Origin of the sequence: Bartonella sp. MF74HXZ, assembly GCF_042194445.1 — a bacterium.
In the GTDB taxonomy this organism is placed as follows: Bacteria; Pseudomonadota; Alphaproteobacteria; order Rhizobiales; family Rhizobiaceae; genus Bartonella; species Bartonella grahamii.
Window position 1 is genome coordinate 115,344 of sequence record NZ_JBHIMW010000003.1, and the last position, 57,671, is coordinate 173,014.

The window sequence follows — 57,671 nt, forward strand, 5'->3', positions numbered from 1 at the left end:
TTGTAGAATCAATTTGACGCAATAAATTTGGTTTTTCCCCCATATCACCTTTTCTCACCTTCACAAGCATAGCATGAATATCTAACAACTTAATTGCGGAATGAGATAAATAATCAACAACTGTAGGCGTATTAACATAGCGTTTCCGTGCAATCATCACAAACTCACCTAATGACTGTTTTTTACATTCATCCCGCTATTTATTTTCCATTTTACAAAGCCATTCTAAAGAAAGTGCTAAAAAATATTACCTCCAATGTATTATTCGATGTCCCCTTCTCTCTTTTCACTATCAACGTGGAATCCGTGGAGAAAGAAAACGTACAGGTGTATAAAGGATAAGATGTGTTGTTTTCTCCAACACACTACTACCATCAGCAAGAAGGGCTTGACTAGGTGACAATTCTGTACCTTGCATAATTGTGGAAGCCAAAGAACCTTCTCGAGAAAGAGCCATCAATGTTGGCGAAGATGCAAAGACATTGTGTGCTCCCCCATCCACATGAGAGAAATCAAGAACAGCTATTCCATTTTTACGCAACATTTCAATATCTGAGCCATCGCCAACACGATGATGTCCACCCGTAAGACGTCCTGAAACCGCGAGAGCTTTATCCGCTCTGGATACTAAAATAGCTGTTGGCTGCGGGAGTTTTTTTATATCATTAAGTTGGCGCTCAAATACATCAACATCAATGTCTGGTGCCGCCATTAATAAACTTGTAATACGACGAATAGGCTTATATTTTTTCTGTAAGGCTAAAGTTCTAAATGCTTCCATTATAACAAAATTGCCCATAGAATGCGCAATAACCGAAATCTGATCAGCATTGGTTTCACTAATAAGTGTTAAAAGCTCTATCAATCCGTCACGGGCAAAATTAGCACTGTCACGATCATAAATATAAAGAGGAACAGATCCGGCAGAAGGCCAAGAATAATGCACAGCGACAACATTTAAAGAATAATCGTGTGTAAACTGTGCTGTACGAAATGTACCATCTGCAAAATTATTATTATACCCATGGATAAAAAGAAAAATTTCTCTTTTTCCTTTTGGCTTTTTTTCTAAAGCAGCATTTAATTGCTGTTTAAACTGTTCTTTATTATCGTATTTTTGCAATGCTACTGCTGCAAAATACTTATCATGCGTAGGTTTATACGCATTTATTTCAACAACTCCCTTTATATGTTGCTGAGGAATTCCTACGTCAACGCGATTGTAATGTACTTTATTTGATCGCTCTGCACCATAAGGTTGAGCGTAATTATTTTGCATCATACGACTTGTTGCAACATAAACTGGAATGATGGCTTTTGGAGAAACTGGATTCCCTTCAACTTCCCTTTCTACTGCAGTCATAGAAGGAGTTGCATGCACTCCATGCCAAAGCACAGCGCGTGAATCACTACATGCTGACAATAAAGAAATACAAATAAGAAGTGTTAAATATCTCAAAATCATTATACTTCTCACTGCAACTTCACCCCCACCCTATAAAAATATAACATTTCAAATGCACAGATAAAGTAATAAAAAATGAAACATTATTAGCAACACATCAACAAATAACATACAAAAAAGATTTTTCTATAATGCCCCTAAATCCCCTCTCTCTACATAACTTCATCTCATTACAGAGAGACTCACTGCTAACTGGTGCGGTCGAGAAGACTCGAACTTCCACGGGTTGCCCCACAGCGACCTCAACGCTGCGCGTCTACCAATTCCGCCACGACCGCACGTGGGAAGAAAAACATTTTGGTTTTTAGCCTTTAACAAATCATAAAGAAAGGTACAAGCCAATTTTCTCTTTCTCATAATTTATTTTTATCCGGACAATTTATAACTTAATAGAGATTACTAAAAATATGGACTTTACTACGATCTTTGAATCATCATCATAAAGTGTGCTTGTGCAGCTTGATCTTTTTCATAATAACCATGAAAGTTTTTTGTAATTGTTGTAGAGCCCTGTTTTTGGATTCCTCTCATAGCCATACACATGTGCTCGGCCTCAATCAATACTGCTACACCATGAGGCTTCAGATACGTTTTTAACGCGTGGGCCACTTGCGCTGTCATAGCTTCTTGTGTTTGTAAACGACGAGAAAAAATATCTACAACACGTACAATTTTTGAAAGGCCAACAATTTTTTCATTAGGAAGATATGCTATATGTGCTTTCCCAATAATTGGGATCATATGATGCTCACAGTGTGAATAAAAAGGTATATTTTTTACGATTACGGCTTCATTGTATCCTGAAACCTCTTCAAAAACTGTACCTAAGGTTTCTTTAACCGATTGACTATAACCACTAAAAAGCTCGCGATATGCCTTGGCTATACGTCTTGGAGTATCTAAAAGCCCTTCTCTATTTGGATTTTCCCCTATCCATAAGAGTAATGTACGAATCGCTTCTTCCACCTCTTCAATACTCGGACGCTTTTCTTCAGATAAAAAAGAATCCTTCGCGTCTTCTTTAACAATATTACGCATTCAAAAACTCCAAGCTTGCTCTATACAAAGCATTTGCTCCATACCTATTTCATTTTGTATAATCTCTATATAAGCGAATTAAAAGTTTAAACAATCACGACTCTCAAAATTTCAGGTCATAGCGCATGATTGATAATATCTATAATGATAAAATACTTAAATATGCTGCACATATAGACAAAATTGGGCGTCTTAATAATCCTGATGCAACATCAAGAAAACATGCCCACCTTTGTGGTTCGACAATCACTGTAGATTTAAAAGTGGAAAATGGTATTGTTACGGATTTTGCCCATGAAATACACGCATGTGTGCTAGGGCAAGCATCGGCTTCACTTTTAGCATCTCATATCATCGGACAAACAACACAAGATCTTAAAATATTGCGTGAAGTTATTTATCAAATGCTAACGCAAAATGGTCCTTCTCCTCAAGCTCCATTTGAGGATTTTTCTTGCTTACAGCCCATTAAAGACTATAAAGTGCGCCATGCAGCAACACTACTACCCTTTGATGCAACGATAGACTGCATTCAAAAAATTGAAGAAAAATAAATGTTCAAATCACAATCTCGACAAAAAAAATTGACTCGAAATTACACAGGCACTTGGCAAAAAACACCTGGACGGTTATTGGGTATTTTCTTAATACGTTTCTATCAAATAACACTTTCAAGTCTTATAGGCAATCAATGTCGCCATGCCCCAACTTGTTCAGAATATACATATGAAGCGATTGCACGCCATGGGCTTTGGGCTGGTGCATGGATGGGACTCTTTCGTATCATACGTTGTGGTCCCTTTGGAACAGATGGCTTTGATCCAGTACCTATTTCTCTTGGAAATTCTTGCTGTTTTTATAAACCTTGGCGTTACTGGAAAATTTCTGACAAACACAACAAATAATCCTTTTCTTTTTTCGTATGTATTGATAAAAAATCAGTCTATAAGCTTTTTACTCAATTTTCACAAAACCATCCGCAATCGTTAGCGGAATTGGATTAAAAGGGTGTTTTTATGTCTTGCTCTGTTTCTCTTTCTTTTCCTGATGGTTCAAAACGTAATTACCCCCCTGAAATGACTGGTTTGGAATTAGCAGAATCCATTTCTAAATCACTCGCAAAAAAAGCAGTTGCCTATAGTCTTGATGGTATCACGCGAGACTTATCGGATCCATTGGAACAATCTGGTCAAGTAGAGATTATTACCCGAGAAGATTCACGTGCTCTTGAACTCATAAGGCATGATTGCGCCCATGTCCTTGCTGAAGCAGTGCAAGAACTCTTTCCTGAAACGCAAGTAACAATAGGTCCTGTCATTGAAAATGGATTCTATTATGATTTTGCACGCCAACAACCTTTTACATTAGATGATCTCACCATCATTGAAAAGAAAATGCGTGAAATTATCCAACGCAATAAGCCTTTTAGAAAAGAAATTTGGTCTCGTGAAAAAGCCAGAAAAATTTTTTCTGAGAAAAAGGAATTTTATAAAGTTGAACTTATTGATAGCATTCCTGAAAATCAAGATTTAAAAATTTATTATCAAGGAAAATGGTTTGATCTTTGCCGCGGACCGCACATGCAATCTACAGGGCAAATTGGGAATGCTTTCAAATTAATGAAAGTTGCAGGAGCTTATTGGCGTGGCGATGCCAATAATCCAATGCTCACAAGAATTTATGGAACAGCATTTGCAAATGAAAATGACTTAAAAGCCTACCTCCATATGCTAGAAGAAGCTGAAAAACGTGATCATCGCCGCTTGGGACGTGAAATGGACTTATTTCATTTTCAAGAAGAAGGGCCAGGGATGATTTTTTGGCACAAAAAAGGTTGGAAAATGTTCCAAAATTTGATCAACTATATGCGTAGACGCCTTGATGATCATCAATACGCTGAAGTTAATGCACCACAAGTTCTCGATAGGTCACTCTGGGAAATATCTGGCCATTGGGGCTGGTATAAGGAGAATATGTTCAAAGTAATTCCAGCAGCGGAAGATTCAGATCGTGGGAATGTTTATGCCCTTAAACCAATGAATTGCCCTGGTCATGTGCAAATTTTTAAACATGGTTTAAAATCTTATCGTGATTTGCCTATTAGACTTGCTGAATTTGGACTTGTTCATCGTTATGAGCCTTCGGGCTCTTTACATGGTCTTATGCGTGTGCGTGGTTTTACGCAAGATGATGCGCATATTTTTTGTACTGATGAACAACTAGCCGATGAATGTCTCAGTATTAATGATCTTATTTTATCAACTTATGCTGATTTTGGTTTTAAAGAAATCAGTCTTAAGCTTTCAACACGTCCAGAAAAACGAGTTGGGTCTGATGCATTATGGGATCATGCAGAAAGTATCATGGAATCTGTTCTTAAAACGATTGAAACAAAATTTGCAGGACAAATCAAAACAAGCATCCTTCCAGGTGAAGGAGCATTTTATGGTCCAAAATTTGAATATACATTAAAGGATGCTATCGGTCGTGAATGGCAATGTGGAACAACACAAATAGACTTTAATCTCCCTGAACGTTTTGGTGCATTCTATATTGATAAAGATTCAGAAAAACGTCAACCTGTTATGATCCACCGCGCTATTTTTGGATCAATGGAGCGTTTTCTTGGTATATTAATCGAAAATTTTGCTGGACATATGCCACTCTGGCTTGCTCCTGAACAAGTTGTTGTTGCAACAATTACATCCGAAGCAAATGAATATGCCCAAAAAATAACGGCAAAACTTAGAGCTATTGGGCTTTCCGCAACAATGGATCTCCGCAATGAAAAAATTAACTATAAAATACGAGAACATTCGTTACAAAAAGTTCCCGTAATTTTGGTATGTGGTAAACGTGAAGCTGAAACAAACAGCGTAAATATGCGCCGCTTAGGAAGTACAAATAAAACCCTTTTATCTGTAGAAGATGTGATCAAGCAACTCTCAAATGAAGCAACACCTCCGGATTTGCAGCGTGTAATAAATGCATAACATCACAGAAGATGGTAATACGTTAATTTTTTACTATAAATCTTCAATTTTTGTACAGAATGAAATGATTTGATATTCTAGTGCGTTTTTGTTTCATGCACAATTATCTATCACCAGAAAGAATCACGTGATCACTCTCTACAAGGTGGATTGGTGAAAAAGTTGAATGTAAGCTATGAGCTGTTTAAATGCAAAAATCATAGACAATTGAATATTAATAATAACATTAATCTTTATAATGAAAAGATGGCGCTATTATCATGGATAGATCATTACGATAATTATAGCAACATCAAGCAAGAAGACGGAAAACAAGATCATATTTATTAATAAAAAATATGTAAAATTAGCTGAACAATGATATGTCTTGTTCGTAAAATAAGCCCTTATAAAAAAGACAAGATATTGATTTATAATGATAATATATCGTTATTCATATTAAATAAGATTTTGAATATCATAGGGCTTTCTCATTTTAAATATGTTTATGTTGAATCTATCAAAATCATTCGCTTGCACGAAATAAGCGGAATGAGTGTGTGGATAAAAATTATTGAGAAAGGACTTTAAAATGCTCACAATAAACTGCCTCAAGTGCTAAGATTGTTGCAATCATTGAGAGCAAGCTAAACTATAATGATGATGCCGACTTGCTCTTTCATAGGTGTAAAAATAGCGCTACTCAACAGGTTTAGCATTATATGATTCACGAGGAATCATGGTAAAATAAGCTTAAGGAGCCTTAAGAAACATCTCTTAAAAACAAGCACATAAATTGGTAAACCAATAGCATTCTATATCCCGCAATCTACACTGATGAGATATTGCCTTAACTTTTATAAAGCCAAATCAGAGAAAAATGGTAAAACTCAGCGTTTATTCTTTCCCCTCTTTATATTTTACCAAATTAAAAACTCTTATAAAAAACTCGTTAAATATACACATACGATACATTACTATTCGTTGAACGTATAAAACTCTGAGCACCCCCATAAAACATCTAAATATCTACGAAACACATTGCTACGCTAGACGCAAGATATTGATTTGTAAAACAATTTCAAAACACATGTTTTGCTAAAAAAGCAACACATATAAAACAAAAAATATTATTGCTATCGTGCTCTATCAAGAACACGCTTACATTCAATGAGTTCAAATAGGATTTCTTGCAACAATGCTTTATCAGATTTATCTTTATAAAGATTCACAGAACCGACAGATGTTTCTTCCTCATTCCTCATGAAACTCAAAAGCCCAAAAGAAGATTTCTTAGGCTTATTGCTAGCATTTTCAGAAGTCTGTCCTGCATGTTTCTTCTCTATGACCACATTCATAGCATCAAGATCACCATTACCCAATGCAGTCACAAAAGCAACACCATTTTCTTTTAAAAGGCGCTGCACACCTTTTATCGTATAACCCTGATCATATAATAACTGCTTAATACCATTGAGCAAATCAACATCGACCGGACGATAATAGCGCCTTCCTCCCCCACGTTTCATTGGTTTAATCTGCCTAAAACGTGTTTCCCAGAATCTTAAGACATGCTGCGGCAGCTCCAATAACTCGGCTACTTCGCTAATTGTGCGAAAAGCATCAGAGCTTTTATCCATTTTGCAACACCTTATTTAAAACAAAATAAATTACTTTACAATGACTCATTCTGTCTCAATTTCTCAACAAGATTAGTCAAAAATAAGACCATCATTGACGACTTACACAACTGTCTTTTTCTAAAAAACAAAGACCTTTATTTTATCATTTTTTTAACAAATACTAAACATACCATGGCATTCATTTATAAGAATCATTTTTTCTGTCTTGCACGATGCGAATCTAAAATTCTCTGTTTAAGGACATTGGCAGCCTTAAACGTCACAACACGTCGCGGCGGAATAGGTGCTTCAACACCTGTTTTTGGATTGCGTCCAACACGTTCATTTTTACTGCGAACCTGAAAAGTTGCAAAAGAGGATAATTTAACCGCTTCACCTCTTACAAGTGAGTTGCAAATCTCATCCAAAACCAATTCGACTAAAGCTGCTGATTCAGTATGTGACAAGCCCACTCTTTTACAAACTACGCTCGCTAAATCTGCACGCGTTACTGTCTTACTTGTCATTATAACCACCTATTAAAATATTAAAAATTACAAAATGACTTATACGTTTTCTTGAAATATGGTCAAGTAGCCATAATTTACCAACGAATAAGAATTGCTCCCCATGTAAATCCACCTCCCATGGCCTCTAACATGATAAGATCTCCTTCTTTTATTTTTCCATCGCAAACAGCTGTTGTTAAAGCCAACGGAACTGATGCCGCAGACGTATTACCATGTTGATCAACGGTAATCACAACTTTATCTAGTGAAATTCCCAGTTTTTTAGCAGATGCTTCAATAATGCGCTTATTAGCCTGATGAGGTACGAACCAATCTAGTTGTGAAGAATCCATACCTGCAGCTGCAAAACAATCATCAACCACATCCGTTATCATACCAACAGCATATTTAAAAACTTCTCGTCCTTCCATACGCAAATAGCCTGTCGTTTGTGTTGTTGAAGGTCCACCATCAACATATAGCTTATCTATATAAGCACCATTAGAGCGCAATTTCGCAGACAATATACCACGCTCAAAAGCAATCCCCCCCTCAATTTCTTGTGCTTCCAAAATAGCAGCACCCGCACCATCACCAAACAAAACACATGTCGTACGATCTTCCCAATCTAAAATCCGAGAAAATGTATCGGATCCAATAACTAAAATTCTTTTAGCCGCTCCACACCGTAAATAAGAATCTCCTGTCGTTAAAGCAAAAATAAAACCAGAGCAAACAGCTTGAATATCAAAAGCAAATCCATGACTCATTCCCAAAGCACGCTGAATTTCAACAGCAGAAGCAGGAAAAGTACGATTCGGAGTGGACGTTGCTAAAATAATACAATCAATGTCTTTTATTGTTAAACCAGCATTTGTAAGTGCTGCTTGCGCAGCCTCAACTCCTAAAGAAACAGTTGTTTCATTTTCACTGGCAATATAACGTTGGCGTATTCCTGTACGCTGAACAATCCATGAATCTGACGTTTCAACAAACTTTGCAATCTCATCATTTGATAAACTTCTCTTCGGCAAAGCACTTCCTACACCACGTATAATTGACCGAATCATTCAGCTCTTACCTTTTCTTCAAATTTTTCATTTCTATTATAAGAGCTTATCATAAGGACTCTCCATTCACTGTCTCTTCACCTTCTTGATCAAAAAGTGTTTCTTTATTCTCATGAAACCGTCGCAAATCAGCTGTTATTTTTTTCAAAAGTCCATTATTAACCATCTCATAACCAACGCGGATAGCAGAAGCAAAACCGTTAGCATTAGCACTCCCATGGCTTTTGATCACAACACCATTCAACCCCAAAAGCACTCCTCCATTCACCCTCTCGGGATCCATTTTGTGTTTCAGCGTACGAAAAGCACTCCGCGATAAAAAATAACCAAGAGATGTTAAAAAAGAACTGCGCAGTGCAGAGTTTAAAATCTCTCCTATCTGTCGCGCGGTCCCTTCTGCGGTTTTTAAAGCAATATTACCAGAAAACCCCTCTGTTACAACAACATCGACTGTTCCTTTTCCAATGTCATTGCCCTCAACAAATCCTTTATATTCCAATCCTTCTAATTGCACTTCACGCAATATCATTCCTGCTTTTTTTATTTCATAAAGTCCTTTAACCTCTTCCACCCCCACATTTAAAAGCCCAACACTTGGTCTTTCAGTGTGATATAAAGCGCGAAACATACCCGCTCCCATAACCGCCAAATCAACCAACTGACTAGCAGAGGCACCAATTGTTGCCCCAATATCCAAAACGATACTCTCACTGCGAAGTGTTGGCCAGATACCCGCAATACCAGGACGTTCAGCCTCTGCTAGCATTTTCAAACAAAAATAAGACATGGCCATGAGTGCACCCGTATTACCAGCAGAAATGCAAGCATCAGCTTCACCATTTTTTACCGCTTCAATGGCGTACCACATTGATGATTTACCACGTCCATTACGAAGTGCTTGGCTTGGCTTTTCATCCATGCGTGTATAACTTTCTGTAGGGCAAAAGCGCGATACAGAATCCAAACAAGGGTATTTTTTTAAAACCGGACGAACGTCCTCCTCTATTCCATAAAACAGAAAATAAATATTTGATAAATATTTTTGTACAATTGCTGCTCCTGCAATAGCTGCTTCTGGACCGTAATCACCGCCCATGACATCCACAGAAATTCTAATCACGCTTGCATATCCCACATCTTTTCATTTACATCTTTAAACACATATTATGATTTTCGGCTCCTGAACACTCACAAAGCAAATCTTGCAAAAATCGCTCCGTAGAAAATACCGTTTAGCATACAATAGATATTTTTTTTTATGTTTTTACAATTACTTCCAATTTTTCAAAACAGAAAATGGCGAGAATTTTTGCTCTGCTTCTTCTAAATTTTCAACCATATCCATCTTTATCCCCTCTTTACGTGGATAATGATTAATAGACAACTCAAAAAACTCTTCCATGATTGCACCAATATCAATTTTATCATCATAAAACACTTCAGGAGTATCAAGCCCCTTCACATCTAAAAACAATTCTCCTGTATCCTCTGATGTTTTTGGCTTCATCAAATTTGAATCTTCAGGAACAAAAACAACCTCAATATTTTCACAAAGGATATTTTCTAATGGTTCTAATGTAACGACACATAACTGTAGTATGCGCGCTTGCAACAGACCTTTTATACGTACTCCGCGTTTTTTCCACGGGAAAATATGGAAATTTCCCTCACAAGATTTTACTTCAATTAAATCATGGTTCTGAGCTAAATTTTTACATTCTTTTTTGTTTGCACAAAAATGAACCCTTATACCTTTAGCAGGTAGAGAACGTACAGATATTGGATAAGCCAAAGCAAATGTCATTTGAGGAACATTTTGAACATTCATTGACAACTCCCAAACATAAAAACGCATAAAACACTGTGTTTTTATTTATCTCAAGTATTTATGCATTTTTTTCTTTTCTAAAGAAATTCTATATGGCATAATTTGCTTTATAACAGGGAAACTCAGTGTAAGCTACGGTAGATTAAGTTAAAATTAGAAAAAACTTGAGGTTGCCTTCTTGTCCTACATCTCAGTATAAAGGGAGATATCATTGTTTCAAATGCCTCACATAATAGCCTTAATCAAACGTAAATTATTGATTGGTTTATCAATAGCAAGTATAGGAATGCTTGCTGGGTGTAGTCTTCTCGATTCTTCAGGTTCGAGCCAAATTTATAGAGAGGGCTATATTCTTGATAAAAATGCTCTAAGTTCTATTGCTATTGGTTCAAGTCAAGAGCAAGTTCTTTTAACTTTAGGAACCCCTTCATTAAAAACAAAATATGATAATGAAGTTTTTTATTACATCTCACAGACACGCTATCGTGGGATGCAGTTTATGAAAACAAAGATTATTGATCGCAAAGTTTTAGCCATTTACTTCAATAAAAATGATCAGGTTGCAAAAGTTGCTAATTACGGATTACAAGACGGTCAAGTATTTGATTTTATTACACAAACAACACCAACTGTAACAAAAGAACATCCTTTCTTAATTCAAATTATAAAAGGCCCTGCGAATTTGCCACCCCATAACTAAATCATATAGTCTACATACCGTCTCAATATTATTAGGTCTGATATTACCAGACCTAATAATAGAGGGATTTTTAGCTCTTATAGGCGGACTTTTTTTGCCATACTGTCGAGAACTGCATTAACAAGTTTTGGCTCATCACCTTCAAAAAAAGCCTTCGCTATGTCAACATATTCATTCATGACAACCGCAACAGGAACATCTTTACGGTTGATCAACTCCCATAAACCTGCTCGTAAAATTGCTCGCAATATAGAATCAAGACGTGAAAGAGACCACTCAGCAGAAAGCTGTTGATGAAGCAGAGGATCAAGCTGCTTTTGATCTTTTACAACACCCGTTATAATAGCCAAAAACCATTGAAAATCAGCTTCAAGATACTGGTCTCCATCGATATCTTTTCCCAAACGATAAGCTTCATACTCAGCTGCTGTTTCCATCACCCCCGAACCCACGATATCCATTTGATAGAGGGCTTGAACTGCAGCGAGTCTTGCTGCTCCACGTTTATTGGCTGAACGCGGAAAATGTCTGCTTTTTATATCAGCCATATTTAACGATTATCTCCAAATCTCTTTTTTAGAGCGATCATACATAAAGCAGCTTCAGCCGCAAAACCACCTTTATTTTTGTCATCTAGTTTTGCACGCACCCATGCTTGTTCTTCGTTTTCAACAGTCAAAATACCATTTCCAATAGCCAAATGCTGATGAACAGTTAAATCCATCAATGCACGACAAGAATCATTAGCAACAATTTCAAAGTGATATGTTTCGCCCCGAATAACACAACCAAGAGCAACATAACCATCATAAGATATGTTATTTTGTTCAGCAAAAGCTATTGCACTTGGTATTTCTAATGCTCCAGGAACCGTTACAACATCATAACTTGCTTCAGCTTTTTGCAAAGTATTCACTGCACCTCTCAAAAGCGCATCAGAAATCCCCTCATAAAAACGTGCTTCAACAATCAATACGTGAGGCTTTTTACGTATCTCTTTCATCATAATGGAATTCCACAAAAAACGAATCAAAAAAATCAAAGTTATAAAGCATAAAATTCTGAAAACGATCAATAGAGTTTTGGCTTATTCATCTTCTCTTTTTAAAGCAAAAAGTTTCGCAGCATAACGAGCAAGTTGATCAATTTCCAAATTGACCCGATCTCCAATTCTAGCTTGTCCCCACGTTGTCATTTCGAGTGTATGGCGAATAATAAGAACATCAAAAACACAATCCTCAACACCATTAACAGTCAAAGATGTCCCATTAAGTGCAATAGATCCCTTATTGACAATGAAAGGCATAAATTGTCTTGCAACTTTTAAATAAAAACGAATTGCATCCCCTTCATTTTTTTGATCAATGATTTCAGCCAAACCATCAATATGACCAGAAACCAAATGTCCTCCCATTTCATCACCTAATCGAAGCGAACGTTCCAAATTAACAAAAGTTCCTTTTGTCCATTGTGCAAGATTAGTCAAACGCAATGCTTCTTCCCATGCTTCTACAGCAAACCAACCAGCAGTCGCTTGTTGTACCCCCCGCTCTACAATTGTCAGACAAATCCCTGAACACGCAATCGATGCACCAATTTCTAAACTCTGTATGTCATAGCGCGTAGAAATATCTAAACGCAGCCCTTGCTTTAAAGGTTGTACATCTTCAACACAACCGATGTCTGTTATAATCCCTGTGAACATAGTGCTTTACGCCTCCATTTATAAAAACGGTCATTTCCAAACATTCTTGATTCAACCTTATGAAATTGCGAAAGATAATTTCCAAAATGAGGGGCTTCAACACGACCTTCGCCTAAAATAACGGGTGCATAAAAACATATCAAATGATCCACACAACCAGCATTTAAAAACGTTTCCCCTGTTTTTACGCCCCCTTCCAATAAAACACTATTAATCCCATGTTTATAAAGCATCTGTAAAAGAGCAAAGGGTTCTACACAACCATTGTTCATCTCTACCGAATAAACAGACACACCATATTGCTCCAATGCATTTTTTTTGCTTTTCTTTGAAAGATCCACATCACAAATAACCCATGTAGGAATTTTCATGGCTGTTTGGACAACTTTTGCATCAAGTGGGATAGATAAATCTGCATCCAAAATAATACGAATTGGTGAGCGCACCTCCATCCCTGGCAAGCGGCAATTGAGTTGTGGATCATCTGCTAATATAGTGCCAATACCAACGAGGATAGCATTATTTTGGGCACGTAGAATATGCGTATGAGCATGAGAAAGTGTTCCACTAATTTTTACGCTGCCCTTTTCTCTTTTTCCAACACCATTATCAGCAGAAATTGCCATTTTAAAAGTGACCGCACAGCGTTGTATCTTCCTTATGCACCAATGTGTCCATAAAGATTCAAAAGCCTCTTCAGCTAAAATTCCCTCAACCACTTCAATACCCGCTGCTCGCAAAAGAGCAATACCATGACCATCAACACGCTTGTCACAATCAGTCAGCGCAACAACAACTCGAGAAATACCTGAATCAATAAGTGCATTTACACACGGCGAAGTTTTTCCATAATGCGCACAAGGTTCTAAAGTAACATAAGCAGTCGCTCCTTGAGCTAAAGAACCAGCCATATGTAAAGCTTGCACTTCCGCATGAGGACTCCCATGAATAGCTGTTACGCCATAGCCAACAATAAATGCCCCCGCACTATTATCGTTTCGCACAATTAACGTACCAACGGAAGGATTCTCACCTGTAAGACCGACATGACGTTCTGCTAAACGAATAGCTGCAGCCATAAACCGTTCATCTTGCACTTTTTTATTCATCAAAACGAGATTCTGTATCCGCGATACCCTTTGACAATTCATCTATAACATCGTGAAAATCGCTTGCATTACGAAAATCTCGATACACAGAAGCAAAACGAATATAAGCAATATCATCAATTCTTTTCAATGCTTCCATCACAAGATGTCCAATTTTTTCTGAAGCAATCTCTGGTTCTCCCAAACTTTCAAGCTGGCGCACAATGCCAGAAATTGCTCGTTCAATATGATCAGGATCAATATTGCGCTTACGTACAGCTACATCAACTGATCGCATTAACTTATCACGATCGAATGGTTCACATCGTCCACTTTTTTTAGCAACCAAGAGCTCACGCAACTGAACACGTTCAAAAGTTGTAAAACGACCACCACAAACGGAACACACACGACGGCGGCGAATCACTGCCCCCTCTTCTGCTGGACGTGAATCTTTAACCTGTGTATCCTCATATTGGCAGTAAGGACAGCGCATCTTTTGTGTCCTTAACGAGTACTAAGATAAGAGTAAAGAGGAAATTGACTCGTTATATCTTTTACCTTTTTCTCAACAGCCATTTCAACGGCATAATTATCTTCATCACTTTTTGCGCTCCGAAGACCATCAAGAACTTCTGAAACCAGATGACCAACTTGAATAAACTCTTTTTCTAAAAAACCACGTGTTGTGGCAGCAGGTGATCCCAAGCGAATTCCCGATGTTATAGATGGCGTTTCAGGATCAAAAGGAATACCATTTTTATTGCAGGTAATACGAGCGCGCCCCAAAGCCAATTCAGCACGTTTACCTGTTAGATTTTTGGAACGTAAATCAACCAACAACAAATGATTATCTGTACCACCAGAAACAATATTAAAACCATTACTCTGTAATATTTTTGCTAAAGTTTTCGCATTAGCGACCACATTGGCACTGTAACTCTTGAAAGAAGGACGCAAAGCCTCCTCAAACGCAACAGCCTTTGCCGCAATTACATGCATTAAAGGACCACCTTGAAGACCAGGAAAAATTGCAGAATTAATTTTTCTGGATAAAGACTCATCATTTGTCAATATTAAACCACCACGAGGACCTCGAAGCGACTTATGTGTTGTTGTTGTTACAATATGCGCATGTGGAACGGGTGAAGGATGCACGCCACCAGCAACAAGACCGGCAATATGAGACATATCAACGAGTAGATGAGCACCAATCTCATCTGCAATTTCACGGAATCGTTTCCAATCCCATAGCCGTGGATAAGATGAGCCACCCGCTATAATAAGTTTGGGCTTACGTTCTTTTGCAAGCTGCTCAACCTCATCCATATCAATAATCTGATCTTCTTGACGCACACCATAGGAAACAACATCAAACCATTTTCCTGACATATTAACAGATGAACCATGCGTAAGGTGACCACCAGCATTTAAGTCTAATCCCATAAATGTGTCACCAGGCTGAAGTAAAGCTAAAAAGACAGCTTGATTCATTTGACTACCAGAATTAGGCTGTACATTCGCAAAAGCAGCACCAAAAAGCTGTTTTGCCCTTTCAATGGCTAAATCTTCAACGACATCAACAAATTGACACCCGCCATAGTAGCGCTTTCTTGGATAACCTTCTGCATACTTATTAGTTAAAACAGACCCCTGCGCTTCAAGGACCGCCCTTGAAACAATATTCTCTGAAGCAATCAGCTCAATTTCATGTTGTTGACGCTCAAACTCCCCTCTAATTGCATCAAAGATTGCACCATCAACAGTTTGTAAATTATCATTAAAAAAGCGCTTTTCTGCGTCACTTGCTTGCTGAGTCATAAAACACGTTCCTAACATAAAAAAAATAAAGTCACTGAACGATAACACAGCAAACCATGCAAACCAAACATTTTAAACCACTTACACTCAAAAATAATGATGCAAATATTTATCTTACTCTTTGTTATAAAAACAGTGAAAAACTTCCCTCTCAAGAATGATGAAAAATGAGATTACATTTCTTTTTTTACACTCTTATTTGTTTACACCTTTTACAAAAGGTATCTATAATCTAAAGAAATTCAATAATTTAATGATTAAAAATAATTTATAATGTGAAAAGCTGAATATAATAGGCAAAGTTAATACAAGGCAAATAAGAATGCTAACCAAAGTTTTTATTGATGGTGAACATGGCACAACCGGACTACAAATACAAAAACGCTTAGAGAAGCGTACAGATTTAGAACTACTCTCTCTTGCTCATAAAGATCGCCATAATGTTCATCTGCGACAAGACTATCTTAATCAAGCCGATATTGCTATTTTGTGTCTTCCAGATGATGCTGCACGCGAAACAGTTCATTGGCTAAAAAAAAATAAAAACATTAGGATTATTGATAGCTCGACAGCCCACCGTGTTGCACCAGACTGGGTTTACGGTTTTCCTGAAATGACAGCAGGACAAAGAAAGCGCATCCAAGCAGCACATTATGTAACCAATCCCGGGTGCTATCCTACCGGTGCCATTAGTTTGATTCGCCCACTCCGTGAAGCAGGACTGCTAGACGCTTATTATCCCATATCGATTAACGCAATCTCCGGCTATACTGGTGGTGGAAAACAGTTGATTTTACAAATGGAAAATCAATCTCAACAAAACATTCAGGACAATTATTTTATCTATGGTCTTAATCTTGAACACAAACATGTGCCAGAAATTAAAATTTATGGACAAATCAACCAAACCCCAATTTTTATACCAAGTGTTGGTCGTTTTCCCCAAGGGATGATTGTGAATCTTCCTCTGCATCGCCATTTATTCACAAAATCAGCAAACTGTTCTGATTTGCGCGAAATTCTCGCAAACCATTACGATGGACAAAATACCATTTTAGTTGCATCACAAGAAGAAACTGCTTCACTTCAAAGACTTAATCCAGAGTGTTTAGCCAATAAAGATAATATGAAACTGTTCGTATTTGGAAATGATCGTGAAGGTATTTTTAATCTCAGCGCCATATTCGATAATTTAGGAAAAGGCGCATCAGCTGCGGCTATCCAGAACCTCGACTTAATGCTTTCAAGCGACTAAAACTCCCTAAATACAAACTTTTATTCAACAACGCGATATGCCCCTTTCGTTGCTCGCCAGTGCGCAACTGCAAAACACAACACTGCTAGTGCCATACTTTGGTGAATGAGCCCTAAACTTATCGGAACCTCATGTAACAGCGTTAAAATACCCAAGAGTGCTTGGATAATAATCATAACACAGATAAGAAATGCACGACGAGAATGGGTTGAATGTGGAATGTTTTTTTGTACATAGAAAGCATGAATAACTGAGACAATAAATAAAAAATAAGCAAAAAACCGATGAATAAATTGAACCATTAAGGAATTTTCGAATAAATTGAGCCAAACAGGACGAAGCTGCAACAATCCATCAGGAATAATCTGCCCATCCATAAGAGGCCATGTATTATAGACTTTTCCAGCATGAAGCCCCGCAACCAAAGCTCCAAAATAAATCTCTATCAAGACGAGAACAACAAGCCAAGCCGCAAAATATTGCACCTTTTGATTTGCTGGCTTTTCTGAATATTCTGCAAGTCCTCGAGATAAATAAGTAACAAAAACAATAACAAAACATGCCGTTATAAGATGAAATGCCAAACGATATTGGCTCACACTTGTTAAATTGCTTTGCCCAATCCCTGAAGCAACCATCCACCAACCAATAAAGCCTTGAAAGGCGATAAGAATAGGCACGACAATAAGCGGGAGTAAGATATTTTTTTCAACACGCTTAGTCGCCCAAAACCAAATGAGCCCCAATAAAGCAACAAGACCAACAAGACGCCCAAGAACACGATGCGCCCATTCCCACCAAAAAATGACCTTAAAAGCACTTAAGGTCATATCAGGATTAAGCAGCTTATATTGTGCTATCTGTTGATATTTTAAAAATTCCTCTTGCCATTGATCCACACCAATCGGTGGAATAACGCCGTGTATTGGCTTCCATTCCGTTATAGATAATCCTGATCCCGTCAAACGAGTAGCGCCACCTACTAAGACAATTGCTAAACAAAGCAATAAAATAGAGTAAAGCCACACCTGTATTTGTTTTCTATTTTTCTTTTGCACGGGCGTTAAAATGCTATTGTTTAATCTCTTTACTGCCATCTCTGATTGCCCCACGCTTCTCTCCAACTACAATGCATTTTAAAATTTAAACATCAAATCTTTGTGTATTTTAGTATGTACTATAACTTTAGCAAAAAACAAGCGTACTACTATAACATGTGATACATATTTCTTTTTTACGAAGTTTATGATGCAACAACGCGATAAACAGTCTTTGGAAAGCTGCTTACCATCCGCATCATCCATTCTTGTTCATTAAGAACAGTATTACAAATATAATAGTCTGTTAGCTCTGCAAATTGCTCAAATCCATATTTTGGTTCGCTTGCCATCTCAAGGATGATAAAGTCATATTCTTTTTTAAATTCTTGTAATATATGAGAAATGTCATTTGAAAAATCTTGTGCAGAAATAGCACTTGTTAACCCCTGAGGAAGAATATCAACCCCCGTATCATAATCACGGTAAATAACATCATGCAACTGGGCATTGCCCGTTAAAATATCACTCAGTCCGCGATGTGGACCAATGACCTTCTCTATTTGTTGACCAGAAATATCGACCAACAAAATTGTTTTGTTCTCTTTTGTGAGATGAAGTGAAAGCTTTGCCGCTGTCCGTGCAGCCTCTGGTCCAATGATTGAAATAATGGTCGAAGCACGCCATTTCAAAACATCAGATAATCCCTCTATCGTAATAAAAGCTTCAAGATTTTTCATTTCTTGAGAGACTAAAATACTCTCGTTCTTCTTAAGAGCATTTTCTTTTGATCTCAAATCCTCTTCTGAAGGTTGATCTTTTTTGCTTTTAAAGCACGGATAAAATAACAATATTCCTAGTAAAAGAGTAAGGAAGCTAGCCAATGCACTCACAAAAATATTTTTTCCATAAAGAGTCATAAAAGAAATTGGTGCTAACGTTGTTGGCATAACCACGTGGATATTTGTGTTTTGTAAAAGAAGAGGATCATCACTCAATCTCCGATATGAACCAATAATTTTTTCTCTTCGTTGAGCAGAGTTACTCATCGCTTTATTTTGTGCATCGACTGCTGCTTTTATTTTATTTTCAAACTCGTTAAATATTTCATTCAAAGATTGGGATTGATCTTTTACAAAAAAGTTCATTCTTTTTTTGAGCTGTTTTTCTAATTCCGTTGCAATAACCTCATCTGAATGAACTTGATAAACGATTTGTAAAATTTTATTTTTTAATTGATGAGAAACTGTTTCTAATTCCGCAGTCATTGCTTTAATTTGAGGATGTGTCCACCCCAATTGCACCGCCATATGTGCTCTTTGCGTTTCCAAAAGATCACGTTTAGATTCCAGAGCAACAATTGCTGAATTACCTGCAATAAACGATAAAGACAATAAAGACTGTCCCTTTTCACGCATCGTGTTAATCGTTGAATTCAAACTTGTTAAATGAATACGCTTTAAAGTTGCTTCCGTTAATTGCATAGAAAGATCATGAAGCTCTGTTTGTTTTACACCCTGCTGAATAAAAGACTCAACAGATGTACGAAATCCCTGCACGATATTAACGATTGCAGTATTATCATATTGTTTGTCTTCTAATTTATCATTTAACAAGAATTGTTTCTGTTTTATGATTGCTTGTGAAAATGCGGAAAACCAAGTTTCCAACCCACGTTGAGCTGCTTCAAGTGTCTCAGCTTCAAAAGTCAAATCGATAAAATCACCACGACGCGATAAACGGATATTTTCATGATTTTTTTTCTTATTAAAAGCACTTAAAGAAAATTGCGAATCATTGAAGAACATAGGCTGTGAAAACAAAAAGGCGATAACATTGTCTTGCTTTTTGATTGGTAACGGTTTTCCTACAGAATCAGATAATGAAAATATTAAAGTTGCTTGATAACCACGGGGCTGGACAAAATAATACAACCAAATCAAAGATATACATAGCACTTGTAATAGCAAAACAATCAAAATGCTTCGCCATACGGTACGTACGAATAGTCTTTTATTACACTTAAGACTCATCTTTATTTTAACCAGCAAAATACTTCTTCATATTGTTTTATTAAGAGAAAGTAGTAACTATCCTCTTAACTTGCTGTCATATTATTTTCAGATAATAAAAACATAAAATTTAAGCACAAATGTTCAGCAATAGCTTTAAAGAACTTAATTCATATTTTTTTTGATGTTCTCTAATTGTTTTTTTGCTTCAGAAGTAATAACGGCTCTAATGGTAACAGACCCATCATCATGTCCTTCTTGCATTATTTCCGCAGAGTTTTCATAAAACCAATCGATAAGCGACATTTCATGAGGTTTTAAAAGATATTCAATGCTTTGCACCTCTCCAAAAATTCGCTTTTCAATGGCTCTTAATAATTGATCGAGTCCATCCCCCTTAAGCGCTGATACCATGAGAGCAGGATTTAATCGTGTTTTTGCGCTTGTTTGTAAAACATTCAATGCCTGCTCATCCAACATATCAATCTTATTCCAAACTTCTATGATATGCTCCATATCATCAATATCGATATCAAGACTTGAAAGCACTTCTAAAACATCTTGAGCATGTGCACGATGATCAAGATCTGACATATCTCTTACATGAAGAATGAGATCCGCTTCAACCACTTCTTCAAGGGTTGCTCTAAAAGCTGCAATCAAATTTGTTGGCAAGTTAGAAATAAACCCTACAGTATCAGACAAAAGAATAGTTTTTCCATGGGGAAGAACAACTTTGCGCAAAGTCGGATCAAGCGTTGCAAATAACATATTCTTTGCTAAAACATCTGCACCACTTAAACGGTTAAAGAGAGTTGATTTTCCTGTATTCGTATATCCTACCAGTGCCACAACAGGATAAGATGTTTTTTTCCTTTTTGCTCTATGAAGTGCACGTGTTTTAATAACCGTTTCCAATTCGCGTCGAATACGAATAATTTTCTCTTGTAAAAGACGCCTGTCTGCTTCAATTTGCGTTTCACCAGGTCCACCTAAGAAGCCACGCCCCCCCCGTTGCCTTTCCAAGTGCGTCCAACTACGCACAAGTCGTCCTTTTTGATAGGACAAATGCGCTAACTCTACTTGCAAAACTCCTTCTTTTGTTCGTGCACGATCCCCAAAAATTTCAAGAATCAAAGCCGTTCTATCGATAACTTTGCAATTCCATAATTTTTCTAAATTACGCTGCTGTACTGGTGTTAAAAAGTGATCTACAATCGCAAGCTCAATAGAATATTCATCTATGTAACAGGTTAACGCATCTACTTTACCTTTTCCAAAGAGAGTTGCAGAGCGAGGCGTTGCAATATTAATCGTTTCATAATTAACAACTTCTAACCGTATAGCACGCGCTAAGCCTAATGACTCTTTAACACGAGAAGATATAGAACACTCTCTCAAAGAGCTTTCACTTCTATTTTCTTGAAAAATTGGTATCAAAACAAGTGCGCGCACCTGTCCTGTATTCTGCGAAAATATCCCTCCTAATCTCTCATTTTCATTTATCATAGCAATCTAAGTACTTTTAAAATGGGATAAGAGATCTATCTTAAAATGACATGTTTACTCAGGACTTTCACCCTCAAACATCTGCACAGGCTGTCCAGGCATAATCGTAGAAATAGCATGCTTATAAACCAATTGCGCGTGTCCATCTCGGCGTAAAAGAACACAAAAATTATCAAATGAAGTTACAATACCTGTGAGTTTAACGCCATTGACAAGAAAAATTGTAAGGGAAATTTTTTGCTTACGCACCGTATTTAAAAACACATCTTGCAGGTGTTGTGATCGCTCTGCCATTATTCTTACACCTTCATCTCGATTGCATAAAATATTCGTGCATGCATATCGACTGAAAAATATCCAATTGTCAACGTAGAAGCTTCAAAATTTAGCAACAAACAACTGAAATTAGAGAAAAAACGGCTCTTTAAGGCAATAATAAAGCGCAACTTACGAAAAGCTATATTAAATTAAAAATTTTTCCACGTTTACTCTTTTATAATCTTACAATTCAAAGGCATACTTTATACATCCTAAGCTATTACAGACTATATGTGATGATGAATCGCTTCATTTAGAATCAATAAAAGTAAACGGACAACAATATTTATTAACGATCATCGGTATTAATAGAGAGGTATTCGCCACCCTACTGTATATATAACCGCTATTAAATTATCCTTATTTCAAAGACTAGCGGCTTATAAAGTTTTTTATAAACACAAGTTGTAAACAGTATTTTTGTTTTTGTTAGATTCAAATAATAAATTGTTTTTACTATATTTTATAACATTTTTAAACAGGGTATAAAAAACCGCGTTAACTTTATCTTGATAAGTTTTTAAAATTTTTTCCTAAGCATATTCCTTTCTAAATAATTAACAGCTAGTATGTAGAAATTATGTGGAAGAGGACGTATCCCTTTTCCGTCTGTAAGAGTACGAGGCGAGTATGGCACGCAGAACCAAATTGCAAACATTTGAAGTTGAAGTTGAAGAAGCCCTCACAAAAGCTATGAACTTTGATTTCAATGACACAGAATTTGAAACAATATCATCCAATAATTCTGAAAATATTGTTAATGTCGATGATCTGATTCAAAAAATTGCAATGGCAGAAGAAGAATTCTTTGCTGAAAACGGTACGTCAACTTTTGTTTCTAATATTCATGACGAAGCTGTTGTTGATAAATCCGTTGTTGAACAGCTTTTTGCTCCAAAACCTTCACCTGATATTTCAGGTGGAACTGTTCATAATACATTGTTGTCTACAAAACTTCTTCCTGCAAATGATGATATAACAACCCCTGTAAATTTTGGACTATTAAAGCAGCGTTCTTCCTCTCGAGTCTACTGGTATACAACAGCGCTTAGTGCTTTATGGGCAACGGGAGGAGCTTTTATTGCGCATAAGCTCGCACCTACCGGACTCAGCTCCTTATCCAATATCAGCACTTTTGTTACATCCCCAACAGGACTCGCTGTAGCAGCCGGCACAGCAATTCCTATCCTTATATCTTGGGGCGTTGCTCAATTAACAAAACGTTCAAACGACTTGCATAACATTGCTCTTCTTATGACAAATGCTGCACAACGCCTTAGTGAACCACAACATTTATCTGAAAAACAAGCTATTGCTATAGGGCAAACCATTCGTGAAGAAGTAGCGGCAATGAACGAAGGTATTGAACGTACCCTCGGACGTGCTGTTGAACTTGAAGCAATCATACAAGGTGAAGTTCACAACCTAGAACAAGCCTATGCTGAGAATGAATCACGTATTCACACATTAATCAAAGAATTGAGCAATGAACGCATCGCCATTTTGAATCACGCAGATCGCGTACAATCAACAATTAAAGGAACCCAAGAACAACTGAGTGATGAATTTGGTTTAGTTACCTCTAAAATTGTAACCAATGTTGAAAAGCTTGCACAAACTCTCTCTCAAACTTTACAAAAACAAGGTGAAGACCTTGTTGAAAAACTTTCCTATGCCGGTGATGGCGTAACAAATCAGCTTGTTGAAAAATTTAACGAAACAACAACACAAATTCAGCAGAAAAACACAGAATTTTTTCATGAATTAGGAAAAAACTTCGATGGTTTTGCAAAACGATTTGATCATAATGAAAAGCAAATAGAAAAAACCTTTAATGAAACAGCTGAAAAAGCGGAAGTACATGTTGCTAAAATTGCCACACATATACAAGCAGTAACAGATCAAACTTTGCACGCTGTCGATGAAAAGTTTAAAGCCTTGGATAAAGCTCTTATTGATCGTAATAATCAATCTCTACAGAATTTTGATGAGAAGATCTTAAAGCTCGACGACCAAGCACATAAACTCTCTTCTAAATTTGATAACGTAACCTCGCAAGCAATTGGAGCCTTTGAACAACGTTTAGCAACTGTTGATCTTTCTCTTAAAGAACATAGTGATTCCATCATTGATTCCTTTATAGAACGCAGTCAGGCTTTAGAGGATAATGCTGAAAAACTTGGTAACTTCTTGGAATCTCATGTCTTGAAAATAAATGAAAACCTCCAAGAAAAAACAGCAGACATTACCCATGCCTTTACAAATGGACGTGAAGCTATTCTTTCTGCAATTGATAAAAGTAAAGAAAGTCTGAGAGAAGAAATTCAGTATGTCGACAATGCCATTGTTGATATCATACAAGAACGTTCACAAGATTTTAAAGTACAACTTTCTGATCAACGAGCTCTTATGGCAGACATGCTCGATAACGAGAAGAATAAAATTGCGGATACATTAAGAAATCAAATTGATGTCTTGTCCCAAAATACTTCTCATATTGAAAAAGTTTTGGCTGACAATATTCAAGTCGTTGATAAACAAGCTGAAAATCATATCACAAACATCATTCAATGCACTGAAAAACTACAAGATGTCATTGTAAAAAGCTGCAATACAACCCAAGATGCTTTAGAAGCACAAGCGAGAAATATTGATATCCGTGCCGATGCTCTGCGTGATTCTTTAGCGATTAATAGTTTTTCTCTCAATGAAGTTCTTGCCGATCAAGCACGCACACTTGAGCAACGCATGGAAACAATCCACAACCTCATTGCAAAAAGTGATATACGTGTCGATGTTGCATTGAAACAACAAATAGATTTAGTTGAGAGTGCAATTGCCGCCAATAATAAAAACATTACTGAAACGGTTCAAGATCATATCAAAAACCTTGAAAGCCATGCCGAAATTTTAAAGAATACTCTCTCTCAATCGAGTGGTGTTTTCTTTGAAACCCTTGAAACACGTATGGAATCATTCGATACAGATCTAGAAGATCGTGCACACAAAATTTTTGAACGAACAACAACGCTAGAGGAAACATTATCTGAAAAATTTAGCCAAATCTGTGAAGCCATTGATATGCAAACATCTGTTATTGAGGAACGTTCTGACACGTTAAAAACGTCTCTCATGCTTAATAATGAGCAAAGTCAGATAATTCAACAAGCGCTGGAAAGCAGTGTTGACAATATGCGTGTAACCTTAGAAGACTCTGTTAATATAGTTACAGATAACCTGCATAATAAGATTATAAAAGCTTCTGATATTCTTTCTTCTACGAGTGAACAAATTCTTTCATCTGTTACAAATGTTACTACACAAGCAGAAAATATTCTCTCAGAATCAGGCAATCGCATTGTATCAAATGTCAAAAAAACTGTTTATGATACCAGTGAAAAAGTTCTGTCCGTTCTGTCTGAACAAACAGCGCATACTGTCGAAGCTTTCGCAACAGCCAGTCATAACGCACAAGCATTATTGAATGAAACCATTCACACATCAACAACAGCAATAGAGCAAGTTCTTAATGAACGCTGTGATGTTCTTCATCACTCTATGCAAAATTTAAAAAATAATTTAGGATATCAGCTCTCTGATGTAACGAGCCGTCTGGAAGATGCAGAAAATCAAACAGCAACACAAATTTCAAAACATGTTGGAAAAATAACAGAGCTGACAAATCACTTAAATCAAGCAGCGCAAAATACGACAGAATCAATTGATTCTTTAACACAGCATATCGGTGAACAACTCTCTCTCTCCACACAAGAAGCTGAACAAAGAATTTATGCACATAATGAATTTTTAGTGAATAGCTTAACCAAAGCTAACTCTGAAACACTTCAAACAATAACGGTTATGAAAGAAGAACTTGTTAATAATGTCTCATCCGTCTTAACACAGTTGAATCAATCAATTTACAATTTTAACGAAAATAGTAATGTTTTATTATCAGCTGTTCAAAATATTGATGGTCAGTTTAATGAGAGTGCGAATAATTTTTTCCGCAACACGGACCAAGTAGCAGAGCGTTTGTCAGCCTCAAATCAAGCGCTCAATAATAATGTTGAAATTCTGCAAGGACTTTCAAAGAATACCTTTGAACAAATTAGTCATATAACGAGCAGTTTTGGTGAACATGCAAAGACACTTTCCCAAACTATTCATGTTCTTGAACAATCTGAAAATTCACTTAGTACAACACTTGAAGAAAAACATAATACGCTTTCTGTATTAAGCGATGCTCTTGTTTCAAAGTCTCATGAAATTAATCAATTGATTGGGCATTATGAAAAAATCTTCAACTCAGCACTTGAACGCTCTGATAAGAATGCACGTAACTCCACAAATTCATTCCAACAATCACTTAATAGACTTGTTAGTGAAGCATCGGCGCGTTTTTCAGAAGCAGCAGAAGACATACGTCGCTCCGCTGATGAAGTTCGTTTAGAGCTTTCAAAGATTAATAATGATATCAATGAAAATGTTAAAAAACTTCCAGAAAAGACAAAAGAAACAACGCAAACAATTCGCACAGCTTTGAATGAACAGATTACAGCGTTACAAGATCTAGTCAGTGTTATACAAAATGATCAAAAGAGCGCAAAAAAACAGCTGATATCAGAATTTCCTGCATCATCAATGTTTAATCAAAGAAGTGACAATTCCACTGAGTCCGTTAAAAAGATCGTACCACCCAAGCCTATTTTGCAACAAGATCAAAGCAAAAAAAGACCAAATAAATGGGTGTCAAATCTCTTAGAAAGAGCTTCACGTGAAGAAACGTTTTATGATGCTCCCCCTAGTGATAATGTTTTAACATCAGTGCAAACAAAACCATCTCCTGCAAACAGCTCTCTTAATTCATTAGCTTCTGGTATAGTGCAAGCTATCAATCACAATGCCATTGTTGAGCTATGGGATCATTATCAACGTGGACAAAAAAATATCGTAACAGAACGCCTTTATACCTTAAATGGACAAAAAATATTTGAAATGATTAAGAGAAAATATATGAGCGATTTTGAGTTTAAACGTTCAGTGAATCAATATGTTACAGATTTCGAAAAGCTCTTACGTGATATATCGCGCAGTTCTGGTTCTTCCAGCTCAGTTCGCAAATACCTGATATCAGATACCGGAAAAGTTTATACTATGCTTGCTCATGCAAGTGGTCGAATTCAATAAAAAAATAAAAAAAGTGGAAAAAGATATTTTTTCCACTTTTTTCCTCTCCAGTTGTTTTAATGGCTCATCGTAGAGTACTTTGCTTTCAACTACAGCTTTCTACTTCAAAGGCTGAAATAATTGGCATGCGGTTTTCTTTGATACCCTAAGCAATAACCACCCTAAAGAAGCGTAATGACTTATCAAACAACATATCACCTTAAGAATGATAAGCATGTTTTCTATTTCCTTATCTTTTTTAACTCCTTTATTTTTCATAGTTTCATAAAGGTACAAAATAGGTAATAATTATTTTTGCTAATTGTGAAAAAATTCCATGCTTTTATATTAAAATAGCTCATAGAAAGATTTCTATTTATTTTTCAAACGTTTTTTATCCACACATTACTCTCGTTTGAATTATGTAATTGAATATTTTTTATTATATTAGGTGAATTTTAAATAAAAGAATCTTATTGTATTCAAATTTCTCATTCAACATACGAAATGATGCATTATAAATTATAAAGAAAAGCGTTATGCTAAATATATGATTTTCATGTATAAAATCCGCAATTCCAGCCATTTCAGCCACATCTTTGTTTATTAAAACATATAATTGTCAGTATATAAAAGATACAGCTTTCACTATTAAGAATCCAATTGAACAACATAACTTCCATTCTCAACTTTCCAGTTTCCTTTAAAATAGCGGAATAAACAATTTATAAATTACAAATTGTTATTTAAAATTTCTTCTACCTCCGTATAAAACTTTAAATAAAATATATATTTTATAAAAAATGGATGAAATTGATAGGAACCGTTCTTCTGTTCTTTCCTTATTTTGTAAACATTGCAAAAAAATAATGGCTTGATAATGTAATTGTTAGAAAATATTTTATTTTTTTGTAAAATAATCAACTTTTACGAGTTTTATTAAGGAAAGAAAAACAAATGTGCTGCTATCCATGAAATTATTCATGCACACAAACAAAAAGAATCATCAAACTGGTTTTACGATCCAGAAGAATTTGCTCATGCTCATGCATTTTGATATTCAGAGAAATGAGGATCTATTAGTGGACAAAACCTTATCGTAGATGGAACATCTCATATACACATACGCTAACTTGGATATCATAAAAATGTCTAGAGAACGAAATAGTGATTTCAGTTCACCAAAAGCTGAACTTGACGGTGCCGCACTTTTTTATCACCAACACCCAAAACCTGGAAAATTGGAAATACAAGCAACAAAACCTCTTGATAATCAACGTGATTTAGCTCTTGCTTATTCTCCAGGCGTTGCAGCACCATGTCTTGCGATTCATGAAGATCCCAATCTTGCTGCTCAATATACCTCCCGTGCTAATTTAGTCGCTGTTATATCCAATGGAACTGCTGTTCTTGGTTTAGGAAACATTGGTCCACTCGCTTCAAAGCCAGTTATGGAAGGCAAAGCCGTTTTATTTAAAAAATTTGCGAATATTGATGTTTTTGATATTGAAATTGATGCATCCGATATAGAACAAATGGTACAAACGATATCAACCTTAGAACCTACATTCGGTGGTATTAATCTTGAAGACATTAAGGCTCCTGAATGTTTTGATATCGAAGAAAAGCTTCGTGCTAAAATGAATATTCCAGTTTTTCATGATGACCAACATGGAACTGCCATTATTGTTTCTGCGGCTGTATTAAATGCCTTAAATCTTTCAGGAAAAAAAATTGAAAATGCAAAAATAGTTACCTCAGGTGCAGGTGCTGCTGCCCTAGCTTGTCTTAATCTTTTAGTTCGTCTTGGGGCGAAAGTTGAGAATATTTGGCTTAGTGACTTAGAGGGAGTTGTTTATGAAGGTCGCAAGACCCTTATGGATCGTTGGAAAATCAATTACGCACAAAAAACGGACGCACGAACTTTATCTGATATTATTGATGATGCGGATATTTTTCTAGGCCTATCTGCGGGTGGTGTTTTAAAGCCTGAATATCTTAAAAGAATGGCTCAAAATCCACTTATTTTAGCACTGGCTAATCCAGTACCAGAAATTATGCCTGAAGAAGCACGCTCTATACGACCAGATGCAATGATCTGTACAGGACGCTCTGATTATCCCAATCAAGTTAATAATGTCCTTTGTTTTCCCTATATCTTCCGTGGTGCATTAGACGTAGGTGCTAGTGCAATTAATGAAGAAATGAAAATGGCCGCTGTTCATGCGATTGCTGCCCTTGCACGTGAAGAAACTTCAGATGTTGTAGCACGTGCATACTCAAAAGAACCACCCAATTTTGGACCAGACTATCTGATCCCCTCTCCTTTTGATCCGCGTTTAATACTGCGTATTGCTCCCGCTGTTGCTAAAGCAGCAATGGCAACTGGTGTCGCCATTCGTCCCATTGAAGATATGGAAGCCTACTATGATATCCTCAATCGATTTGTCTTTCTTTCTGGTTTAACAATGAAACCTGTTTTTGCTGCAGCAAAAACAGCAAAACGTAAACGCGTTATCTATGCCAATGGTGAAGATGAACGCGTCCTTCGTGCAGCACAAGTTGTCATTGAAGAACAAACAGCAACGCCTCTCCTTATCGGCCGTCCACATGTCGTAGAAGCAAGATTAAAACGCTTTGGTTTAAGAATTCGTCCTGGTATAGATTTTGAATTAACAAACCCTGAAGATGATCCACGTTTTCGTGATTATGTTAATTTATTTTTTCATTATACAGGAAGGCGTGGTGTTACGCCTGAAATGGCAAAAACAGTAGTGAGAACATCAACAACGGCTATTGCTGCCCTTGCCGTCATGCGTGAAGAAGCAGATGCAATGATTTGCGGCTTAGAAGGACGTTTTGAACGTCAACTTGAATTGATTGAACAAATTATCGGTCTTGATCCTAATGTTCACCGTTTTTCTGCTATGAGTTTGCTTATCTCTCAACAACGTACTCTTTTCCTCACAGATACTTACGTCAATGAAAATCCTTCTGCAGAAGAAATCGCTGAAATGACTGTATTGGCAGCTCAAGAAGTTGAAGCATTTGGAATAACACCAAAAGCAGCCTTATTATCACACTCAAACTTTGGCTCTAAAAACACAGAAAGTGCGCGTAAAATGCGACGTGCAACAGAAATTCTTGCCAAATTACACCCTGATTTAGAAGCAGATGGTGAAATGCATGCTGATGCTGCCCTTTCCAAAGTTTTTCGTGATCGTGTTTTTCCTGATTCTCGTCTTAAAAGTGAAGCTAATTTGCTTGTCTTTCCAACACTTGATGCAGCCAATATCACGCTCAACACTGTTAAAAGCCTCACAAATGCACTCCATGTTGGTCCTATTCTAATCGGGGCAGCACGTCCCGCCCATATATTAACGCCTTCAGTAACTTCACGGGGAGTTGTTAATATAACAGCCCTTGCTGTCCTTGCAGCCAATAGAAAAAATAGTCTCGTAAAATAAATGCGCAATAAAATTTCAAAGTTTTTTAAATATTGAGATATAGTATTTCATGTCCTGTAAACCTCTTTTCTCTATAGATAAAGACAGCTATATTCTGGATTAAGTCTTTTTTTTAAAGAAAAAAAAGGCTAGAAGAACAATATTAAATGTATTTTGAATTTACTAACTCTATAATAAGGAATCCGTACATTGCCTTCCACGTTTGATAAAGTTGCTGATATCATTGCAGAAATCAGTGAAATTGATCGCGATACAATTACACCAGAAAGTCATACAATTGACGATCTAGGAATCGACAGTCTTGATTTTCTTGATATTGTTTTCGCTATTGATAAAGCTTTCGGAATAAAAGTCCCTCTAGAACAATGGACACAAGAAGTCAACGAAGGTACTGTTGCAACAGAAGAATACTTTGTTCTTAAAAACCTTTGTGCAAAAATTGATGATCTCGTTGCCTTAAAACAGGCGGAGTAATTTTTTCACCATGCATGATCAATCTGTATTCATCACTGGTATAGGCCTCATAAGCTCTCTGGGGGAAGGAACTGATCGACATTGGAATCTCTTAAATGATCCAATCCGTACACCAAACCTAGATTGTACAACTTTTTCACCCTACCCTGTTCATAAATTGCCTGAAATTGATTGGAGTTTACAAATTCCTAAAAAAAGTGATCAACGGCAAATGGGAACATGGCAGCGTCTTGGTACCTATGCGGCTGGTCTTGCTCTTGATGATGCTGGCATGAAAAATAATGAACAACTCACTTCAACAATGGATATGATTGTAGCAGCAAGTGGAGGAGAACGTGATATTACTGTTGATACACAGATTCTTTCTAAAGCGCGCGCAGTTGCCGATCATGCCTCTATGTTAAATGTTGCTCTTTCAAGCGAACTTCGTCCAACATTATTTTTGGCACAACTTTCAAACCTTTTGGCAGGAAACATTTCAATTGTTCATAAAGTCACTGGATCATCTCGTACATTTATGGGAGAAGAAGGCAGTGGGCTTTCTGCTCTTCAAATTGCTGTAGCTCGTATTAAATCAGGTCAAAGTACCCATGCTCTTGTAGGAGGTTCCTATAATGCACAAAGTTATGATATGTTGTTGGCGCATGAACTTGGTGGTCTTTTAACCCATAATGGATGGAGCCCAGTGTGGGATCGTGAAATCCACCCCGGCGGCGGTATCATAGCCGGCTCTGGTGGTATCTTCCTAGTTCTCGAAAGTGGAGAACATGCAAAAAAGCGCAACGCACGTGCTTATGCTGAAATTAGCCAAATTATTACAGACCAAACAGATAGAACCAAAATTCCACTTAGAGAATCAATTGCAACAATGTTAAAAACTGCGGGCGCTAAATCTGCCTTAGCCATTTCAGCAGCCTCAGGAGCTCACGAAGCAACAAAAGCAGAACAAAATGCTCTTGATAATGCTGATCTATCTTACCGTGGCATTACAACATTATTTGGTTATATGCGGGAAGCACAATTTCCTCTAGCTCTAGCTCTTGCAGCACTTTCAATTGAAAAAAAACGCGGTTTTCCAGCGTTAAGTCCTCATGAAAAACCTTTTTCTAAAGAAGTACGTGAAATATTTGTTACAACGATTGGTATAAAAAGAGCTGAAGGTATTGTGCGTCTTACTGCTGTTTGAAGGGGAATTTCTATAGTGAAATATCATGATCATTTTGGGCGTCCACTTGTAGCAATAACTGGTGCAGGCATTGTCACATCACTGGGACAAGGGAAACATGAAAATTGGCAAAAATTAACAAGCGGTGTAAGTGGTATCCACAAAATAACACGTTTTCCCGTTGAGGGATTAAATACATATATTGCTGGAACAATTGATTTTCTTAAAGAAAGTACACTTGGTGCTTCAGCTCTCTCTGAGAAGCTTGCACATCTTTCTGCTGAAGAAGCTTTAGAACAAGCTGCTATTGATAAAAAAAATTTTAATGGACCACTCTTTCTAGCTGCTCCTCCTGTTGAACTTGAATGGAAAGCACGTTTTAGTCTTGATCAAGAGGAAGAATTCAATAATGAGCCTTCTTATGCAAATCTTCTTAAAGTCTGTAAAGATAAACTCCATGAGACGCTTTTTGAATCCACACAATTTGGTGCAATTGCAGAAAAACTTCAAAAAACATTTGGCACAAAAGGACTTCCTGTTACACTTTCCACTGCCTGTGCATCTGGTGCAACAGCAATTCAATTAGGTGTTGAGTCTATTAGACGGAAAGAGACAAATAGAGCTCTCATAATTGCGACAGATGGATCAGTTTCAGCAGAATCTCTTATTCGTTTTTCGCTACTATCTGCTCTTTCAACTCAGAATGAGCCTCCAGAAAAAGCAGCAAAACCCTTTAGCCGTGATCGAGATGGTTTTGTTATGGCAGAAGGCTCAGGCGCTCTTGTTCTTGAATCTCTTCAAAGCGCATTAAACCGTAATGCTACAGTTTTAGGGATTTTAGCTGGCTGTGGAGAAACGGCCGATGATTTTCACCGTACACGTTCAAAACCCGATGCATCACCAGCAATTGAATCCGTTCGCAAAGCTTTAGACGATGCAAAAATAACCATCAATGAAATTGATTATATTAATGCACATGGAACTTCAACACCTGAAAATGAGAAAATGGAGTATCTTGCATTATCAACAGTATTCGGTGATCTTTTAGAGCATATTCCAGTCTCTTCTAATAAATCAATGATTGGGCATACATTAACTGCTGCTGGTGCAATAGAAGCGGTTTTTTCGCTTTTAACCATTCAATCGGGGATACTTCCACCTACAATAAATTATGATAATCCTGACCCTGCTATCCCTTTAGATGTTGTTCCTCATCATAGCCGTAAAGCCTGTGTCAATGCAGTTTTGTCCAACTCATTTGGATTTGGTGGTCAAAATATGAGTCTTGTCATCACTGCATATAAAGGATAATCCTTTAATAATAAAATTTTATAACGCTAACCTAATAACATATTTAAGGGGAATGGTAATGCGTGCACTGCAACTCTTCGATGATCGCCGGCTTGAAATCACTAATATTTCCCCGCCATCTTCACCTAGTCTAGGTGAAGTAACTGTGCGGATAAAAGCCGTTGCTCTTAATCATATTGATGTATGGGGATGGCGTGGCATGGCTTTTGCGAAAAGAAAAATACCACTCATCATTGGTGCAGAAGCCTCTGGTGAGGTTATACAAATAGGAGATGGCGTTGAACATCTCCAACTTGGACAGATTGTCTCAATTTATGGTGCACAAACCTGCGGAGTATGCCAAGCTTGTCATGAAGGACGGGATAATCTTTGCAGTCATGTAAAGGGAGTCTACGGTTTTCACCTTGATGGATTTGCGTGTGAGCTTGTCAATTTGCCAGCACGTTTATTAGTTCCATCACCTCCCCAATGTGATGAATTGCAGGCAGCGGTTGCTCCAATTACTTTTGGTACCGTAGAACATATGCTTTTCGATAATGCAAAACTACAAGCAGGAGAAACAATCCTGATACAGGCTGGTGGTTCAGGTATTGGCTCTGCAGCCATTCAACTTGCAAAACACATGGGCTGTACAGTTATCACAACGGTAGGTTCAGATGAAAAAATTGCAAAAGCACACTCTCTTGGGGCAGATCATGTGATTAATTATCGTAAAGATCGTTTTGAAGGTGTGGTGCGTAAATTAACCCAAAAAAAAGGTGTTGACGTTGTTTTTGAGCATGTTGGTGTAGATACATGGAACGGTTCTTTGTTATGTATGAAAAAAGGAGCACGCTTAGTGACTTGCGGTTCTACCTCTGGTGTTTCAGCACCAATAAATCTCATGCAATTATTCCAACAACAACTTAAGATATTCGGTTCATTTGGCTGCCGTATGGAAAATATGAAAAATGCCATGCAAAAAATGGCAGAAAAAACTGTACACCCTGTCATTGATACGATTGTTGGGCTTGATGAAATTGATACAGCTTTAAAACGAATGGAGAGCCGTGATGTTTTTGGTAAAATTATCCTTAAAATCGATTAAATCATGATGAAGCTTTCTCTTAAAAATCTCATATATCTTATTAAAATTATAGCTAAAAAGATATCCTACTTGTTATGGGCATATCTGCTCTTTGGTTCTTTATTTATTCTAAAATGCTTTCCTGCCAAAATGGGAGTCTCTTTTTTTTCTTGGTTGGTAAAAAAAATTGGTCCCCTTTTACATCGTCATCAAATCACACTTACAAATCTTAGAGGTGCATATCCAGAAAAAACAGAGCAAGAACTCCATGCGATTGCAATAGAAATGTGGGAAAATATAGGCAGTTTTCTAGCCGAATATATTTTTCTTGATAAAATTTTTGATTTTGATCCTCATGCGGACGAGCCAGGTTTCATTGAGGTTAAAGGCGTTGAAATATTTGAGCGATTAAAAAATGAAAAAAAACCACATATTTTTTTCACCGCACATACTGGAAATTTTGAACTTCTGCCTATTTGTGCACAAAGTTTTGATCTTAATGTTACGGTATTATTTAGACCACCCAATAATCCCTATGTTGCCAAACGAGTCCTTAAAGCACGACAAACTTCTATGGGGCATCTTATTCCCTCCAAGGCCGGTGCAGCATGGGCATTAGCAGCCAAATTAGAAAAAGGTGAAAATGTTGGTATGCTCGTTGATCAAAAATTTCGCCGCGGTATCATGGGAACATTTTTTAATAGACCTCTTAAAACAAATCCCTTAATTATAAAACTCGCTCGACAATATAACTGTGATATTTATCCAGCACGTTGTATTCGTTTGCCTAATGGACGTCATCGTTTAGAGTTATATGAACATATAGAACTTCCACGTGATGAAAAAAATGATATCGATATAGCTGCTTCTACGCAAAAATTAAATGATATTGTTGAATCTTGGGTCCGTGAATATCCTGGACAATGGATGTGGTTACATAGACGTTGGGACATCTAACATAAGGCTCTATTGCTTACAAAGGAAGTGCAAATGTTAGCCTCAAAAGACATCAAAGATCTCATTGCAATTATCACTGCATTACGAAATTCTGATAGCGGTTGTATCTGGCATAAAAAACAAACTTTTGAATCCCTCATACCCTATATGCTCGAAGAAGTTTACGAAGTCATCGATGCCATTGAACGAAAAAACCGAAAGGATCTCTGTGAAGAACTTGGAGATCTTCTTTTACAAGTTATCTATCATGCTACCATTGCACAAGAAGAAGGCAGCTTTACTTTTGAAGATGTTGTTTATGCAATCACGGCAAAAATGATTCGACGCCATCCTCACATTTTTGGAAATGCCGAGCAAAAAAAACGAGGATTTATAAAAGAAGAGTGGGAATATATAAAAAAAAGAGAACAGGTTGAACAAAAAAAATTGCGCGAAGAAAAAAACAACAATTCCTCCACAAGCATACTCGCACAAGTAAAACAAATCCAGCCAGCAAACCAAGAGGCACTTGCTTTACAAGAAGCAGCAGCTAAAGTAGGTTTTGATTGGAAAGAAAGTGATAAAGTTTTTGAAAAAATAGAAGAAGAACTCGAAGAGCTCAAAGAAGCCATTAAAAATAAACAAAATTCAGAGATAGAAGCAGAGTTTGGAGATCTCTACTTTATTCTCCTTAATCTCGCACGCCACTTAGCGATTGATTCACAAAAAGCATTAAAAAAAACGAATATAAAATTTCGAAACCGTTTTGCCTATATTGAAGAAAAGCTATCCACTCAATCTAAAACACTCACTGACGCATCCTTGAATGAAATGGAAGCACTTTGGAAACAAGCTAAAAATGAACAATAAAAATATTAGATTTTTTCTACCTCAAAGAACAAGTCCCTCTAAAATTACTGAATTATAATTCAGCTCAACTCAATTTGTTTTATATTGATCCTGCGTAGCAGGACGAAGTTCCACCGATTCGCCACACCCACATGCTGAAACTTGATTAGGATTTTTAAAGACAAAACCAGAACGAAGCGTTGTCACTTCATAATCCATCTGCGTCCCTAATAAAAATAATACCGCATCATGTGCTACGAAAACACGGGCACCATTCACTTCAACAACATCCGCATCTATCCCCTTTTCTTTGACAAGAGTAATTGTATACTCCATCCCTGCACAACCACCTTTTTTGATACCAACAAGAATACCCTGTGCATCTTTTGCGTCCATAATCGCTTTAACACGATCCACTGCTGCTTCCGTCAAATTTATTACCGAAAAACGGCTCATGGTTTACTCTTTTCTTAGTTCAATAAACACTTTGAAAGTTTTTCCTCTATAATATTGTATCTGGTATTTTAGAAAAAAAACAACAAAACCTAAATTAAAGTATTCTAACCTTGTTTATTTGGATAAAAACGCGTACCCATAAAATGAGATTTATGATTATACAATCCAGAACTTACAATTTTTTGTCCACATAAAACACAAAATACTTCGTCTATAAAAACTCTAAACAAAGGAAAACGTTTCAATACCATACATTCACTCCTCTCCTTTTGAAAATCTTTATCTTTTTAGAAAAGTAACGATTAGATAAGGAAAAAATATACCCCCCGTACTCATTTTCTCCCCTCCTTCTCCAATTCATACCCCTAAAGCCACCAATCTTACCCCTTCACAAAATGATTACAAAGAATTTTACAGATTTGTTACGTATCTTGAATTGATAACAAGATATTGATGTCCAAAATTTTTACTTTCAAAAGCTCTAAGTGCAAAAGCATTTTAGATTTTATTCTGTTTATTTTTTCTCTTGCCTTTAAAGAAACAGTCATTTAATCGTTTTACACAAACTCGGAGCGTAGCGCAGCTTGGTAGCGCACTTGACTGGGGGTCAAGGGGTCGTGGGTTCAAATCCCGCCGCTCCGACCATTTTTAAAATGCTATAAAATAAAAAATAAGCTTACTTAAAAAGTGAATTATTATGCATTTCAATTAGCACATACATGAATTTTTTCTTCAACGTAGAATAGTGTGCAATAACATTTTATCACAAACTCGAAATAAGCTGTTTTATTAAAATAAGCTTCGTTCTTAGAAAAACACACTCGAAACGCGAGACCTTTTGCCTCGCGTTTTTTATTCTTCAGAAAAATTTATAATTATTCGGTCTTATATTTTCTAAATTTTCCTACACGACAATGTCGCTATTATCATTTTTTGTAATGGATGGTGACATCTGTACGGTTATCTTTTTGGGTTTTAATTCAGCTGGCATTTCCCTTTTAAGCTGAATATGAAGAAGCCCATCTCCAAGTTCTGCTCCAATAACCTTAACATGATCAGCCAAATGAAAACGCCGTTCAAAAGCACGCGAAGCAATGCCTCGATAAAGGAATTCTCGCTCTTCATCATCATTTTCAGACTTTCTGTTTCCCTTAACGATCAGCTGGTTACAATGCGTTTCAATATCAATTTCATCTTGAGAAAAACCAGCAACAGCCATAGAAATTCTATAAGAATCTTCAGTTAAACGCTCGATATTATAAGGGGGATAAGAAGAAACTTCATCTGGTTGTCTTCTAGAATCAAACCAGTTAAAAAGATGATCAAAACCTACTGTGGAACGATAAAATGGTGAAAAATCTACTTGACGCATAATATTGCCCTCCTCTAGAGCGACTATAATTTATAATTAATTCACAAAGTTCCCAAATGGCAAACTTACTTGTGAACCTGCGGCCCCATCATGGCAACCACACTATATTATCTGGTAATTGTTTTTCTTTATTTCAACTCTTTGGAATCTAAATTGATAAAAACTATCTAAAAAGCAATATACCCCTTTTTAAATCCTTTTTCTTCATTACATAAATGTCAAAGTCCTCTCATTATCTCACGTTGCACTAAGCGGCAAATACACTGTAAAGGATTTCAATTGGAAACACCTATTTATCCCATAGACTGGGCTTCCACTCCTCCTAATATCCATCATGGTACTCTTAAAATAGCAATAGATCACGAAATTCGTTTTGCGATAACATATCCTGAGGTGGAAAAATCTAAGGGAACAATTGTTATTCTCAAAAGCTACGCAAGTACTTTAGAAAAATATTTTTTATTAATAAATGAAATTTCTAAACGCGGTTTTCATACAGCAATATTTGACTGGTTTGATCAAGAAAAAAAATCCTTCAAGATAAGAAAACAAAGCCGATATCATTGTTTTGATATAAATAATGATATTAATGACTTATATGAATTTCTTAAAAATATTGTTTATCCTAATTGTCCGCCTCCTTACTCTATGCTCACCTATGGTATAGGTGGATTGATAGCACTTAGCGGATTAGATCTCATTAATTATCAGTTTAATAAATTGCTCTGTGTTTCTCCCCTTTTTGCTCCATTCGGTAATAAAACGAATGGTTTTCAACATAAATTAACACAATTTCTTTCTGATATAGGTCTTGGCTTTATACCAGCGAAAGATGGGAAAAAATTAAACAAAAAAAAACAAAACAATATAAAATCGGAACACATGCATAAAGTGCCGTTCCATTCCATTAAGCCCCCAACATCCCAATGGATGGCATCGGTATTTAATGCGATCGATTCTATGAAGAGAAATGTACTCCACGGAGATTTACGAATTCCAACACTCTTTATTCTAGCCAATCAAAACAATATTGCAAACAACATTGAAGTGCGGCAATTATGCCAACACACACGCCTGACAGAAAGTATTACTATTACAGGCGCTGAACTGGATACAATTATGGTTAACGAAAATTATAAAAAGCAATTTTGGGCTGTATTTGATGCATTTATTCCCGATAATGTATTTGTAAAATAACACTAAATCTTAATTTCCGCTCCGCCCATAAAAAAGAAAATTTCTACGAGCGTTGGATCTACAAACACTTTTTAATATAATGGATTTTACTTTCCAACCACTCATATGATTCGTTTTCTAGCCTCTACAGGCAAGCCATGACCTAAATATTCACCACGCATTCTAATAAAAAACTAATATACAAAGTATATCGTTACATTAAACAAAATTATTTTACATCATAAAAAATAACTTAATAAAAAAATATTTTGTATAATTAATAAAATGAAGATAATAAATCTACCTTAATATAACATGATAGATATTTATAAATAAAACATCAAAATACTATTTTTGATCTATTATTAAATGTTAATTTAATATTATATCTAGAAAAATAATAGTTTTCATCTATTTAAGGAAAAAACTGAAAATAAAGCGCACTTATAATATTTATTACAAATCTCTATAAAAATAAATAACTATGAAATTTCTATTTCTTAAGAGAACTTTTAAAAAACAATAAATTAACATAATATTCTTCTAATTTCTCTATATAGCAAGTCCCTACAGTAACGGTTTTCATAAGTTTTTTTAATGAAATTCTGATAATAATCAGCGAATTTAAAAGAAAAGATAGCAATGAATCATCTTAAAAGTTTTAGAGAACCCCTTCTTTTTTCAAAATCACATATATTTTGAATTTAACCAACTCACAACGAATATGCTGTATTCTGAATAAGAATGTAAGAATTAACCATTTTGCCATTCATTTCAATTATGAGCATTTTACCGTCTTTTTTATAAATACTCTATATTGTATAATTGATGCGGCAAAACTCTGACAAATGGAGCCATTGGAACATAATCATGAAACGAATCCTGCTCGCAGAAGATGATAACGATATGCGTCGCTTTCTCGTAAAAGCCTTAGAACGTGCAGGCTACGAAGTCGCCGATTTCGATAATGGTATTAGCGCGTATGAACGTTTACAAGAAGAGCCATTTTCCCTTCTCTTGACTGATATTGTGATGCCAGAGATGGATGGAATCGAACTCGCACGACGTGCTACTGAGATTGACCCTGATTTACGAGTAATGTTCATTACAGGTTTTGCAGCGGTAGCACTCAATTCAAATAGTGATGCCCCTCCTGATGCAAAGGTTCTCTCTAAGCCATTTCACTTACGTGAACTCGTCAATGAGGTTGAAAAGATCCTTATCGCTGCTTAAAAAGTATTTTTTTAAGTTATTTGCATCTGTTGAAAGAGAAAACGAAATTAGGCATTGACGTTTGTCATTCTATATGGTGTATGCAACATCAATGAATGGGCGTGTAGCTCAGCGGGAGAGCACTACGTTGACATCGTAGGGGTCACAGGTTCAATCCCTGTCACGCCCACCAGATTCTTTTTCTTATTCTATAACTTGCTGTATTTATACATCTTTTTTACTGTGAGAGATGTCTGAATAAAGTTAAGGGAATAGGATTTTTTAACATTCTTCTACAAAGGTAGCATTTTTCTCTCTTTTTGATTCGCGAATTACTTCTGGTATTTGTTTGAATTTTTCTAAATCCTCTTGTGTAAAAATATCTATAAATCTAGAAAACATGCCAACAATTTCACGCCTCAACGGATCAGAAGTCTTGATTGTAAAACTTGTGCAACAAGCATCCGATTCTCTTCTCAAAATTTCTGCTACCTCTTGATCTAAACCATAAAGCTCTATGATCTTTTCCTCCAGTCCTACAGGAACAGATTTTTTGCCAATCTCTACAGAAGATAAAAATGCTACAGATATGTCTAATTTCTTAGCCATATCTAAGAGGCGTTCGGAGTGATCAATGCGAAGTTTCCGTAAAATTTTACCAAAAGATGTAACCATATAAAAAGTCCTATTAGAGAAGAAATATTTCTTCTGATTCTAACAAATCTTTTTATGATTTTCTTCAATTATTGCGAATCAAGAGTTCTTTTCGGGGTGTTTTTTTAGCCGTACCCGCTGTCCAAAGAGTCTCTAATTCTAAAAAGTCAAAATCCTTAAAGATCTCTCGAACCGCATCAAAATCATTTAGACTCAAGACAAATTTGCCTTGGATGCTTTTGAGAACTTTTGCCATACTCACAAAATCATCTTCAACAAAATTCCCAGAGCTGTAGCACTTCTTCTTTACAAGATAAGGCGGGTCTAAATAAAATAAACTGTCGGGTGCATCAAATAGCTCGACAACCAGTTCCCACGACAAATTTAAGATTGTTGTATCAAGAAGCTTCTGTCTAACACGCCGCATCCTTGATAACAGCTTATCGGGATTAAATGCTATAGGCTTTTTCCTTCCAAAGCTAAAAGAGACATAATCTTTTTTCCCATACATCACACAACGTTGGAGAAACAAAAAACGTGCGGCTCTTTCAACTTTGGAAAGGCTTTCTGGTTCAATCGCCGCAAGTTCAAAAAACAACTGTCTTGAACAAACAAACCATTCTAGTCGTTTGGCTAAATCATCAAAGTCATTTTGAACACATTGAAACAGGTTCGTAATCTCTCCATTCAGATCATTAATAACGGAATATTTTGCTGGTCTTTTATTTAGGAAAATAACACCAGAGCCTAAAAACGGTTCAACATAGGTTTCATGGTCAATATTATTTAAAATCGGTATAATTTTCTTACGCAGATAGTGTTTACCACCCATCCACGCAAACAATGTTTGTGTAAATTCTTGTTTCATCATATTTTTAAAGGAGAGATTTGATATCTAACTTTTTGTTATCCACTTTTTGAGGTGTGAGAAGCTATTCTCTACGGCGTCCACAAAACGGGAAAAATCTATTACAAACATAAAGACAATAAAGGCAATCAATTTCATGAGGCGTGACATCATCTTTAAACCTTGATAGATCTCTATCATCTCGTGAAGGAGCTGTTATTCTGTTTCTGTAAGACCTTTATCTTTGGTGCTTCGTTTCTTGACCATCTGTCCAACCACATAAATGTGCTCCCTGCTTGTTATGCTTCAAAATATCTCTTTCAAGATTTGAACTGATGACCGCAACATACTGATTATCCAAATAAATGGGCAAGCAGCCACCACAAGAAATAGACCTATTTGCCGCGCACCAAACGAGAAAGTTCAGAACGCACACCAGCATCACTTTTTTGATTAACTTCATTTTCTACCTCAAGACGTATTGTTGCTGTCTTTAAAGCATTCTCTGTTTGCTTTTTCCGTTCGCTTTTCTTGCTAAGGCGAAACGCCTTGGCTAAAGCCGCTGTAAAGCAAAAATTCTCGAGACAGATATCATTGGCTCTGGAACACCGATACCTCTTAATTTTTTCAAGAAAAAAAACAAAACGCGGCGTAACTTACACAATGTTTGGAAAAAAGAAATCTTGCCTCATGGTTTTATCAAGGGTGGGAGTTTTCCAAAGCGTGTTGATTAAAAAAAGATGAAGAATAATGTTTTTCAAAGGGTAGACGGAGGTAAATTCCTCATTGCAAAACAAGAAGGATCATCAATTGCTGGAGTGATGTCCAAGCCAGAAATCACAAATTCTATCGCACAATATGCCAGTGAAAGATTAACTAAAAACATACAGAGACAACTTGAACGTCAAGAATACGCTGCTAATAAGAAAGCTAAATAATGTTCTCAAGCTTTATCTACCTATCCCATATCCTTATAAGTTTATGCATTACACACTTTGATTGCAATTTTAAAAACAAATTATCACTTATGCTTTGTTTTTTTATAAAAAAGTCAATAAAATCAATATAAAAGATACTTCCCAGCGAGTTAGCTTCGTTACGGGGGCAGGCTGCGCAAACTATCGCTAGCGACAGAATTTTAAAATTAACTGTACATTGTACACTTAACTCATTGATAAATAATGATTTCAATATGCACACTGTACAATATATAATTATTTTGAGATGGAAATTATTTTTATTCTCGACATTATTGCGTCAATGTATATTTTCGAATCAAGTGCCTAAGAAACACCTTAAATCGATAGCGGATAGATTACCGACACAATCTCTTCTCCGCACATTAGGGACTTTGACTCATTATATGCTACATGCATATAATGGATTTGTCGGGTGTAGTTACGCTATACAATACTCTTTATGGGAAAGCGTAACGACGGACTATCGACCGCCTTTCTTAGCGCCCAGCATTCTTCTGGAATATCAATAAGAAACCTCTAATCGATAGGAGTTCACTATGAACACTCTTATAGAAATTAAAGAACGGGTTATTGATAGAGAAGCTGTTCAAACCATCAATGCTCGTGATTTGCATGCGTTTTTGGAAATTACATCAAAATTTGCAGACTGGATTAAAAATCGTATTAAAGAATGCAAATTTCGAGAAAATATAGACTTATAGTTTTTTCTAAAAATTTAGAAAAAGGTGGGCGTCCAAGCATGGAATATCACCTCACCTTAGACATGGCAAAATACCTTTCAATGATCGAGCGTAATGATAAAGGTCATCAAGTAAAAGAGTATTTTATCGAATGTAAAAAGCTTGCAAAACAAGTAGCGACACCGCAAATCGATTACTCCAAGCCCGAAGCATTACTTGGCGTCTTGAATCACCTACAAAATCAAATCGAACAGAAAGATAGCATCATCGCAGAATAGCACCCAAAGCAGACGCGCTTGAGGATTTAAAGCCTTCTGATGGTTTGTTCGGTCTTATTGAAGCGGAAAAATTCTTGAAGTACGACCAAAGGACTTAACAGATTACTTGTATAAACATGATTGGGTGTATGGCCGTGTTCCAAGTGGTCCATTATTACCCTATCAGGATAAAATCAAGAAAGGATTTATGGATTATCCTGCTATCACTATTCAAGGACCTGATGCTATAGAAAAGATACTGCCTTCAACAAAAATTACACCAAAAGGATTGGCATGTTTGAGAGAACAAATCTTTGGGGGTGTGCAATGAAGGTAGATACCAACTTTTATGTAATTTGTGAATGGCTTTGTTTCAGTTTGTCAATTGTGAATATGTAGATAACAAAAATTGTAGTACTCTAGTTGACATTATGGGTGTGGTAGAAAAAGCTTTGATTTTAAAACCTCAAGATGAAGTACCGAATATTACAAAGATTCTAGCAGTTCTTAAAGGCTTTGGAACTTCAGAACTCCCGCATAGCATGAATTCGTTATTGCAAGCTTATGCTCCTACTTTGGAGAGCCCTGTTGTGGAAGCTGCTTAGCTAAAAACATAACTCCCCTCTCCATTCTCAAAAATGGGGAGGTAGTTTAAAGATCAAGTTTTGAATGGGAGCCATTGAAAACTATGAGTTTCAACCTGGTCTTGTAAGTTCTCTTAATCTTTTTGAGGAAGTTGAAACCAGTACCACAGTGGTTGGTATTGAACGACGTGATAATACATTTTCGCTTATTCAAACCAGTGAACGTGGCGCACCTTTGGCAGAAGGTGATAGAGAGGGGCGTAATCTTCGGTTTTTCAAAACAACACGGATTGCCAAAAGTGATACCGTAAAATCAGAAGAAATCCAGAACCGTCGTGAATTTGGCACAGAAGATCAGTTAGAGACAGCAATGAAATATATTGCCAGAAAACAAAAGAAACTGATTTCTGAAATAGAATTGACATGGGAAAACATGCAACTTGGCGCTGTTCAAGGTGTTGTCCTTGATGCTGATGGCTCGGTGATTGTAGATTGGTACAAGGAATGGGAAATCACACCACCAAAGCCCATTGACTTTAAACTGAATGTTGAGACAACCAATGTTTCTGCCCCTGTTGATCGGGTCATTATGAGGATGATTGAGGCTTCAAAAGGAGCATTTTCTGATCGTTCACGGATTATTGGGCTTTGTGGAAATGAATTCTTTTCCAAGTTGAAAAACCATAAAACAATTCGGGAGACCTATTTAAACACAGCTTTAGCACAGACACTCAATAGCGCCGGAGGTGTTGCAACACCAAGCGCTCTTGGCGCGGGCAGCTTTGGCAGTTTTAACTTTGCAGGTGTCACTTTCATTAACTACCGGAGTATTCACAACTATAATGTGAGTGTGAAGGCTGTAACAAAGCGCGCCATAGGAATTAAGCCTGATGAATGTCAATTCTTTCCTGTTGATGCGCCTGGTGTATTTCAAAAAACCTTTTCCCCTAGTGAAAGCTTGGATTTTGCCAACACGGTCGGAAAACCTCTCTACACCATGTTGATCGTTGATCACGACCGTAATGCATGGGTAAAACCGGAGGTCTATAGTTATCCGCTTTACATTTGGACACGCCCTGAAATGCTGTTTAAAGCAGTGATTGGAGCAAAATAACATGCGATGGCACGAGCTGTTAAATCAAATGGTTAAAGATGTACGCAACACTTTTGGGCAGCCCATCATCTACACGCGAAAGAACAACCAGAAATCTTTTCGTATCACAGCGATTTACGGCATTAAGCATTCAGAATCGGACGCTGGTGGCAGAATCCCTACCACAATTGCAAGAAAGGAACTTGATCTTTGTATCAATGATATTGGGGGGGGGCCACCAAACCCTCAAGATAGTGTTATTGTGATGGATCCTGAAAACAGCAAAGCTCCCTCTTCCCAAGAGCACTTCACTGTCACAGATGTCCAAGCCTCAGAATCTAGTATGTATAAGCTTATCTTGCGGGAGATAAAAAATGGACGTATCTTTATCTTGTGTATTTAAAAAATTAATAAGGCTGCCCAAGAGCCCGAATTACTGCTACAAACCTTGGATTTGGAATGGCACTAAATCGGTAACTCCATGGTGAGCCAGTACGGTGACTGATGTGACATCTTTGATATGTTATAGTGACTGATGAAATTCCTGCCCAAGTAGTCCTTTCATTATCTTCAGGGCTTTCAAATACAATAGCTTGGTTTGTTACTAAAAGACGTCCTAAAGCTGGAGCCTTTTCGCCAATATTGAAGGTAACACGTTCTTGAACTCCCAACAGTTTTTCATTTTTTGCTAAACGATAATTATATTCACTTGCGTCAAGTTCTTGAAACATTTCACATGCTTCCTCAAAATTAGAGGGAGGAATATCTGATTGCCACAGAGCAACTTCTTGCTCAAAGTTTTTTTCCTTTTTCGCCTCACGATAGGCAATAATAACAAAAATTAAAACAATAAGAATGGGTACTAATAACCATGGTGTAATAGTTACTGTTACCACAATGCCTCCACTCAACAGAACACAAAGGAGAAAGATCTGTACCCTCTTTTCTAACCGTTTTTTTTCAAGTTCCGGCAACATTTTATTAACAACTGATAAATCAGAAGAAGGGTGGATATGGGGGGGAGGCATTAAAACCTGCTCTGAAACTTTTTCTTTAAAACGTTTTTTGCGTTTATCTTGCCAATGAACAAAAATAGACAAAGCAATAAATGCAAAGAAAATTAACCTGAACCATCCCCAAAAACCTAGACCATCATTTTCGTCTAACTTTTTGTCTTGAACATGAATACTTTGCTTATCAGTATTCTCAGGTAGTACCTGTTTCACGCTTTCATTTTGAGTAGCAACATATATTAATGAAGTCGAGGAGGAGGAAAAAATTTCATTATTGTATGTAACTTGATCTGGTTCAATTGTGTGAAAAAAAAACGCACCTAATATTGCAGAGCCGAGAAATAATAAAACTCCAATACCAAGAGTTTTCAGTCCGTTTTTCCGCCATTTTTTTATACACACTAAAACAAGTCCGACAACCATCGCTGGGAATGATAACAAGCATACGATCACCGCAATTGTATCAAGCGTATCGAGCATTATTTCCCCCTCCACTGTAAATAAAAAACTAAGCCGAAAAATTTAAAGTGAGTCGACAAATAAAGTAAAGATGTGCTTATAATTTTTAGAAAAAAGTGATATTGCTGCGTGACATTATTACAGCGATATGAATAATCGAATCAGGTGCCTAAGAAACACTTTAAAGCAACTAGCGAACGGATTGCTGGAGCAATATCTTCTCCGCCAATTAAAGCTTTGACTCGTTGTATGCTACACGCATATAATAACTTTGTCGGGTATAGTTACACTATACAAGACCCTTTACGGGGAAAATGTAACGAACGGGCTAGTTGCCCATGTTTCTTAGCACCCAGAGCTCTTTTAGAGTGTCATTAAGAAACATCTAACAACTAAAAGTCCTTTATGAATACCCTTATAGAAATTAAAGAACAAATTATTGAGCAGGATACAGTTCAAACGATAAATGCTCGTGAGTTGCATGTATTTTTGGAGATAAAATCCGATCTCATTGATAACTTGTGAGACGGCATCAAAAGCAAATGGTAAACCCTGTCTGAATGGTTTAGCGGCATGATAAGCAAATTAACCAGCTGGATGCCTAATTGGATGAAAAAAAGCTAGGCTTTAATGTTTCAATCAACAAAACTTCAACCCAGACCATTAAAACCTTTACCAATGAAACCAATGCACGGGCAAAAAAAATGCTGGATACAGTAGTGGTTACAAATACCACGCCTGAAAAACGCAAGAGTGGTTTTAATACAAGTGTCGTTGAAACAGGACAAATGCAGGCAACAAATAAAGTGGGTGCCTTTAAAGCTCCAAAGCCAATTACAGTTCATAAACCTGTTGAAGTAGACGCCAGTGTAACCATTGCAAATTTAAATGTTTCAGTACCAAATGGTCCAAGGACGAAATCAGAGACGCTGTCAATCAAGCACTTGAACGCTATGCAAAACAGCAACGTTTAGCCATAGCCTCTAGCCTTTCGGATTAAATACCATGATGTTAGCTTTAGGTAGTTTTATTTTTTCGATTGAAACAGCAGCTTACCAAACACTTGATATGTCTTATGGGGTTCCATAGGTGGAGCAAGGGCGATTGGGGAGAAAGGCTGCTCTTCAATTGCCAGCTGTTGCAAATGCGGAATTTTCTTTAGCAGGCGTGATTTATCCAGATTTCAAAGGTGGTCACAGACAGCTCGAATATTTGCGACAAATAGCGCATATGGGACCTCACATTCTTGTGACCGGTCAAGGCAAAATCTTAGGTAAGTTTATCATTCTTTCTGTAGAGGAAAAACAAAGCGTTTTTCATCATAACGGCACCCCCAAAAAACAAGAATTTACAATAAAATTGAGAGAATATGGTGAAGACCTATGAGTGACCTTTATATGACCAAAGATGGCGATATGGTGGATGCCATTTACTGGAAATACTATGCCAAAGGGGGTCAAACAAGCACTTGCTGTTGAACGCATCTATGCAGCGAATTTGGGGCTTGCAAACTATGGCCCCATTTTAAAAGCAGGTATCACGATACTCTTACCAACCATCCCCTATCCGAAAGCCACACCAGTGATCAGAATTTGGGGTAGCAAATCATGAAACCTTTTTGCATGGTTCTAGCAAATGGAGAAGACATCACCAAAACGCTCATGGATTATGTTTTATCAATTGAAATTACCGATGAAGCAGAAAACAAAAGTGATCGTATTACCATAGAGCTTGATGACCGCGCACGTAATAGTGATAACGGCTTTCTTGATATTCCTCTCATCGGGACAGTTATTTCCATAACACTTGGCTATGAAGGCGGGAAAAACCGCGATATGGGAGCCTATCTGATAGACGAAATCTCTGTAAGCAGCCCACCACAAAGCTTAAGTGTGACAGGGCGCGCCGCATCAATGAACACGTCTTACAGAACCCCAAAAAGCCAATCCTATCACCAGCAAACCCTTGGCAATATTGTTCAAGAGATAGCAGAGCGTAATGGCTATACACCAAAGGTTGATCCTTCTCTTGCAAAAATCGTTGTGCGTCACATTGACCAAACGGCTGAAAGCAATATGGCTTTTGCTACACGCCTTGCAGAAGAATATGATGCGGTAGCAAAGCCCGTTGATGGTAAACTTGTGCTCGCCAAACGGGGTGAAGGCAAAACCATCACCGGTGAAGCACTCCCTATTGTTGTTATTCATGAGAAACATTGCACCTCTTGGGATTTTAAATACAGTGCGCGGGATGAAGCAGGTGCAGCCAATGGCTTAGAAACGGATGTGGGAGACGACCAAAAAGCCGCGGCTGATGCACGAGAACCAGAAGAGATTGATGATGAAAACTTTATCCATATGGATGACAGTGACAGAGCACCATCATCATCTGAATCGGAAAAAGCAGAAACAACACCTGAGAAAGAAGAAGAAGACAAAGAGAAAAAAGGCGGTGTTCTTGCAACCTATCATGATATCCGCAGTGGTGAAAAAAAAGAAGTCAAAGTTGGTAATCCGCCGTTTCATGAACTCAAATACACCTACCATAACCAATCAGAGGCTGTTGCGGCCATTGCTGCTTATCGCAATAAATCATCACGCGGTAAGTCTTCTTTCTCATGTGATATCGGCGGTGATCCGTTTGTGCAAGCAGAAGCAAAGCTTGTTCAAGAGCCCCCTTTCCGCCCCTATATTCCAGCAGAATGGCGCATCAAGAGCGTTAAGCACAAACTTGATAAAACGGGTGGGTACACCACAAAAATAGAGTGCGAACTTTTTGACGAATCACAAGAAGATGCGGCTGGAAACGTTGCAAACACAACACCAGACAAGGATGATACCCTTGATCCAAACGCCCCACCAGACGCATGCGACGAAGGCGAAGGCGTCATCCATATGGATGAAGAGGATACATGAATAAAGCTATCTTATCCAATGATGATAAAAAGCATATTCATATCCGAAAAAAGAAATCCAATTTTTATTTTACTATTCCTAAAAATACAGCCAAACAACGTTCAATCTCTAGCATTTCCTTTGCTTGAAGAGAGCCAAAAATGGAACTCATTTTGTCACATCTTACTGTCATAATCTTATCAATCATTACTTGCGAAGGCTTTTGCAAACCATTTTTAGCGTTTGGCTGAATCGTAATGCGGAGTAATGGTGCATCAACAAGTGTACTTGTAATTGGTAAAACCGTCATGCTGGTATGTTCACTAAATTGATTAGCTTGAATGATCAATGCGGATCTTGGTTTACCAAAATCACCTTGTATCGCTATTGTTACCAGAGAACCACGCATCATTCTGTCCAACCATCAATATCCATTAAAGATTGATCCATAAACAACTGTATAGATGTATCAGCTTTATCCATTTTTGCTACTAAGCGACATTGGCGGCGACACTCTTCTGCAAAATTTGGCTGACGTGTATCTGGAACCCAAATCTGCATTAAGCGCAAACCTGCTTTTCTTTGCGCATTGCGATGTTTTTGAACCCGTTCATTAACGTGCATTGTACCCATAATAAAATCTCCATTATGTTTCATGTAACGTATAACACAGAAAAAAGTTACATGAAACGAGATTTTTAATAAAAGGCAATAATTGCAATTTTTAATATTCACTCATCCCCACCTTGTGTGGGGCTTTTTTTATGGAGAATCATATGCGAAAAATATCATCAGAAGGACTAGCACTTATCAAACAATGGGAAGGTTTGCGTTTGAACGCCTATAAAGATGCCATTGGGGTGTGGACAATAGGTTATGGACATACAAACAGTGCTGGAAAGCCTTTTATTTACGAAGGCATGACAATCACTGAAAAGCAAGCAGAAGAACTTCTTTGCCAAGATTTAAGACAATTTGAAAATGCCGTTGAACGCGCTGTTACAGTTTCATTAACAGATGAACAATTCGCGGCGTTAGTATCTTTTTGCTATAATGTAGAAACAGGAGCCTTTTGTAATTCGACACTGTTAAAAAAGCTCAATCAAGGTGAATATGAAGCTGTCCCTGCAGAGCTACAGAAATGGACCAAAGAAGGCGGGAAGCGTCTTGAAGGTCTAGCACACCGGGCGCGCAGCAGAAACAGGCTTATGGGCTAAAAGGGCTTATGTTTCCTCCAATTATCAAACAGTAGAAACGCAAGCACCAACGGGGGTTTTCAAAGCAGAAGCACTTGCACCGATTATTGGCTCTTGTTCTGGGCTTGGCGGCTTGTTAGCAGGCAATGGCCCCATCCAATGGGCTTTGGCCCCCATTATGGTCTTAGCCGCATGTGCTGGTATTTTCTTTGTTGCTAAACGCTTTCAGGAGCACCGTCTATGATCTTATGGATGAAAAGAAACTTGATGCTAACAGGTGCGGCTTTAGCCGCTTTTTTTATGATTTTAGCTAGAGCATTTACTCTTGGTAAAAAGAGTGATGCTGATGTGCGTGCTGCTCTCTCTGACTGGTTGCGCAACAAATAAATATGATTCTTCTTGTATTGGTTGGTTGCCAATTTATTTAAGCCGGTAAGATCTGAACGCCATCAGTTCAAACTTAGCAAGAGAGATCTTAAAGCACAATAATCTAGGTGAACGCTTGTATGGGGGGAAACATGGCTAGAAAAAAACAAAAGACGATACAGAAATTACAGAAGCAGAAAAAAATCCTTTAAAAAATCATCATGACCTACAAAAGTGTAAAAGTGATGTCGCATTATATAAAATGGATTGTACTCATTATACTCTTATTAGCCCTTGATTTTTCACGTATTATGAATGCATTAGTAAGTATTTTTACACAAAAACCAAATATCCGACTCTAAACATACTCTGAGACACGCGAAATTCTTTAGAAAATGGTTTCTTAATTTTGCACGTCTTGTGAATACGATAGATAATATCTTTGCGCATTTAAAATAGTGGTTCTCAAAGAATTCAAAAAATTATTAGAGAACGTTGGAGGAAACAGATGAGCTTTGTAAAAGTATGTTGGAAAATCCTATTCCCGAACTTTTGTTAATGTTCCCGAACTTTAAAAAAGATTACAAAGAATAAATACGTTATACATGGGTAAAAACTGGATGGTGATCCCGACAGGATTCGAACCTGTGACCCACGGCTTAGAAGGCCGTTGCTCTATCCAGCTGAGCTACGGGACCCAACTGATTATTTTCTCAATTCAAAATAGCATCTTTAATTCAATGTGTCCAAGAGTGCTGCCGATCACTGCGAAAATTATCAGAATAAGAAATAGCACGCCGAATCGACGTACGGTTCTTTTCTACACGGTAAGAGATAGCATTCTTACGCGCAAAAGCAATCGCTTCTTCCTTCCTATTAAATCTGATCCTTACCTGATTATTCATATCAGACGTTGCCGTGTACCCCATAAGAGGTTCAAGCATTTTTGCTTTCACCGGCTCATACTCTAGAATCCAAAAACCTGTATTCCCCTTACCTGACTGCATAGCTGTCTTAGCAGGACTATAAATACGTGCGATCATGCCTTTTTCCTTCAGATTACACAACGCTTGAATGATAGTTTTCCACCACACGTACCCAATTGGGTCATTCTCACACACTTAATCAAATATGGTCGGAGCGATAGGATTCGAACCTACGACCCCCTGATCCCAAATCAGGTGCGCTACCAGGCTGCGCTACGCTCCGCCATTTACATTTACTTGATGCACATTTCCTAAAATTTTCACAACAGAAGTGCAAGAGAAAAACACACTTTTTTTTAATTTTGTTGCATTTCTTTACAAAAAAGCACGTTTTAAAAATTTTTTCCCTACTCAATAACATATTTATTGACAAATAATAGAAAACAACCTCCGTAAAGAATCCAATCTATATTAAAAAATAATGAATTTCTCTGTAAGGTTTTCATAATTTTCATCCTGCTTTAAGCAAACTCTCACTGTATCAAAACGCATTCTACAGATACAATTTTAGAAAAAAACGACTTAAATATCATAGAAAAACTTTCCAAAAGAGAACACAAGCCAAAAAGTCAGCTGTATTAAGTTTTTTCCCCTCTTTTTCTATCTTGCAAAGAACTCTTTTATTAAAAATTCTAGAATCTTCTACAATCCAAATCCATAAACAACAAACATTTTTTCAAAGCACGAAAGTTCCATTATAAATAAAATAAAGCGCTTTTTTAGAAAAATTTTTAAATGCAAAGATGGAAAGAATTCAACATCATACAATAAAATCTCAAAGCTATTTAAGATAAACACATGACTAAAGTAAAAAATACTATTTTTCACTCTTAACAGATATCAAAAAAGAAGAAAATTTAAATGACTTGTCTTGCCACATATTGAAACGATAATAGAAAGACAGAATAAGTAAGCCATGATAGGGAGTATTTACGGATTTTTTCTATTCAAAACTTCAGCAATAACAGCACGTGTTATTTTTCTTTTTCTTTGTAATGCCAACTGATCAACAGAATCAATAACACGCTTCAATGAAAATAAAGAACGTTCACAACGACTTACAAGATAATAAACCGTGTCTGGATGTACAATAAGTTGCCTATCGGAAAAAAGCTTAAATGCAACAGCTGTTAATAATGCATCATCAGGCTGATTAATTTCAACGAACATCACCGAATTAAGACGACTTTTTAGATCATTTAACTTTAAATTCCAAGCGGAAGGAAGTGTCCGTGCCGTCATCAATAAAGTAGCTTGTCGTGCATCAAGATTTGCTTGCTTAATACTGTTAATTAAATGAAAAAGTTCTGTCTCATTAATTTCACCTGCATCAATATCCTCTATTAAAAATGATCTGCCTAAAGAAGCCATAGTAACAGCCTGATCAATTTCATTGTGCTGAATCCTGAAAGCATCTGCTTTTTGGAGCCATATATTAGAAAAGTGTGTTTTTCCAGATCCTTCTTTTCCAACCAAAACTGCAATAGGTAAGCTCCAATTGGGCCAATGATCAATAAGCTGAAAAGCCATACGATTGCTTTCCGTTACCACTAAATCCTCAAATTGAAAAATCGGATCATAAGGAAAATTTAAAGATAATTGCGTTTCACGCCCATTCATTTTAGCGGCTCCGAATTTCCCCTTCGCGAATACATCTGAGAACTAAGATAAGTATGAAGAGCAAAACGAACTAAAACGCCAACAGCCGCCGCCGCAGGAACAGCAACAAGCATACCAGTAAAACCAAAGAGTGAAGAAAAAGCAAAAAGTGAAAACATCAACCATACGGGATGTAATCCCACTGATGAACCTACAAGCTTGGGTTGAAGAATATAACCTTCAATAAATTGACCAATTAAAAAAAGTGCCATCACAACGATGATTCCTCCCCAATTATTGGGATAAAACTGGACCCATGCAATACCAACAGAAAGGACCAAACCACTCATTGTGCCGATATAAGGAACAAAGCTAATAAGACCAATAAACATACCAATCAAAAGACCAAAATTGAGTCCTGCAATCGTTAAACCAATAGCATAATAGCCTCCCAATATGAGACAAACTGTTCCTTGTCCACGAACAAAGCCTGCAATAGCTCTATCCATTTCATGAAAAATACTCCGAACGGTTTCAAGATGATCACGCGGTATTAACGAATCAATTGCTGTTACCATACGCGGCCAATCTAATAACATATAAAATGCCACCACAGGTGCCACAACAAATAGGCTAACGATATTAACGATAGATTTTCCTGACTTTAAAAGTGAGTTCAAAAGAGACGTAATAAAATCAGAACCTTCTCCCAAAAATCCTTTAATATTATTCCGTAATTCATTTGGATCACTTCCAAAATAGCGCCTTATCCAATCAAAATCATGCTCAACAAAAAAGGTTTGAATACGATTAATATAAACAGGTAAACCATCACTCATAAATTGCTGTATTTGCCAACTAATAACAGGAATCAAAATAACTAAAGCAGCAACAAAGGTAATAACAATAAATAAGGTAATGAGGACAGTCCCAAACACACGGCGAATACCAAATTTTTCAAGTAATTGAACAATGGGATTGAGAAAATAAGCCAGCACAATCCCTGCCACAAAAGGAAGCAAAATCGATCCAAAAACAAACATAAAAAAAATGAAAAAAATCAGCGTACCAAGCCAAAAAAAGATTTGCCTTTTCATATTATTCGGCAACGGTAATTGAGTATACGCTGGCACATAAGTCTTATAACGATCACGAGATGCATTCTCACTCACTTTCTTTCTCATAAGTTGCCAAGAAGACTGACCGTGATTATCTGATATCTTGCTCATAGAATATCCTAAAAAATTCTTCACAAAAAATTATAAACATCTTCAAAATAAGGTACAAGCAAAGTTGCTTATTTTCTTATCAATATCTCTTGCAGAGAGAACTCTATCATGGCATTGCATAATATCAAAACTCGATTTTCCATTAAAGGAAGGCTCCAATGAGCAATCAAGATCTTACAAATAATAAATCCAAAGTTGGTCTTACCTACGCAAAAGCCGGTGTAAACATCGATATGGGTAATGCCATGGTAGAAAAAATTAAACCCTTTATACGCGCGACAAAACGAGCCGGAGCAGATGCAGAAATTGGCGGTTTTGGTGGACTTTTTGATTTAAAAGCAGCTGGCTTTACGGATCCTATCCTAGTAGCAGCCAATGATGGTGTGGGAACAAAATTAAAAATTGCCATTGAAGTAGGTCACCATAGCACTGTAGGCATTGATCTTGTAGCTATGTGTGTCAATGATTTACTCGTACAAGGGGCTGAACCTCTCTTTTTTCTGGATTATTTTGCAACTGGAAAGCTTGACCCTGAACAAGGTGCTACGATCGTTTCTGGTATTGCAGAAGGATGTAAACAAGCCGGTGCTGCTCTTATTGGAGGAGAAACTGCAGAAATGCCAGGAATGTATGCAGAGGGAGATTATGATCTAGCCGGTTTTGCTGTAGGAGCATGCGAACGCAGCAAGCTACTCCCTTCAAAAGATTTAACAGAAGGGGATATTATATTAGGTCTAAGCGCCTCTGGAATTCATTCCAATGGCTTTTCGCTTGTTCGACGAATCATCCAGCAACATGATCTCAAATGGGATGACCCTGCCCCTTTTGCCCCCGAAAACAGCCTTGGTATAGCACTTCTTACACCAACACGCATTTATGTAAAATCGCTTCTTCCCATCATGCAAAAATACGAAGGAATTAAAGCTCTTGCTCATATTACGGGTGGAGGCTTTCCTGAAAATATTCCACGTGTTGTTCCATCTTCTCTCTGCGCTGAAATTAATCTTTCTACCATCAATGTTCCAGCAGTATTTTCATGGATTGCCAAACAAGGTAAAATAGAAGAAACAGAAATGTTAAGAACATTCAATTGTGGTATTGGCATGATCATTATCGTAGCACAACATGCAGCTGAAACAATTACGCAAGCTCTTGAAAGAAAAGGAGAGAGTGTAACTCCTCTTGGCATTTTAACAAAACGCCAAGATCAAAATAAAGGAATACTTTATAAAGGGGTACTGCATTTATGAAACAGCAAATCGTCGTTTTCATTTCTGGTAATGGATCCAATATGGTCGCCCTTGCTCAAGCTAGTCAACAAAAGGAATATCCTGCTGAAATCGTCGCGGTTATTTGCGATAATCCGCGTGCAAACGGTATTGAAAAGGCGCAAAACCATAACTTACCTATTCATATTGTTGATCGCAAAATTTACAAAACAAAAGAAGAGCATGAAGAAAGTATTTTTACGATTTTAGATCAATATAAACCGGATTTTCTCTGCTTTGCAGGATATATGCGCCTTATCTCACCACGTTTTGTAAAACTTTACGAAGGACGAATTTTAAACATTCATCCTTCTCTTTTGCCTTCATTTAAAGGCTTAAACACACATGAAAAAGCTTTACAAGCAGGCGTAAAAATCACGGGTTGCACTGTTCACCTTGTTACAGAAGACATGGATGCAGGAAAAATCCTTGCCCAAGCAGCCGTTCCAGTCTATCCTCATGATACTGCTGAGAGCTTAGCACAAAGAGTTCTTAAAGCAGAACATAAACTCTACCCCGAAGCCTTAAAAGCATTTATTGAAGGGAAGAGCAAAATGGTAGATACGCAGCAACAGCTTTTATCTTTTTGAGTGTATCAACAATCTATTAATCAGCATTTTTCAATGTTTTACACATAATTTGTGCTCAGTATCTATAATTGAAAATCTCTATTAAATGTTGACGTAATAGAGCCTATCTTTTCATAAATTTTTGCACAGAATGTGTGATTTTTTTGAATTTTAATTAAATTTTCAAATTCTTCTTTTTTATTCAGTTCTATGACATTATCACAAGCTCTATTTATCAAAATACTCTCGTATTTTGCCTAAAAAATCTTAAATACGCAATTTTTCTATTGCATAAATTTTTGCCTCATGATGAAAGTGTTTCTTTAACTGTTAGAGCTAACTGTTTGAGTGTAAAAGGTTTAGATAAAAAACCAAAAACAGCATCTTGTGGAAGA

Annotated in this window: 51 protein-coding genes, 5 tRNA genes and 10 pseudogenes (2 of these 66 cut by a window edge); 32 read left to right on the forward strand and 34 right to left on the reverse strand. The window is 36.9% G+C overall.

Features of this window, described 5'->3' with window-relative positions; genetic code table 11:
* The 4 genes from ACFIJ8_RS03290 to folE all read right to left on the reverse strand — a co-directional run.
* On the reverse strand, positions 1 to 157 hold the beginning of the coding sequence (locus ACFIJ8_RS03290; RefSeq protein ID WP_015856440.1) for a hypothetical protein. Its footprint begins 350 nt before the window's first position; only the first 157 of its 507 coding nucleotides appear in the window; its start codon is at positions 155 to 157; the stop codon falls past the left edge of the window.
* 135 nt (positions 158 to 292) lie between these two features.
* The gene (locus ACFIJ8_RS03295) at positions 293 to 1,465 is read right to left on the reverse strand and encodes an alpha/beta hydrolase (protein WP_273788148.1); all 1,173 of its coding nucleotides are present in this window, start codon (positions 1,463 to 1,465) and stop codon (positions 293 to 295) included.
* 193 nt (positions 1,466 to 1,658) lie between these two features.
* Positions 1,659 to 1,743, reverse strand: a tRNA-Leu gene (locus ACFIJ8_RS03300).
* Between the two features lie 139 nt (positions 1,744 to 1,882).
* On the reverse strand, positions 1,883 to 2,503 hold the full coding sequence (gene folE, locus ACFIJ8_RS03305; RefSeq protein WP_273788149.1) for a GTP cyclohydrolase I FolE: 621 nt from the start codon (positions 2,501 to 2,503) through the stop codon (positions 1,883 to 1,885).
* A 125-nt stretch (positions 2,504 to 2,628) separates the two neighbouring features.
* Here folE and ACFIJ8_RS03310 point away from each other — a divergent pair, with 125 nt between their 5' ends.
* From ACFIJ8_RS03310 to thrS, 3 genes are all read left to right on the forward strand, one after another.
* Entirely contained in the window at positions 2,629 to 3,057 is a 429-nt protein-coding gene (locus ACFIJ8_RS03310; protein ID WP_273788150.1) for an iron-sulfur cluster assembly scaffold protein, read from the forward strand.
* Positions 3,058 to 3,408 carry a membrane protein insertion efficiency factor YidD gene (yidD, locus tag ACFIJ8_RS03315; protein WP_273722706.1) on the forward strand — a complete coding sequence of 117 codons (351 nt, stop codon included), beginning with the start codon at positions 3,058 to 3,060 and terminating at the stop codon, positions 3,406 to 3,408.
* Between the two features lie 111 nt (positions 3,409 to 3,519).
* Positions 3,520 to 5,496 (forward strand): threonine--tRNA ligase, encoded by a 1,977-nt coding sequence (gene thrS / locus ACFIJ8_RS03320; protein ID WP_375639000.1) that lies wholly within the window; start codon positions 3,520 to 3,522, stop codon positions 5,494 to 5,496.
* 1,115 nt (positions 5,497 to 6,611) lie between these two features.
* Here the strand turns inward: thrS and ACFIJ8_RS03325 are convergent.
* The 5 genes from ACFIJ8_RS03325 to ACFIJ8_RS03345 form a co-directional block, all read right to left on the reverse strand.
* Positions 6,612 to 7,115: a MerR family transcriptional regulator gene (locus tag ACFIJ8_RS03325; protein WP_273788153.1), complete on the reverse strand. Its 504-nt coding sequence runs from the start codon at positions 7,113 to 7,115 to the stop codon at positions 6,612 to 6,614.
* Between the two features lie 194 nt (positions 7,116 to 7,309).
* Complete coding sequence (locus ACFIJ8_RS03330; protein ID WP_015856447.1) at positions 7,310 to 7,624, reverse strand: integration host factor subunit alpha; 315 nt, start codon at positions 7,622 to 7,624, stop codon at positions 7,310 to 7,312.
* A 77-nt stretch (positions 7,625 to 7,701) separates the two neighbouring features.
* Positions 7,702 to 8,676 carry a beta-ketoacyl-ACP synthase III gene (locus ACFIJ8_RS03335; RefSeq protein WP_273788155.1) on the reverse strand — a complete coding sequence of 325 codons (975 nt, stop codon included), beginning with the start codon at positions 8,674 to 8,676 and terminating at the stop codon, positions 7,702 to 7,704.
* Positions 8,677 to 8,725: 49 nt separating this feature from the next.
* Positions 8,726 to 9,796: a phosphate acyltransferase PlsX gene (gene plsX, locus ACFIJ8_RS03340; protein WP_273788156.1), complete on the reverse strand. Its 1,071-nt coding sequence runs from the start codon at positions 9,794 to 9,796 to the stop codon at positions 8,726 to 8,728.
* A gap of 150 nt (positions 9,797 to 9,946) precedes the next feature.
* Positions 9,947 to 10,504, reverse strand: coding sequence for a DUF177 domain-containing protein (locus tag ACFIJ8_RS03345; RefSeq protein WP_375639001.1), 558 nt, complete (start codon positions 10,502 to 10,504; stop codon positions 9,947 to 9,949).
* Positions 10,505 to 10,724: 220 nt separating this feature from the next.
* Between ACFIJ8_RS03345 and ACFIJ8_RS03350 the strand changes: the two genes are divergently transcribed.
* On the forward strand, positions 10,725 to 11,204 hold the full coding sequence (locus ACFIJ8_RS03350) for an outer membrane protein assembly factor BamE (RefSeq protein ID WP_273788212.1): 480 nt from the start codon (positions 10,725 to 10,727) through the stop codon (positions 11,202 to 11,204).
* A 77-nt stretch (positions 11,205 to 11,281) separates the two neighbouring features.
* Here the strand turns inward: ACFIJ8_RS03350 and nusB are convergent, their stop codons facing one another.
* The 6 genes from nusB to glyA all read right to left on the reverse strand — a co-directional run bounded on the left by nusB (position 11,282) and on the right by glyA (position 15,818).
* On the reverse strand, positions 11,282 to 11,752 hold the full coding sequence (nusB, locus tag ACFIJ8_RS03355; protein ID WP_015856452.1) for a transcription antitermination factor NusB: 471 nt from the start codon (positions 11,750 to 11,752) through the stop codon (positions 11,282 to 11,284).
* Positions 11,753 to 11,754: 2 nt separating this feature from the next.
* Positions 11,755 to 12,210 carry a 6,7-dimethyl-8-ribityllumazine synthase gene (locus ACFIJ8_RS03360; protein ID WP_015856453.1) on the reverse strand — a complete coding sequence of 152 codons (456 nt, stop codon included), beginning with the start codon at positions 12,208 to 12,210 and terminating at the stop codon, positions 11,755 to 11,757.
* Between the two features lie 81 nt (positions 12,211 to 12,291).
* Complete coding sequence (locus ACFIJ8_RS03365; RefSeq protein ID WP_273788157.1) at positions 12,292 to 12,909, reverse strand: riboflavin synthase; 618 nt, start codon at positions 12,907 to 12,909, stop codon at positions 12,292 to 12,294.
* Positions 12,891 to 14,018, reverse strand: a complete 1,128-nt coding sequence (gene ribD / locus ACFIJ8_RS03370; protein WP_273788158.1) for a bifunctional diaminohydroxyphosphoribosylaminopyrimidine deaminase/5-amino-6-(5-phosphoribosylamino)uracil reductase RibD — start codon at positions 14,016 to 14,018, stop codon at positions 12,891 to 12,893. The genes ACFIJ8_RS03365 and ribD overlap by 19 nt, the downstream gene beginning before the upstream one ends.
* Positions 14,011 to 14,493, reverse strand: coding sequence for a transcriptional regulator NrdR (gene nrdR, locus ACFIJ8_RS03375; protein WP_015856456.1), 483 nt, complete (start codon positions 14,491 to 14,493; stop codon positions 14,011 to 14,013). The genes ribD and nrdR overlap by 8 nt, the downstream gene beginning before the upstream one ends.
* Before the next feature lie 11 nt (positions 14,494 to 14,504).
* Positions 14,505 to 15,818, reverse strand: coding sequence for a serine hydroxymethyltransferase (gene glyA, locus ACFIJ8_RS03380; protein WP_015856457.1), 1,314 nt, complete (start codon positions 15,816 to 15,818; stop codon positions 14,505 to 14,507).
* A 322-nt stretch (positions 15,819 to 16,140) separates the two neighbouring features.
* Here glyA and argC point away from each other — a divergent pair, with 322 nt between their 5' ends.
* Complete coding sequence (gene argC / locus ACFIJ8_RS03385; RefSeq protein ID WP_375639002.1) at positions 16,141 to 17,073, forward strand: N-acetyl-gamma-glutamyl-phosphate reductase; 933 nt, start codon at positions 16,141 to 16,143, stop codon at positions 17,071 to 17,073.
* 20 nt (positions 17,074 to 17,093) lie between these two features.
* Here the strand turns inward: argC and ACFIJ8_RS03390 are convergent, their stop codons facing one another.
* The 4 genes from ACFIJ8_RS03390 to hfq form a co-directional block, all read right to left on the reverse strand.
* A complete protein-coding gene (locus tag ACFIJ8_RS03390) occupies positions 17,094 to 18,170 on the reverse strand; it encodes a COX15/CtaA family protein (protein ID WP_273788213.1) in 1,077 nt (358 codons plus the stop codon).
* A 146-nt stretch (positions 18,171 to 18,316) separates the two neighbouring features.
* Positions 18,317 to 20,143: a hypothetical protein gene (locus ACFIJ8_RS03395; protein WP_375639003.1), complete on the reverse strand. Its 1,827-nt coding sequence runs from the start codon at positions 20,141 to 20,143 to the stop codon at positions 18,317 to 18,319.
* Between the two features lie 144 nt (positions 20,144 to 20,287).
* A complete protein-coding gene (hflX, locus tag ACFIJ8_RS03400; RefSeq protein WP_015856461.1) occupies positions 20,288 to 21,631 on the reverse strand; it encodes a GTPase HflX in 1,344 nt (447 codons plus the stop codon).
* Between the two features lie 54 nt (positions 21,632 to 21,685).
* The gene (hfq, locus tag ACFIJ8_RS03405) at positions 21,686 to 21,925 is read right to left on the reverse strand and encodes an RNA chaperone Hfq (RefSeq protein WP_005773461.1); all 240 of its coding nucleotides are present in this window, start codon (positions 21,923 to 21,925) and stop codon (positions 21,686 to 21,688) included.
* Between the two features lie 654 nt (positions 21,926 to 22,579).
* Here hfq and ACFIJ8_RS03410 point away from each other — a divergent pair.
* The 8 genes from ACFIJ8_RS03410 to mazG all read left to right on the forward strand — a co-directional run bounded on the left by ACFIJ8_RS03410 (position 22,580) and on the right by mazG (position 36,407).
* A complete protein-coding gene (locus ACFIJ8_RS03410; protein ID WP_375639004.1) occupies positions 22,580 to 27,139 on the forward strand; it encodes a hypothetical protein in 4,560 nt (1,519 codons plus the stop codon).
* A gap of 1,127 nt (positions 27,140 to 28,266) precedes the next feature.
* Positions 28,267 to 30,585: an NADP-dependent malic enzyme gene (locus ACFIJ8_RS03415; protein WP_375639005.1), complete on the forward strand. Its 2,319-nt coding sequence runs from the start codon at positions 28,267 to 28,269 to the stop codon at positions 30,583 to 30,585.
* Between the two features lie 189 nt (positions 30,586 to 30,774).
* Positions 30,775 to 31,059 carry an acyl carrier protein gene (locus ACFIJ8_RS03420; protein ID WP_015856464.1) on the forward strand — a complete coding sequence of 95 codons (285 nt, stop codon included), beginning with the start codon at positions 30,775 to 30,777 and terminating at the stop codon, positions 31,057 to 31,059.
* Between the two features lie 10 nt (positions 31,060 to 31,069).
* Positions 31,070 to 32,245: a beta-ketoacyl-ACP synthase gene (locus ACFIJ8_RS03425; RefSeq protein ID WP_375639006.1), complete on the forward strand. Its 1,176-nt coding sequence runs from the start codon at positions 31,070 to 31,072 to the stop codon at positions 32,243 to 32,245.
* Positions 32,246 to 32,260: 15 nt separating this feature from the next.
* A complete protein-coding gene (locus ACFIJ8_RS03430) occupies positions 32,261 to 33,535 on the forward strand; it encodes a beta-ketoacyl-ACP synthase (RefSeq protein WP_375639007.1) in 1,275 nt (424 codons plus the stop codon).
* A 58-nt stretch (positions 33,536 to 33,593) separates the two neighbouring features.
* Positions 33,594 to 34,622: a zinc-binding dehydrogenase gene (locus ACFIJ8_RS03435; RefSeq protein WP_015856467.1), complete on the forward strand. Its 1,029-nt coding sequence runs from the start codon at positions 33,594 to 33,596 to the stop codon at positions 34,620 to 34,622.
* 6 nt (positions 34,623 to 34,628) lie between these two features.
* On the forward strand, positions 34,629 to 35,558 hold the full coding sequence (locus tag ACFIJ8_RS03440) for a lipid A biosynthesis lauroyl acyltransferase (protein WP_273788214.1): 930 nt from the start codon (positions 34,629 to 34,631) through the stop codon (positions 35,556 to 35,558).
* Positions 35,559 to 35,591: 33 nt separating this feature from the next.
* Complete coding sequence (gene mazG / locus ACFIJ8_RS03445; RefSeq protein WP_375639008.1) at positions 35,592 to 36,407, forward strand: nucleoside triphosphate pyrophosphohydrolase; 816 nt, start codon at positions 35,592 to 35,594, stop codon at positions 36,405 to 36,407.
* A gap of 69 nt (positions 36,408 to 36,476) precedes the next feature.
* Here the strand turns inward: mazG and ACFIJ8_RS03450 are convergent, their stop codons facing one another.
* On the reverse strand, positions 36,477 to 36,842 hold the full coding sequence (locus ACFIJ8_RS03450; protein WP_015856470.1) for an iron-sulfur cluster assembly accessory protein: 366 nt from the start codon (positions 36,840 to 36,842) through the stop codon (positions 36,477 to 36,479).
* 568 nt (positions 36,843 to 37,410) lie between these two features.
* Between ACFIJ8_RS03450 and ACFIJ8_RS03455 the strand changes: the two genes are divergently transcribed.
* Positions 37,411 to 37,487 (forward strand) — tRNA-Pro (locus ACFIJ8_RS03455).
* 259 nt (positions 37,488 to 37,746) lie between these two features.
* On the opposite strand, the gene ACFIJ8_RS03460 is transcribed toward ACFIJ8_RS03455, so the two are convergent.
* Positions 37,747 to 38,214: an Hsp20 family protein gene (locus ACFIJ8_RS03460; protein WP_273788169.1), complete on the reverse strand. Its 468-nt coding sequence runs from the start codon at positions 38,212 to 38,214 to the stop codon at positions 37,747 to 37,749.
* A gap of 279 nt (positions 38,215 to 38,493) precedes the next feature.
* On the opposite strand from ACFIJ8_RS03460, the gene ACFIJ8_RS03465 reads away from it, so the two are divergent.
* The 3 genes from ACFIJ8_RS03465 to ACFIJ8_RS03475 all read left to right on the forward strand — a co-directional run bounded on the left by ACFIJ8_RS03465 (position 38,494) and on the right by ACFIJ8_RS03475 (position 40,795).
* The gene (locus ACFIJ8_RS03465; protein ID WP_375639009.1) at positions 38,494 to 39,411 is read left to right on the forward strand and encodes a serine aminopeptidase domain-containing protein; all 918 of its coding nucleotides are present in this window, start codon (positions 38,494 to 38,496) and stop codon (positions 39,409 to 39,411) included.
* A gap of 849 nt (positions 39,412 to 40,260) precedes the next feature.
* Positions 40,261 to 40,623: a cell cycle two-component system response regulator CpdR gene (gene cpdR, locus ACFIJ8_RS03470; protein WP_005773448.1), complete on the forward strand. Its 363-nt coding sequence runs from the start codon at positions 40,261 to 40,263 to the stop codon at positions 40,621 to 40,623.
* Positions 40,624 to 40,720: 97 nt separating this feature from the next.
* Positions 40,721 to 40,795, forward strand: a tRNA-Val gene (locus ACFIJ8_RS03475).
* Between the two features lie 89 nt (positions 40,796 to 40,884).
* On the opposite strand, the gene ACFIJ8_RS03480 is transcribed toward ACFIJ8_RS03475, so the two are convergent.
* From ACFIJ8_RS03480 to ACFIJ8_RS03495, 4 genes and pseudogenes are all read right to left on the reverse strand, one after another.
* Entirely contained in the window at positions 40,885 to 41,277 is a 393-nt protein-coding gene (locus tag ACFIJ8_RS03480) for a helix-turn-helix domain-containing protein (RefSeq protein WP_375639010.1), read from the reverse strand.
* A gap of 64 nt (positions 41,278 to 41,341) precedes the next feature.
* Entirely contained in the window at positions 41,342 to 42,127 is a 786-nt protein-coding gene (locus ACFIJ8_RS03485) for a DNA adenine methylase (protein ID WP_375639011.1), read from the reverse strand.
* Positions 42,128 to 42,151: 24 nt separating this feature from the next.
* A pseudogene (locus tag ACFIJ8_RS03490) lies at positions 42,152 to 42,382 on the reverse strand (hypothetical protein).
* Positions 42,383 to 42,498: 116 nt separating this feature from the next.
* Positions 42,499 to 42,726, reverse strand: coding sequence for a hypothetical protein (locus ACFIJ8_RS03495; protein WP_375628497.1), 228 nt, complete (start codon positions 42,724 to 42,726; stop codon positions 42,499 to 42,501).
* Here ACFIJ8_RS03495 and ACFIJ8_RS03500 point away from each other — a divergent pair.
* From ACFIJ8_RS03500 to ACFIJ8_RS03520, 5 genes and pseudogenes are all read left to right on the forward strand, one after another.
* Positions 42,664 to 43,041: pseudogene (locus ACFIJ8_RS03500) on the forward strand (hypothetical protein); the annotation flags it as partial. The gene ACFIJ8_RS03495 and the pseudogene ACFIJ8_RS03500 sit on opposite strands and share 63 nt — an antisense overlap.
* A gap of 578 nt (positions 43,042 to 43,619) precedes the next feature.
* Positions 43,620 to 44,351: pseudogene (locus ACFIJ8_RS03505) on the forward strand (antA/AntB antirepressor family protein).
* A pseudogene (locus ACFIJ8_RS03510) lies at positions 44,348 to 44,625 on the forward strand (hypothetical protein). Before ACFIJ8_RS03505 ends, ACFIJ8_RS03510 begins: the two co-directional pseudogenes overlap by 4 nt.
* A 64-nt stretch (positions 44,626 to 44,689) precedes the next feature.
* On the forward strand, positions 44,690 to 45,718 hold the full coding sequence (locus ACFIJ8_RS03515; RefSeq protein ID WP_375639012.1) for a major capsid protein: 1,029 nt from the start codon (positions 44,690 to 44,692) through the stop codon (positions 45,716 to 45,718).
* Position 45,719: 1 nt separating this feature from the next.
* Positions 45,720 to 46,100, forward strand: a complete 381-nt coding sequence (locus ACFIJ8_RS03520) for a hypothetical protein (protein WP_375639013.1) — start codon at positions 45,720 to 45,722, stop codon at positions 46,098 to 46,100.
* A 4-nt stretch (positions 46,101 to 46,104) separates the two neighbouring features.
* Here ACFIJ8_RS03520 and ACFIJ8_RS03525 read toward each other — a convergent pair whose 3' ends face one another.
* Positions 46,105 to 47,190, reverse strand: coding sequence for a hypothetical protein (locus tag ACFIJ8_RS03525; RefSeq protein WP_375639014.1), 1,086 nt, complete (start codon positions 47,188 to 47,190; stop codon positions 46,105 to 46,107).
* 384 nt (positions 47,191 to 47,574) lie between these two features.
* Here ACFIJ8_RS03525 and ACFIJ8_RS03530 point away from each other — a divergent pair.
* From ACFIJ8_RS03530 to ACFIJ8_RS03550, 5 genes and pseudogenes are all read left to right on the forward strand, one after another.
* Positions 47,575 to 47,685: pseudogene (locus ACFIJ8_RS03530) on the forward strand (phage antirepressor Ant); the annotation flags it as partial.
* A gap of 9 nt (positions 47,686 to 47,694) precedes the next feature.
* A pseudogene (locus tag ACFIJ8_RS03535) lies at positions 47,695 to 48,169 on the forward strand (phage tail protein); the annotation flags it as partial.
* A gap of 5 nt (positions 48,170 to 48,174) precedes the next feature.
* A pseudogene (locus ACFIJ8_RS03540) lies at positions 48,175 to 48,555 on the forward strand (phage tail protein).
* Positions 48,552 to 48,780: pseudogene (locus ACFIJ8_RS03545) on the forward strand (tail protein X). Before ACFIJ8_RS03540 ends, ACFIJ8_RS03545 begins: the two co-directional pseudogenes overlap by 4 nt.
* Complete coding sequence (locus tag ACFIJ8_RS03550) at positions 48,777 to 50,084, forward strand: contractile injection system protein, VgrG/Pvc8 family (protein WP_375639015.1); 1,308 nt, start codon at positions 48,777 to 48,779, stop codon at positions 50,082 to 50,084. The pseudogene ACFIJ8_RS03545 and the gene ACFIJ8_RS03550 overlap by 4 nt, the downstream one beginning before the upstream one ends.
* A gap of 64 nt (positions 50,085 to 50,148) precedes the next feature.
* On the opposite strand, the gene ACFIJ8_RS03555 is transcribed toward ACFIJ8_RS03550, so the two are convergent.
* Together ACFIJ8_RS03555 and ACFIJ8_RS03560 are read right to left on the reverse strand one after the other, a co-directional pair.
* The gene (locus ACFIJ8_RS03555; RefSeq protein ID WP_375639060.1) at positions 50,149 to 50,472 is read right to left on the reverse strand and encodes a type II toxin-antitoxin system PemK/MazF family toxin; all 324 of its coding nucleotides are present in this window, start codon (positions 50,470 to 50,472) and stop codon (positions 50,149 to 50,151) included.
* Positions 50,472 to 50,696 carry an antitoxin MazE family protein gene (locus ACFIJ8_RS03560; RefSeq protein WP_375639016.1) on the reverse strand — a complete coding sequence of 75 codons (225 nt, stop codon included), beginning with the start codon at positions 50,694 to 50,696 and terminating at the stop codon, positions 50,472 to 50,474. The genes ACFIJ8_RS03555 and ACFIJ8_RS03560 overlap by 1 nt, the downstream gene beginning before the upstream one ends.
* 143 nt (positions 50,697 to 50,839) lie before the next feature.
* On the opposite strand from ACFIJ8_RS03560, the pseudogene ACFIJ8_RS03565 reads away from it, so the two are divergent.
* The 3 genes and pseudogenes from ACFIJ8_RS03565 to ACFIJ8_RS03575 all read left to right on the forward strand — a co-directional run bounded on the left by ACFIJ8_RS03565 (position 50,840) and on the right by ACFIJ8_RS03575 (position 51,987).
* Positions 50,840 to 51,503: pseudogene (locus tag ACFIJ8_RS03565) on the forward strand (lysozyme).
* Positions 51,500 to 51,646, forward strand: a complete 147-nt coding sequence (locus ACFIJ8_RS03570) for a hypothetical protein (RefSeq protein WP_375639017.1) — start codon at positions 51,500 to 51,502, stop codon at positions 51,644 to 51,646. The pseudogene ACFIJ8_RS03565 and the gene ACFIJ8_RS03570 overlap by 4 nt, the downstream one beginning before the upstream one ends.
* 119 nt (positions 51,647 to 51,765) lie before the next feature.
* Positions 51,766 to 51,987: pseudogene (locus tag ACFIJ8_RS03575) on the forward strand (hypothetical protein).
* A gap of 259 nt (positions 51,988 to 52,246) precedes the next feature.
* On the opposite strand, the gene ACFIJ8_RS03580 reads toward ACFIJ8_RS03575, so the two are convergent.
* The 5 genes from ACFIJ8_RS03580 to ACFIJ8_RS03600 all read right to left on the reverse strand — a co-directional run bounded on the left by ACFIJ8_RS03580 (position 52,247) and on the right by ACFIJ8_RS03600 (position 55,439).
* Positions 52,247 to 52,323: transfer RNA gene (locus ACFIJ8_RS03580), tRNA-Arg, on the reverse strand.
* Positions 52,324 to 52,362: 39 nt separating this feature from the next.
* Complete coding sequence (locus ACFIJ8_RS03585) at positions 52,363 to 52,668, reverse strand: ETC complex I subunit (protein WP_273788176.1); 306 nt, start codon at positions 52,666 to 52,668, stop codon at positions 52,363 to 52,365.
* Between the two features lie 89 nt (positions 52,669 to 52,757).
* Positions 52,758 to 52,834, reverse strand: a tRNA-Pro gene (locus ACFIJ8_RS03590).
* A 707-nt stretch (positions 52,835 to 53,541) separates the two neighbouring features.
* Entirely contained in the window at positions 53,542 to 54,231 is a 690-nt protein-coding gene (hdaA, locus tag ACFIJ8_RS03595; protein ID WP_375629382.1) for a DnaA regulatory inactivator HdaA, read from the reverse strand.
* Positions 54,228 to 55,439, reverse strand: a complete 1,212-nt coding sequence (locus ACFIJ8_RS03600; RefSeq protein WP_273788178.1) for an AI-2E family transporter — start codon at positions 55,437 to 55,439, stop codon at positions 54,228 to 54,230. The genes hdaA and ACFIJ8_RS03600 overlap by 4 nt, the downstream gene beginning before the upstream one ends.
* 158 nt (positions 55,440 to 55,597) lie before the next feature.
* Between ACFIJ8_RS03600 and purM the strand changes: the two genes are divergently transcribed.
* Both purM and purN read left to right on the forward strand, forming a co-directional pair.
* Positions 55,598 to 56,689: a phosphoribosylformylglycinamidine cyclo-ligase gene (gene purM / locus ACFIJ8_RS03605; RefSeq protein WP_375639018.1), complete on the forward strand. Its 1,092-nt coding sequence runs from the start codon at positions 55,598 to 55,600 to the stop codon at positions 56,687 to 56,689.
* Complete coding sequence (gene purN, locus ACFIJ8_RS03610; RefSeq protein WP_273788180.1) at positions 56,686 to 57,297, forward strand: phosphoribosylglycinamide formyltransferase; 612 nt, start codon at positions 56,686 to 56,688, stop codon at positions 57,295 to 57,297. Before purM ends, purN begins: the two co-directional genes overlap by 4 nt.
* Positions 57,298 to 57,580: 283 nt before the next feature.
* On the opposite strand, the gene ACFIJ8_RS03615 is transcribed toward purN, so the two are convergent.
* Positions 57,581 to 57,671, reverse strand: the 3' end of a protein-coding gene (locus tag ACFIJ8_RS03615) for a response regulator (protein WP_375639019.1). 2,444 nt of this gene lie beyond the right edge of the window; only the last 91 of its 2,535 coding nucleotides appear in the window; its start codon lies beyond the right edge, outside the window; the stop codon is at positions 57,581 to 57,583.

Excerpts from the sequence above, each read along its gene's own strand:
- ACFIJ8_RS03440 (WP_273788214.1), top strand. The coding sequence starts at position 34,629 with ATGAAGCTTTCTCTTAAAAATCTCATATATCTTATTAAAATTATAGCT.
- ACFIJ8_RS03390 (WP_273788213.1), bottom strand. The coding sequence starts at position 18,170 with ATGGCAGTAAAGAGATTAAACAATAGCATTTTAACGCCCGTGCAAAAG.
- ACFIJ8_RS03520 (WP_375639013.1), top strand. The coding sequence starts at position 45,720 with ATGCGATGGCACGAGCTGTTAAATCAAATGGTTAAAGATGTACGCAAC.
- thrS (WP_375639000.1), top strand. The coding sequence starts at position 3,520 with ATGTCTTGCTCTGTTTCTCTTTCTTTTCCTGATGGTTCAAAACGTAAT.
- ACFIJ8_RS03515 (WP_375639012.1), top strand. The coding sequence starts at position 44,690 with ATGGGAGCCATTGAAAACTATGAGTTTCAACCTGGTCTTGTAAGTTCT.
- yidD (WP_273722706.1), top strand. The coding sequence starts at position 3,058 with ATGTTCAAATCACAATCTCGACAAAAAAAATTGACTCGAAATTACACA.
- ACFIJ8_RS03450 (WP_015856470.1), bottom strand. The coding sequence starts at position 36,842 with ATGAGCCGTTTTTCGGTAATAAATTTGACGGAAGCAGCAGTGGATCGT.
- ACFIJ8_RS03395 (WP_375639003.1), bottom strand. The coding sequence starts at position 20,143 with ATGAGTCTTAAGTGTAATAAAAGACTATTCGTACGTACCGTATGGCGA.
- ACFIJ8_RS03550 (WP_375639015.1), top strand. The coding sequence starts at position 48,777 with ATGAAACCTTTTTGCATGGTTCTAGCAAATGGAGAAGACATCACCAAA.
- cpdR (WP_005773448.1), top strand. The coding sequence starts at position 40,261 with ATGAAACGAATCCTGCTCGCAGAAGATGATAACGATATGCGTCGCTTT.
- ACFIJ8_RS03415 (WP_375639005.1), top strand. The coding sequence starts at position 28,267 with ATGTCTAGAGAACGAAATAGTGATTTCAGTTCACCAAAAGCTGAACTT.
- ACFIJ8_RS03560 (WP_375639016.1), bottom strand. The coding sequence starts at position 50,696 with ATGGGTACAATGCACGTTAATGAACGGGTTCAAAAACATCGCAATGCG.
- ACFIJ8_RS03335 (WP_273788155.1), bottom strand. The coding sequence starts at position 8,676 with ATGATTCGGTCAATTATACGTGGTGTAGGAAGTGCTTTGCCGAAGAGA.
- ACFIJ8_RS03350 (WP_273788212.1), top strand. The coding sequence starts at position 10,725 with ATGCCTCACATAATAGCCTTAATCAAACGTAAATTATTGATTGGTTTA.
- ACFIJ8_RS03365 (WP_273788157.1), bottom strand. The coding sequence starts at position 12,909 with ATGTTCACAGGGATTATAACAGACATCGGTTGTGTTGAAGATGTACAA.
- ACFIJ8_RS03555 (WP_375639060.1), bottom strand. The coding sequence starts at position 50,472 with ATGCGTGGTTCTCTGGTAACAATAGCGATACAAGGTGATTTTGGTAAA.
- purN (WP_273788180.1), top strand. The coding sequence starts at position 56,686 with ATGAAACAGCAAATCGTCGTTTTCATTTCTGGTAATGGATCCAATATG.
- argC (WP_375639002.1), top strand. The coding sequence starts at position 16,141 with ATGCTAACCAAAGTTTTTATTGATGGTGAACATGGCACAACCGGACTA.
- ACFIJ8_RS03345 (WP_375639001.1), bottom strand. The coding sequence starts at position 10,504 with ATGAATGTTCAAAATGTTCCTCAAATGACATTTGCTTTGGCTTATCCA.
- ACFIJ8_RS03570 (WP_375639017.1), top strand. The coding sequence starts at position 51,500 with ATGATCTTATGGATGAAAAGAAACTTGATGCTAACAGGTGCGGCTTTA.
- ACFIJ8_RS03600 (WP_273788178.1), bottom strand. The coding sequence starts at position 55,439 with ATGAGCAAGATATCAGATAATCACGGTCAGTCTTCTTGGCAACTTATG.
- ribD (WP_273788158.1), bottom strand. The coding sequence starts at position 14,018 with ATGAATAAAAAAGTGCAAGATGAACGGTTTATGGCTGCAGCTATTCGT.
- hfq (WP_005773461.1), bottom strand. The coding sequence starts at position 21,925 with ATGGCAGAGCGATCACAACACCTGCAAGATGTGTTTTTAAATACGGTG.
- ACFIJ8_RS03295 (WP_273788148.1), bottom strand. The coding sequence starts at position 1,465 with ATGATTTTGAGATATTTAACACTTCTTATTTGTATTTCTTTATTGTCA.
- ACFIJ8_RS03410 (WP_375639004.1), top strand. The coding sequence starts at position 22,580 with ATGGCACGCAGAACCAAATTGCAAACATTTGAAGTTGAAGTTGAAGAA.
- ACFIJ8_RS03585 (WP_273788176.1), bottom strand. The coding sequence starts at position 52,668 with ATGATCGCACGTATTTATAGTCCTGCTAAGACAGCTATGCAGTCAGGT.
- ACFIJ8_RS03310 (WP_273788150.1), top strand. The coding sequence starts at position 2,629 with ATGATTGATAATATCTATAATGATAAAATACTTAAATATGCTGCACAT.
- glyA (WP_015856457.1), bottom strand. The coding sequence starts at position 15,818 with ATGACTCAGCAAGCAAGTGACGCAGAAAAGCGCTTTTTTAATGATAAT.
- nusB (WP_015856452.1), bottom strand. The coding sequence starts at position 11,752 with ATGGCTGATATAAAAAGCAGACATTTTCCGCGTTCAGCCAATAAACGT.
- mazG (WP_375639008.1), top strand. The coding sequence starts at position 35,592 with ATGTTAGCCTCAAAAGACATCAAAGATCTCATTGCAATTATCACTGCA.
- ACFIJ8_RS03330 (WP_015856447.1), bottom strand. The coding sequence starts at position 7,624 with ATGACAAGTAAGACAGTAACGCGTGCAGATTTAGCGAGCGTAGTTTGT.
- ACFIJ8_RS03360 (WP_015856453.1), bottom strand. The coding sequence starts at position 12,210 with ATGATGAAAGAGATACGTAAAAAGCCTCACGTATTGATTGTTGAAGCA.
- ACFIJ8_RS03485 (WP_375639011.1), bottom strand. The coding sequence starts at position 42,127 with ATGATGAAACAAGAATTTACACAAACATTGTTTGCGTGGATGGGTGGT.
- ACFIJ8_RS03425 (WP_375639006.1), top strand. The coding sequence starts at position 31,070 with ATGCATGATCAATCTGTATTCATCACTGGTATAGGCCTCATAAGCTCT.
- purM (WP_375639018.1), top strand. The coding sequence starts at position 55,598 with ATGAGCAATCAAGATCTTACAAATAATAAATCCAAAGTTGGTCTTACC.
- folE (WP_273788149.1), bottom strand. The coding sequence starts at position 2,503 with ATGCGTAATATTGTTAAAGAAGACGCGAAGGATTCTTTTTTATCTGAA.
- ACFIJ8_RS03480 (WP_375639010.1), bottom strand. The coding sequence starts at position 41,277 with ATGGTTACATCTTTTGGTAAAATTTTACGGAAACTTCGCATTGATCAC.
- nrdR (WP_015856456.1), bottom strand. The coding sequence starts at position 14,493 with ATGCGCTGTCCTTACTGCCAATATGAGGATACACAGGTTAAAGATTCA.
- hdaA (WP_375629382.1), bottom strand. The coding sequence starts at position 54,231 with ATGAATGGGCGTGAAACGCAATTATCTTTAAATTTTCCTTATGATCCG.
- hflX (WP_015856461.1), bottom strand. The coding sequence starts at position 21,631 with ATGATAAATGAAAATGAGAGATTAGGAGGGATATTTTCGCAGAATACA.
- ACFIJ8_RS03460 (WP_273788169.1), bottom strand. The coding sequence starts at position 38,214 with ATGCGTCAAGTAGATTTTTCACCATTTTATCGTTCCACAGTAGGTTTT.
- ACFIJ8_RS03325 (WP_273788153.1), bottom strand. The coding sequence starts at position 7,115 with ATGGATAAAAGCTCTGATGCTTTTCGCACAATTAGCGAAGTAGCCGAG.
- ACFIJ8_RS03525 (WP_375639014.1), bottom strand. The coding sequence starts at position 47,190 with ATGCTCGATACGCTTGATACAATTGCGGTGATCGTATGCTTGTTATCA.
- ACFIJ8_RS03435 (WP_015856467.1), top strand. The coding sequence starts at position 33,594 with ATGCGTGCACTGCAACTCTTCGATGATCGCCGGCTTGAAATCACTAAT.